Annotated in this window: 52 protein-coding genes (1 of these 52 cut by a window edge); 21 read left to right on the top strand and 31 right to left on the bottom strand. The window is 71.6% G+C overall.

Going from position 1 to position 56011, the window contains the following annotated elements:
• Positions 1-942 precede the first annotated feature (942 nt).
• Entirely contained in the window at positions 943-1791 is an 849-nt protein-coding gene (locus tag AC069X_RS34870) for a hypothetical protein (RefSeq protein ID WP_478735143.1), read from the top strand.
• A gap of 205 nt (positions 1792-1996) precedes the next feature.
• Positions 1997-2410 carry a hypothetical protein gene (locus AC069X_RS34875; RefSeq protein WP_478735145.1) on the top strand — a complete coding sequence of 138 codons (414 nt, stop codon included), beginning with the start codon at positions 1997-1999 and terminating at the stop codon, positions 2408-2410.
• A 271-nt stretch (positions 2411-2681) separates the two neighbouring features.
• Here AC069X_RS34875 and AC069X_RS34880 read toward each other — a convergent pair whose 3' ends face one another.
• Positions 2682-3212 carry a hypothetical protein gene (locus AC069X_RS34880; protein WP_478735147.1) on the bottom strand — a complete coding sequence of 177 codons (531 nt, stop codon included), beginning with the start codon at positions 3210-3212 and terminating at the stop codon, positions 2682-2684.
• Between the two features lie 125 nt (positions 3213-3337).
• Between AC069X_RS34880 and AC069X_RS34885 the strand changes: the two genes are divergently transcribed.
• Positions 3338-3676 carry a DUF6233 domain-containing protein gene (locus tag AC069X_RS34885; protein WP_478735149.1) on the top strand — a complete coding sequence of 113 codons (339 nt, stop codon included), beginning with the start codon at positions 3338-3340 and terminating at the stop codon, positions 3674-3676.
• 120 nt (positions 3677-3796) lie between these two features.
• Here AC069X_RS34885 and AC069X_RS34890 read toward each other — a convergent pair whose 3' ends face one another.
• A complete protein-coding gene (locus AC069X_RS34890) occupies positions 3797-5062 on the bottom strand; it encodes a hypothetical protein (RefSeq protein ID WP_478735151.1) in 1266 nt (421 codons plus the stop codon).
• 157 nt (positions 5063-5219) lie between these two features.
• Here AC069X_RS34890 and AC069X_RS34895 point away from each other — a divergent pair, with 157 nt between their 5' ends.
• Positions 5220-5402 (top strand): hypothetical protein, encoded by a 183-nt coding sequence (locus tag AC069X_RS34895; RefSeq protein ID WP_478735153.1) that lies wholly within the window; start codon positions 5220-5222, stop codon positions 5400-5402.
• A gap of 61 nt (positions 5403-5463) precedes the next feature.
• Here the strand turns inward: AC069X_RS34895 and AC069X_RS34900 are convergent, their stop codons facing one another.
• The 5 genes from AC069X_RS34900 to AC069X_RS34920 all read right to left on the bottom strand — a co-directional run bounded on the left by AC069X_RS34900 (position 5464) and on the right by AC069X_RS34920 (position 9362).
• Positions 5464-5823 (bottom strand): hypothetical protein, encoded by a 360-nt coding sequence (locus AC069X_RS34900; protein ID WP_478735155.1) that lies wholly within the window; start codon positions 5821-5823, stop codon positions 5464-5466.
• A complete protein-coding gene (locus AC069X_RS34905; protein ID WP_478735157.1) occupies positions 5820-6809 on the bottom strand; it encodes a ParA family protein in 990 nt (329 codons plus the stop codon). Before AC069X_RS34905 ends, AC069X_RS34900 begins: the two co-directional genes overlap by 4 nt.
• 243 nt (positions 6810-7052) lie before the next feature.
• The gene (locus tag AC069X_RS34910) at positions 7053-7694 is read right to left on the bottom strand and encodes a hypothetical protein (RefSeq protein WP_478735159.1); all 642 of its coding nucleotides are present in this window, start codon (positions 7692-7694) and stop codon (positions 7053-7055) included.
• A 556-nt stretch (positions 7695-8250) separates the two neighbouring features.
• Entirely contained in the window at positions 8251-8748 is a 498-nt protein-coding gene (locus AC069X_RS34915; protein ID WP_478735161.1) for a hypothetical protein, read from the bottom strand.
• A gap of 230 nt (positions 8749-8978) precedes the next feature.
• Complete coding sequence (locus tag AC069X_RS34920) at positions 8979-9362, bottom strand: hypothetical protein (protein WP_478735163.1); 384 nt, start codon at positions 9360-9362, stop codon at positions 8979-8981.
• Positions 9363-9516: 154 nt separating this feature from the next.
• Between AC069X_RS34920 and AC069X_RS34925 the strand changes: the two genes are divergently transcribed.
• The 7 genes from AC069X_RS34925 to AC069X_RS34955 all read left to right on the top strand — a co-directional run bounded on the left by AC069X_RS34925 (position 9517) and on the right by AC069X_RS34955 (position 14153).
• The gene (locus tag AC069X_RS34925; protein ID WP_478735165.1) at positions 9517-10080 is read left to right on the top strand and encodes a hypothetical protein; all 564 of its coding nucleotides are present in this window, start codon (positions 9517-9519) and stop codon (positions 10078-10080) included.
• Between the two features lie 198 nt (positions 10081-10278).
• Complete coding sequence (locus AC069X_RS34930; protein ID WP_478735167.1) at positions 10279-11010, top strand: AAA family ATPase; 732 nt, start codon at positions 10279-10281, stop codon at positions 11008-11010.
• Between the two features lie 81 nt (positions 11011-11091).
• Entirely contained in the window at positions 11092-11592 is a 501-nt protein-coding gene (locus AC069X_RS34935; protein ID WP_478735169.1) for a hypothetical protein, read from the top strand.
• Positions 11585-12514, top strand: coding sequence for a recombinase family protein (locus AC069X_RS34940; protein ID WP_478735171.1), 930 nt, complete (start codon positions 11585-11587; stop codon positions 12512-12514). Before AC069X_RS34935 ends, AC069X_RS34940 begins: the two co-directional genes overlap by 8 nt.
• Before the next feature lie 213 nt (positions 12515-12727).
• Positions 12728-13174, top strand: coding sequence for a hypothetical protein (locus tag AC069X_RS34945; RefSeq protein WP_478735173.1), 447 nt, complete (start codon positions 12728-12730; stop codon positions 13172-13174).
• On the top strand, positions 13171-13707 hold the full coding sequence (locus AC069X_RS34950; protein WP_478735175.1) for a bifunctional DNA primase/polymerase: 537 nt from the start codon (positions 13171-13173) through the stop codon (positions 13705-13707). Before AC069X_RS34945 ends, AC069X_RS34950 begins: the two co-directional genes overlap by 4 nt.
• Entirely contained in the window at positions 13704-14153 is a 450-nt protein-coding gene (locus AC069X_RS34955) for a hypothetical protein (RefSeq protein ID WP_478735177.1), read from the top strand. Before AC069X_RS34950 ends, AC069X_RS34955 begins: the two co-directional genes overlap by 4 nt.
• Before the next feature lie 178 nt (positions 14154-14331).
• Here the strand turns inward: AC069X_RS34955 and AC069X_RS34960 are convergent, their stop codons facing one another.
• Positions 14332-14643 (bottom strand): hypothetical protein, encoded by a 312-nt coding sequence (locus tag AC069X_RS34960; protein ID WP_478735179.1) that lies wholly within the window; start codon positions 14641-14643, stop codon positions 14332-14334.
• Between the two features lie 44 nt (positions 14644-14687).
• Between AC069X_RS34960 and AC069X_RS34965 the strand changes: the two genes are divergently transcribed.
• Positions 14688-15026, top strand: coding sequence for a hypothetical protein (locus AC069X_RS34965; RefSeq protein WP_478735181.1), 339 nt, complete (start codon positions 14688-14690; stop codon positions 15024-15026).
• Positions 15027-15092: 66 nt separating this feature from the next.
• Here the strand turns inward: AC069X_RS34965 and AC069X_RS34970 are convergent, their stop codons facing one another.
• Positions 15093-15908, bottom strand: a complete 816-nt coding sequence (locus tag AC069X_RS34970; protein ID WP_478735183.1) for a hypothetical protein — start codon at positions 15906-15908, stop codon at positions 15093-15095.
• A 67-nt stretch (positions 15909-15975) separates the two neighbouring features.
• Positions 15976-16143 carry a hypothetical protein gene (locus AC069X_RS34975; protein ID WP_478735185.1) on the bottom strand — a complete coding sequence of 56 codons (168 nt, stop codon included), beginning with the start codon at positions 16141-16143 and terminating at the stop codon, positions 15976-15978.
• A 112-nt stretch (positions 16144-16255) separates the two neighbouring features.
• Between AC069X_RS34975 and AC069X_RS34980 the strand changes: the two genes are divergently transcribed.
• The 3 genes from AC069X_RS34980 to AC069X_RS34990 are packed head-to-tail and all read left to right on the top strand — an operon-like array spanning position 16256 to position 18550.
• Positions 16256-16654 (top strand): hypothetical protein, encoded by a 399-nt coding sequence (locus AC069X_RS34980; protein WP_478735187.1) that lies wholly within the window; start codon positions 16256-16258, stop codon positions 16652-16654.
• 1 nt (position 16655) lies between these two features.
• Positions 16656-18263 carry a hypothetical protein gene (locus AC069X_RS34985; RefSeq protein ID WP_478735189.1) on the top strand — a complete coding sequence of 536 codons (1608 nt, stop codon included), beginning with the start codon at positions 16656-16658 and terminating at the stop codon, positions 18261-18263.
• A 50-nt stretch (positions 18264-18313) separates the two neighbouring features.
• A complete protein-coding gene (locus AC069X_RS34990) occupies positions 18314-18550 on the top strand; it encodes a hypothetical protein (protein WP_478735191.1) in 237 nt (78 codons plus the stop codon).
• Between the two features lie 64 nt (positions 18551-18614).
• Here AC069X_RS34990 and AC069X_RS34995 read toward each other — a convergent pair whose 3' ends face one another.
• The 8 genes from AC069X_RS34995 to AC069X_RS35030 all read right to left on the bottom strand — a co-directional run bounded on the left by AC069X_RS34995 (position 18615) and on the right by AC069X_RS35030 (position 37542).
• A complete protein-coding gene (locus AC069X_RS34995; RefSeq protein WP_478735193.1) occupies positions 18615-28361 on the bottom strand; it encodes a hypothetical protein in 9747 nt (3248 codons plus the stop codon).
• A gap of 10 nt (positions 28362-28371) precedes the next feature.
• Positions 28372-28887: a hypothetical protein gene (locus AC069X_RS35000; protein WP_478735195.1), complete on the bottom strand. Its 516-nt coding sequence runs from the start codon at positions 28885-28887 to the stop codon at positions 28372-28374.
• Positions 28888-28915: 28 nt separating this feature from the next.
• Positions 28916-30607 (bottom strand): type IV secretory system conjugative DNA transfer family protein, encoded by a 1692-nt coding sequence (locus tag AC069X_RS35005; RefSeq protein ID WP_478735197.1) that lies wholly within the window; start codon positions 30605-30607, stop codon positions 28916-28918.
• On the bottom strand, positions 30607-32166 hold the full coding sequence (locus tag AC069X_RS35010; protein ID WP_478735199.1) for a type VI secretion protein: 1560 nt from the start codon (positions 32164-32166) through the stop codon (positions 30607-30609). Before AC069X_RS35010 ends, AC069X_RS35005 begins: the two co-directional genes overlap by 1 nt.
• Positions 32166-33686 (bottom strand): SCO6880 family protein, encoded by a 1521-nt coding sequence (locus AC069X_RS35015; RefSeq protein ID WP_478735201.1) that lies wholly within the window; start codon positions 33684-33686, stop codon positions 32166-32168. Before AC069X_RS35015 ends, AC069X_RS35010 begins: the two co-directional genes overlap by 1 nt.
• Before the next feature lie 1838 nt (positions 33687-35524).
• Positions 35525-36319 carry a hypothetical protein gene (locus tag AC069X_RS35020; protein ID WP_478735203.1) on the bottom strand — a complete coding sequence of 265 codons (795 nt, stop codon included), beginning with the start codon at positions 36317-36319 and terminating at the stop codon, positions 35525-35527.
• Positions 36316-36654, bottom strand: coding sequence for a hypothetical protein (locus AC069X_RS35025; RefSeq protein WP_478735205.1), 339 nt, complete (start codon positions 36652-36654; stop codon positions 36316-36318). The genes AC069X_RS35020 and AC069X_RS35025 overlap by 4 nt, the downstream gene beginning before the upstream one ends.
• 15 nt (positions 36655-36669) lie before the next feature.
• Positions 36670-37542, bottom strand: coding sequence for a hypothetical protein (locus AC069X_RS35030; RefSeq protein WP_478735207.1), 873 nt, complete (start codon positions 37540-37542; stop codon positions 36670-36672).
• Positions 37543-37828: 286 nt separating this feature from the next.
• On the opposite strand from AC069X_RS35030, the gene AC069X_RS35035 reads away from it, so the two are divergent.
• Together AC069X_RS35035 and AC069X_RS35040 are read left to right on the top strand one after the other, a co-directional pair.
• Positions 37829-38959, top strand: coding sequence for a C40 family peptidase (locus AC069X_RS35035; protein ID WP_478735209.1), 1131 nt, complete (start codon positions 37829-37831; stop codon positions 38957-38959).
• Positions 38956-39606 carry a hypothetical protein gene (locus AC069X_RS35040; protein WP_478735211.1) on the top strand — a complete coding sequence of 217 codons (651 nt, stop codon included), beginning with the start codon at positions 38956-38958 and terminating at the stop codon, positions 39604-39606. The genes AC069X_RS35035 and AC069X_RS35040 overlap by 4 nt, the downstream gene beginning before the upstream one ends.
• Positions 39607-39679: 73 nt before the next feature.
• Here the strand turns inward: AC069X_RS35040 and mobF are convergent, their stop codons facing one another.
• From mobF to AC069X_RS35065, 5 genes are all read right to left on the bottom strand, one after another.
• Positions 39680-43591 carry a MobF family relaxase gene (gene mobF / locus AC069X_RS35045; protein WP_478735213.1) on the bottom strand — a complete coding sequence of 1304 codons (3912 nt, stop codon included), beginning with the start codon at positions 43589-43591 and terminating at the stop codon, positions 39680-39682.
• A gap of 283 nt (positions 43592-43874) precedes the next feature.
• Complete coding sequence (locus tag AC069X_RS35050) at positions 43875-44723, bottom strand: serine/threonine-protein kinase (protein ID WP_478735215.1); 849 nt, start codon at positions 44721-44723, stop codon at positions 43875-43877.
• On the bottom strand, positions 44648-45319 hold the full coding sequence (locus tag AC069X_RS35055) for a DUF6875 domain-containing protein (RefSeq protein ID WP_478735217.1): 672 nt from the start codon (positions 45317-45319) through the stop codon (positions 44648-44650). Before AC069X_RS35055 ends, AC069X_RS35050 begins: the two co-directional genes overlap by 76 nt.
• Positions 45316-45708 carry a hypothetical protein gene (locus tag AC069X_RS35060; protein ID WP_478735218.1) on the bottom strand — a complete coding sequence of 131 codons (393 nt, stop codon included), beginning with the start codon at positions 45706-45708 and terminating at the stop codon, positions 45316-45318. Before AC069X_RS35060 ends, AC069X_RS35055 begins: the two co-directional genes overlap by 4 nt.
• Positions 45709-45804: 96 nt before the next feature.
• Positions 45805-46203 carry a DUF6415 family natural product biosynthesis protein gene (locus AC069X_RS35065; protein ID WP_478735220.1) on the bottom strand — a complete coding sequence of 133 codons (399 nt, stop codon included), beginning with the start codon at positions 46201-46203 and terminating at the stop codon, positions 45805-45807.
• Positions 46204-46368: 165 nt separating this feature from the next.
• Here AC069X_RS35065 and AC069X_RS35070 point away from each other — a divergent pair, with 165 nt between their 5' ends.
• From AC069X_RS35070 to AC069X_RS35085, 4 genes are all read left to right on the top strand, one after another.
• A complete protein-coding gene (locus tag AC069X_RS35070; protein WP_478735222.1) occupies positions 46369-47634 on the top strand; it encodes an XRE family transcriptional regulator in 1266 nt (421 codons plus the stop codon).
• Positions 47631-48149, top strand: coding sequence for an N-acetyltransferase family protein (locus tag AC069X_RS35075; RefSeq protein WP_478735224.1), 519 nt, complete (start codon positions 47631-47633; stop codon positions 48147-48149). Before AC069X_RS35070 ends, AC069X_RS35075 begins: the two co-directional genes overlap by 4 nt.
• Positions 48150-48475: 326 nt before the next feature.
• Positions 48476-49267, top strand: a complete 792-nt coding sequence (locus tag AC069X_RS35080) for a ParA family protein (protein ID WP_478735226.1) — start codon at positions 48476-48478, stop codon at positions 49265-49267.
• Complete coding sequence (locus AC069X_RS35085; protein ID WP_478735236.1) at positions 49267-50124, top strand: hypothetical protein; 858 nt, start codon at positions 49267-49269, stop codon at positions 50122-50124. The genes AC069X_RS35080 and AC069X_RS35085 overlap by 1 nt, the downstream gene beginning before the upstream one ends.
• Positions 50125-50305: 181 nt before the next feature.
• Here the strand turns inward: AC069X_RS35085 and AC069X_RS35090 are convergent, their stop codons facing one another.
• The 8 genes from AC069X_RS35090 to AC069X_RS35125 form a co-directional block, all read right to left on the bottom strand.
• The gene (locus AC069X_RS35090) at positions 50306-50599 is read right to left on the bottom strand and encodes a Pycsar system effector family protein (RefSeq protein WP_478735269.1); all 294 of its coding nucleotides are present in this window, start codon (positions 50597-50599) and stop codon (positions 50306-50308) included.
• Positions 50600-50645: 46 nt separating this feature from the next.
• Positions 50646-51155 carry a hypothetical protein gene (locus AC069X_RS35095; protein ID WP_478735238.1) on the bottom strand — a complete coding sequence of 170 codons (510 nt, stop codon included), beginning with the start codon at positions 51153-51155 and terminating at the stop codon, positions 50646-50648.
• Positions 51156-51324: 169 nt separating this feature from the next.
• Complete coding sequence (locus AC069X_RS35100; protein WP_478735240.1) at positions 51325-51474, bottom strand: hypothetical protein; 150 nt, start codon at positions 51472-51474, stop codon at positions 51325-51327.
• Between the two features lie 43 nt (positions 51475-51517).
• Entirely contained in the window at positions 51518-52087 is a 570-nt protein-coding gene (locus AC069X_RS35105) for a hypothetical protein (RefSeq protein ID WP_478735242.1), read from the bottom strand.
• 14 nt (positions 52088-52101) lie between these two features.
• Positions 52102-52611 carry a hypothetical protein gene (locus tag AC069X_RS35110; RefSeq protein ID WP_478735244.1) on the bottom strand — a complete coding sequence of 170 codons (510 nt, stop codon included), beginning with the start codon at positions 52609-52611 and terminating at the stop codon, positions 52102-52104.
• A gap of 78 nt (positions 52612-52689) precedes the next feature.
• Positions 52690-54891 carry a hypothetical protein gene (locus AC069X_RS35115; RefSeq protein WP_478735245.1) on the bottom strand — a complete coding sequence of 734 codons (2202 nt, stop codon included), beginning with the start codon at positions 54889-54891 and terminating at the stop codon, positions 52690-52692.
• Positions 54892-54991: 100 nt separating this feature from the next.
• Positions 54992-55378 carry a conjugal transfer protein TraB gene (locus AC069X_RS35120; protein ID WP_478735247.1) on the bottom strand — a complete coding sequence of 129 codons (387 nt, stop codon included), beginning with the start codon at positions 55376-55378 and terminating at the stop codon, positions 54992-54994.
• Between the two features lie 2 nt (positions 55379-55380).
• On the bottom strand, positions 55381-56011 hold the final stretch of the coding sequence (locus tag AC069X_RS35125) for a hypothetical protein (RefSeq protein WP_478735249.1). Its footprint extends 1568 nt past the window's final position; the window shows 631 of its 2199 coding nt (coding positions 1569-2199); the start codon falls outside the window, past its right edge; the stop codon is at positions 55381-55383.

A 56011-nucleotide genomic window follows, 5' to 3' on the forward strand; every position in this document is an offset into this window, starting at 1 on the left:
GAAAAAGAGCAAGAGGAGATAATGAGCTACGAACACAAAGGTACCCCCCCCCCCCCCCCCCCCCCCCCCCCCCCCCCCCGGCCCCCGCGTGGGGCGTCCCTGGGGAAGTCCCTACGGCTCAGAACCGAAAGGAGCCCTACGGGCACGACCTTCAACACCCCATCGGCTTCGCCGATGAACAGCGGACGCGCTACGCGCGGCAGCAACAAGCGCAGGGCTGCGCGCCCCTGAGCGGCTCCGTGCGGCTCTCGGGTGGCGATCGACACTTCCTGACGCCTCGCCAAAGATCGGGGGTCCAGACCCCCTTCACGACCCGTCTCGGCCCTGCTGTGCGTGATCGTCCGACCTGCCGGGTACGGATGCCTACCCGGATTGGCGTGGATTCAGATAGATCATCCGCATATACAATGTTCTCTGAGGGGACCTGCGGCAAGGCCTGCCGTGCACGCGCCCTGTTTCCCGCTCGCCGGCCACGCCGGTCCTGTTGGACCTGACAGGACTAACTGGCGCTGAGCCCCTCACTCTTGGGCCGTCGCCAGGTTCGTCCACCTCGGCCGCCTCTCTGCTGCTCACCTCCGGCCGCGCCTCGACCGGGACCGGGCGCGGTGCGGCCGAGGGCGGCACCGCTTGCGGACCGCCCCCTGACGGCTCGCCGTTCTTCCCCCGCGAGGCGCCGGCACCCCCGTTTTGGTCGGTTTCCAAGGCGGGGGCGAGATGGTCGGTAGGACACGCCACCGTGCCGGAAGGCCTCCTGCAGCACGTACAGGTGGCCGGGCTGAGGCGTCCCCACGCGCATGTCAGTTAGTCATCCCAGGTTGAACTGTCACCTGGGACTGTCACGTTGAACTTTCACTTGGCACTCTCATGTACCCGCTCAGGCGTCCACCCACCAGGGGGCTGAATCGTTTGTTCCTGCCCAGTGGGATGGCTACCTTCAGAGCCATGAAGAAGACATCGCACACCGCGCAGGACATGCAGGAACTCAAGGCGACCGGCAGGGACACCCGCGCGAAGGTTCTCGAACGCTCGATCCGGTCCAACGTGCCCCTGCGCAAGACCTTCGTCCAGGCCCCCAAGGGCGCCGCAAGCCGCCACGGCCCCCTCAAGGACTTCGTCACCGGACGGGACCTCAGGGGTCTGAAGGCCTACCTGATGATCGTGGCCGCGTGCAGCAACGGTGACTCCGGCTGGACGACCAAGCACGACAGCGCCGTGTGGGCGCGGCTGATGGACATCCAGGAGACCGCAACGGATCAGTCCGCCCGGACCGGTGCCTGGCGGGCCCTGCGTCGGCTGGAGGGACGGAATCTGATCAAGTGCAGTCGCTCGGGAACCATGATCACCGTCACCCTGCTGCGGGAGGACGGCAGCGGCAAGACGTACGACCGTCCTGTCGGGAAGACCGAGGAGGACCGCTTCCTGCAGATCCCGACCACGTTCTGGGCGAAGGGGTACGACGAACTCCTGGACCTGCCGGCCCTCGCCCTGCTCCTGGTCGTCGCCCGGGAGAAGGCGTGGTCTGCCTTCCCGGCGGAGAAGGCTCCCGAGTGGTACGGCTGGTCCGCGGACACTCACGAACGCGGGCTGAAGAGGCTTTTGGACCTCGGGCTCGTGGAACGCATCAAGGTCTTCAAGAAGGCTCCGCTTGCCCCCTCCGGCGTCACCGAGGCGTACCTGTACCAGCGGACGGCGATCACCAGGCCCCGCAAGCCTCGGAACGTCGCGCCGACCACCACGAAGTCCACGACCGCGAAGAAGAGCGCCGCAAGCCCTTCCCGGAACAAGGGGTGACCTGATCAACCAGACCCAGGGGGGACCCCGCTCCGCAGTCGGACAGAAGCCGGCGTGGCTGGACGAGTCCTTCTACGAGAACAGCGAGCGCGGCTTCTACATCCTCGCCGCCACCATCATCGACCCGACCGCCACGGACGACGTCCGTGCAGAGATACGCGCGCTGAAAGGGCCGCGGGACACCAGCAAGTCCCACTGGAGCGAGATGGACCATCGCCAGCGGCGCGACGCCGCCCAGCTCGTGGCCGGCCAGAGGGGCCTCCACGTTGTGGCCGTCGGTACACCGGTACCCAAGCGGCGGCAGGAGCGGGCCCGGAGCAAGTCCTTGACTGCTCTCGTCGTCGAACTGCACGGGTTCGGGGTCGACCAGCTGTACATCGAGTCACGCGATGCCGCACTCAACAAAAGCGATATCAGTACAGTCGCCCGCGCTCGGCAGACGGTCCTGCCAAAGGGAACCGTGTTCCGTGCGGATCATGTGCACGGAACCGCCGAGCCGCTGCTCTGGATCTCCGACATAGTCGCCGGAGCCGTTCACGCCCATCGCAAGGGCGATCCGCGGTACACCGCACTGTTGGGAGAAACCTTGATCGACTTCGAGGTGTCCACCGACTGCTGAGACGCCCCCAGAAATGCGCCGAGCCAGGCTCCCGGTCTGCCCCAGGTCACCTGGCTCCACTTCCGGCAACCCGCGGTCACCGGCTCGTTCAACACACTACATGCCCCTCCACAAGGCGCCAACAGGCGCGCGCGGTTCCACGCGTCACGTGTGGAACCGCGCCTGCGGCGGCTGAGAGAGTCGCGGTCAGACCTGTTAGGTCTAACAGGTCTGACCGGATCTGAGCTGTGCCCCGCTCCGCCCAGTCCCGGCTCTGTGCTCTCCTCGCCGGTCAGGCGGCGTCGTCAGGCGGCCCTCCCGGGAGCCGCTCCGCGGCCGTGGCGAGGACGTCGACCAGGCGCCGGAGCGAGTGCAGCGCGGGGTCGTCCGCGGGAACATGGGTCAGCAGGATGTCAGCGCTCCCGCCCTCCAGGGCCTGGACCAGCCGCCCGCCGTACGCGACGTCGCCGGCCTCGCCCACGGCGGCCCGCACCGACTCCGCGGTCCAGTGCGTCCGGGCCAGGCCGGCGGCGAACTCCAGCTCTTCGGCACACGGGATCCAGCGGCGCTCCTCGTACGCGGCGAGCAGGGTCGTGGCGTACCGCTCCACGACCCGCCACGCGAGGTCGGCGGGCCCGAGGACATGCCGTCCCCGGCTGGGCCGGCCGGAGTGGCAGGGCTCGCACAGAGCCACCCGGCGGGGGACGCCGGAGGCCGGGCGAAGGACGACTTCGAGAGCCGGATCGGCGGGGACGGCGTCCGGGCACAGGTGGCACTCCGGGGCGGTGGTGGGCACGAGCCGGAGCACCCGGGCGCCGGTCATGCGGGAGAGAGGGGTCTTCACGGATGCCCAACGACGGCCGCGGCCTCCGGGCGCGCCTCGGCACCGGAGAGGGTGGGAATCCCGGCTCGGGCGCTGAGCTCGCAGACCCACCTAGAATCGAACGCGTGAACGAAAGTCTTGCGGAGAGAATCTCCCGGCACCGCGCGGTGGAGTCCTGGCTCCTGCACCAGCTCGGCCGGATCCGCGAGGACCTCGTCCGCCTGGAGGCCGAGGCGGCCGCGTTCGAGGCCCGCCGGCCTGCGCCGCCGCCCCCGGACTGGGTGATCGAGATGATCCGCACCGGACGCGGGCCCCAGCCGTTCCTGGTGCATCGCGGGGACTGCCCGCAGGCCAAGGGCAAACCCATCGGCCGAGACGAGGCCCGCCGCCTCCTAGCCGGCGGAACCGAACCCTGCCCGTTCTGCAGCCCGAACGCCGAGCTCCAGGTGGACGTCGGCGCCTGACGGCTCGAAGCGCCTCCGGGCCCGGGGCGCGGGACACCTCCCGCACCCCGCATCGGCTGCAGCTCCTACAGGCGTGCCCGCACACGGCGGCCTCCGTCGCCCCTGTTGGGCCCAACAGGTCTAAAGCGGGGTGAGGTGCAGGGACCGGTCCAGGGCCCGCAGGAGCTCCGGCTCCCATCCGGCGCGCGGGACGTCGACGGCGAGGAGGCCGCCGGCGCTGAGCGCGGCGAGCTGGACCTGGTGCTCGATGCCGAGGCGCCAGGCCTCGCGCAGGACGTGGCGGGCTTCGTCGCGGGCCTTGCGGCCGGTGGTCGCGGCGTCCTCGGCGTCGGGCAGGTCGGCGAGGGCGCGGGCCGCCTGGTGGAGCCGGTCCATCAGTGCGGCGGCACGCTCGGCGTCCGGGGCGGGCGGGACCAGGTGGAGGTCGGGGGCGGCGACGCCGCGGCGCAGCTGCTCCATCCGCACGGGCAGCGGCGCCCAGCCCGGCGTCCCGGCGAGGTCGATGTTCACGCGGGTCACCGTGGCGGTGTAGGCGCGGCCGGTGCCGCGGGCCTGCAGGGCGGTGCCGGCGGGCCGGTACTCGGGCTCGACGTCTTCCGCGACGGTGCCGCCGTGGTTGCCGCGCACCGACACCCACAGCCAGTCGGCGCCGCCGGTGATGTCGCCCATCAGGAGGCGGCGCACCAGGAGGTAGCGCTGGAGCGCGGCCCGGGTGGCCCGGCGCAGCGGGTAGGCCTCGACGGACACCGGGCTGTCGGGGCGGGCGTTTTGCGGGTGGCGCCGGATGCGGACCTCGCCCAGGGCGGGGGAGAGGTCCTCCAGGCGCAGCGCGCACAGCTCGCCGACCCGGGCGCCGGTGTCCAGGACGACGGAGGCCATGGCGAGCATTCGCACCCAGCGGGGGTAGCCGTGCTCCATCAGGCCGCCCTCGACGCTCCAGCCGGTGCGGCGGCCGATGTAGTCGGACAGGGTGATCAGGCTCTCGCGCAGCTGCTCGCGCCGGCGGACGTCGATCGGCAGCTTGCGGGGGAGCTCCTTGAGCTGGCGCAGGTGGTGGACCTCCAGCCCGAGCTCGCGCTGGAGCAGGGCCATCACCCCGGAGCGCACCATCGCCGTCGCCTCGGACGTCGGCCTCTTCTCGCCGCGGTCGCGGAGCTCACCATCGAGGGCCAGGCGCTCGTACTTCCTGAGCGACTCGGGGTCGAGGATGTCGGCGAGATCGTCACCGACGCCGAGCGGGTGGCCGGGGTGCTGGAGGGCACGGACCAGCTCGCGGGCGTGGGCCCGGATCTGCCGGCGCCGGGCGTCGGAGGGGGCCTCCTCACACACGGCGTCCACGGCCTCTCGCAGTTCGGGGAGGTCGTCGAGGACGTCGGCTTTCTTCATCACGCCCCGCACGGTAGCCACGCCCGGACAGCCGCACACACCGAACCCAGGATTAGACCCATTAGGACCAACAGCCCCAACCGTGTCTGACGTGGCCGGACAGGACCCTGCTGACGACCGCTCGTCGGGCCTCTCGCGCAGGGGTAGGGATGGCCGCATGAATCAGCTCACCCGCCGCCGCTGGATCTGGGCGCCCATCACCTCCTGGCAGGCCAGACGACTCGCCCGCCTGACCGGCATCGACCACAACGACGCCTGGGTCAAGCTCCGCACGACCACCCACCCCGACGAAGCGCCCTGGGCCCGCCGCTTACCACCCATCGACTCCAAGGCACCCTGACCTGAACGCGGACGAGGAGGGCCCCGCCGATCCGGCGGGGCCCTCCTCACGGCGCTGGGGTCTACCGGACGGGCGGCCCGGACTTCAGGTTGCGCTGGCGGCGCTGCCGGAACGGCAGCCCACCGTTGTGCTCGTGCTCGTCCCGGTCGAGCGCGGCGAGGATCGCGCTCTCCACGTAGGAGGAAAGCGACACGGGCACCTCGGCGTCGTCGTCATCGAGCTTCTGCAGGGCGACCACAGCGTTGCGCAGCCGGTTCAGCGTCTCAGCGCTGACGTAGGCGGGGACCTTCTCCTTCTTGCCCGCGATCTGCTGCCCGCCGATGAGCTTGCCGAGGATCGCGCTGCCGCCGGTAGTCGCGCCAGTGCCGGCGGCCGCGCCGGTGCCGGGCTCCGGGCTGGCGGTGGGGATCTTGGGCGTCATCGGGTGGCCCCCTTCACGGGCAGGAGCAGACGGGCGAGCTGGTCGTAGTCACTGGTGGTGGTGCCCTTCGGGTCGGTGACCCGGACGGGGAGGTGGTCCTCCGCCGCGGCGGCGACCCGCACGTTGCGGCGGGCCGCGGCGATGATCGCCTCGGGGAAGTCCCGGCGCAGGGTCGCGGCGACGAGCCCCGCGTAGTTGGAACGGTCGTAGCCGGTCATCACCCCGGCCGCCACGGTCAGGTGGGGGTTGGCGTCCTCCTGGACGGCGTGGATCGTCTCGGCGAGCTTGCGCAGTGCGGACTTGTCCAGGGCGCCGACCTTGAGGGGAACGATGACCTGGTCCGCGGCGATCAGGCCGTTGACGGACAGCTTCCCCAGAGCCGGCGGCGCATCGATGATGGTGATGTCGACCTCCGCCTTGGACTGGCGGATCGCCTTGCGCAGGCTGCCGTCGCGGGCGCCGGCCGGGTCGTACTCGACCGCTCCGAGGTGGGGGCCGCTGGGCACGATGTAGAGACCCTGGACGGCCGTCTCGTAGGTGGCCTCGTCCAGGGGCTGGCGGCCGAAGAGGACGTCGGTCAGCGAGTACCGCTCGTGCTCGGCGATGCCGTCGTAGTTGGGCAGGATCCACTCGGTGGACAGCGAGGCGTCCTGCGTGTCCGCGTCGATGATGCGAACGGTGTAGCCCATGGCGATCCAGGCGGCGGCCAGTTCGACGCTGGTGGTGGTCTTGCCCGCGCCGCCCTTCTGGTTGACGCAGACGTACGTTCGGTGGGGGCCGGTGAACGCGGGCGGGACATCGCCCAGGGAGGGCGGGACGAAGAGCTGGGGGCGCAGATCCCGGTTGTAGTCGAGGCGGGCGAGCGCGGCTTCGACGACTTCCTTCTCCTGGCCCAGCACCTCGATCAGGCTGTCGATGCGCCAGTCGCGGACCACGTCCAGGGCGTCGGGGCTCGCGGGCAGCGGGCCCAGGACGGTCATGGTCATGTGGTTCTCCTCATCGCCGGCGGTCCTCCCCGTGGACTTCACCACCCGACCGTATCGTCTTCGCCCCGCCGGACGGCCCATCCCGCACTGGCCCGACGAATCACGGAAAACCGCAGGCCAGCCCCCTGCTCCCATGAGGTTGACCCCATTGGGTCTAACAGGACTGACCTGCTGCGGTGTTGACCAGCCGGTCCAGTCGACCGATACGAGTACCGCCTCGCCGTCGACCAGGAGCACGTCGAGCTACGCCGGCTCAGGCGCGGCCGGGGCGCCGTCCTCGTACTGCGCCAACGCTTTCTGGAGCCGGGCCGCGAGGTCCTGGAGGTGGGGTGTGAGGGCCTGTTCCACCGCGTTCTCGCCTCGCTCCGCGCGGATGCGCGCCGCCTCTTCGTCGAGCAACTCGTCGAGCGACTTGGGGTTCGGGTCGAGGCGGACGAGGAGCCAGGCGGAGGCTCGCCAGTCGCCCGGCCGCCGGCGGATACGTCGCTCGCTACGGGTCTCGCCGGTGATGGGGTCGGTCCACGTGCGGTGCGTCTCGGAGACGACGGCCCCGCGAGCGGCCTCCTCGATGTGGCCGTGCGCGCGGAGAGAGCCGACAGCACGGGCACGGGTGACACGGGCGTACAGGGCTGCGTGCGGGTCGGTGGAGTCGACGTCGAGCTGCCCGCCCTGCTGCTCCTCGACGACGTCCTCGCCAAGCCGCATCCAGCGCAGGAAGGTGGAGCGTCCGACGCCGGCCGCGTCGGCGGCGAGCTTCATCGGCAGGCCTGCGGCGGTCGCTCGGGTGAGGAGGCTCATCGTCTGCGGGGTGAGCAAGGAAGGACGGCCCTTGCGGCGCGGCTTGCGGCGGGCGAGGGCGGGCTGAGTCGTGCTGGTGGTCGTCATGTCGGCGGACCGTACGGACCGCCGCGGCTACCGTCGCGGGCTTCACGAGACTTCCGGGACCGGCCCAACGCGCGCGAGATAGCAGGCTCATGGGCTTGCGTCTCGGGCTCACTGGCTTCCCGGGAAGTTCTGCACTAGGTCCAGCACGCGCTGCTCGACCAAACTCGGTCGGCCTTTCGGACACGGCGCAGGTCACGGCCCGGGAGGTCCAGCGTGGGGTGGCCTCTTCTTCTCCAACTCAAAGCAGAGGGAGGGGAAAGAAGCCACCCGGCGGGGGCACAGACGGAGCTGAAGCTGACCATCGGTTCGGTGTCTCCCTGGGGGACGCCTGTCCGCTCCGGTCGACGCAGACCGGAGCGAGGGTCTGGGGGCGGGCGAAAGCCCCCAGCACCCACCGGCCCGAGGACCCGCTCACCGCCGAGGAGATCGACCTCCGCGAACAACTCCAGGTCCGGGGCTTCGGCGCGTCCGGGTCAGCGGCCATGGCCGCACCGGTGCGGCCACCCCCTGGGCAAGCCTGCGGTGGGCAAGCCTCAACGAGGTGTGGGCAAGCCTCTCAGTCGCCGAGACCTCGGGCCACGAAGCGACTCGGCCCGTGGACGGCTGCACGGCTCAGACGGTCAACGAGGCGAGCCGTCTTGGTGTCGTCGCCGTCCGCGACGGTGTTCCACAGCTCGCCGAAATGAGGGCCCCCGCGGTAGAAGACCACGACGTCGGAGTCCGGGGCGATGTCCTCCTCGATGCGGGGGATCGTCGCCAGGCCGAGGCTCGCGAGGTAGGCCTCCGGCCGCATCGCCGGCCGCTCGGCAAGCGCCGTACGCACCCCACCGGCGGTGGAGACCACCGCGAAGTTGCCGACCGTGCGCATCAGGCTGATGGCGAGGCTCTTACTGCTGGCGGAGTCGTCCTGATCAATCTGGGGCGATCGGCTCGACTGCCGGTACAGGGCCTCCCCTAGCTCGATCAGGCGCTGGGCGTGCCCGAGCGCGCCGGCCGCGACCAGCCGGGCGACACGCTCGGTCTCCAGCACCAACTCCACTCCTCGCGGCGTCATGAGGGGCGTCCTCTCTGCAGGCTCATGGTCGTGGTGAACCAGGTGTACCGGTCGAAGCATCACGCTGCCTGGTGTCCGGGCAAGCCTCGCCGACACCGGGCAAGCCGGTGTGGGCAAGCCTCGTCCGCCGCTGACGGTTGAGTGATCCAATCGCGGCCAGGGGGCGGAAGCGGTCCACCGCGGGAGCCGTGCCGCCGCCGGAGTGGAGCTGAGTGCCGGCCCCGGTTGGTTCAGTCCTCGTCATTCCGGATGATGCCGCCTGGCACGTGCGGGTCGAATCGGCCGACGCGCATGGCCTCGATGCACTGCAGGACACGGGCGAAGGACGTCAGCCCGTACGTGATGTATCGCGTAGGCGAGTCCCCGGAGACGACGCTTTCACGCTCAATGGGAACGCCGCCCATGATTGCCCCGTACGTGTCACGCACCTTGTGCTCGGGGTGAGCCGCGATCCATGCCATCTCGACGTCCGCCGCGAACTCGTTGGCGGCCGTGCAGGTGTACTGCTCCCATCCCTCGACGGGCTTGGCCGGGTCAAGCGCGGCGATCACGCGTACCTGCTCGATGCAGCGCCCGTAGATGCGGGACAGCTCGGCGTTCAAATCTTGGCTCATCAGGTTTCTCCCTCCCTCGCGCCGGACCGTCCGGCGCCTGGTGAACCCTGCCCGAGGCCGCGGTGGAACAGTCTCGTCGCCTCATACGTAATCCAGTGGCCCGAGGGGGCGGAAGCGGTCCCCCCAGATGGTCCGACGCTTGCAAGATGCGGGCATGGCAGAGGAATGGAAGACGTTCATAACCAGCAGCATCGGATTGATTGGCGTGCTGGCCGGCATCTACGTGGGGCGGTGGCAGGTCACGCACCAAGCCCGCGTAGAGCACGGGCAGTGGCTGCGCGGGCAGCGTCAAGAGGCGTATGCCGCGCTCCTGGCCGCGTGGGACGCCTGCGTGGGGGAGTACCGGGAGATGGTCGGCGAAACCGAGGTTCAGGTCGCTCATCACCTGGCAGAGACGTATGCCGGCGATGGCTGGGAAGCACTCCACGACGAGATCTGGTCGCAAACCGAGACGGCCTGCGAACCGGTCCGCAGGGTACTGGAGCGAGTGGAACTGCTCGGCCCAGACGCTGTCGATGCGGTGTGCGGCGAGCTGTCTGACGCGCTCACCGCGTTGACCGCGGCCACGCGGCTGCGAGCCGGGAGCGACAGGTGGCCCGACCTGGACTCCTGCCAGGAAGCTTGGGCGCAGGCGGCGGCGGCCCGGACCGCGTTCCTGACAGCCTGCAGAGTTGCAACCCGGGCCGCCCCCGCTCCCCGTCGCCAGCGAGTCCGATGACGCAGGGGGGCGGAAATGGTCGTTTCTCCCCCCGTCGGCCGATCCGATCCGATGAGTCGCCCAAACTGGTGCAAAACAGATCTCGGCCGGCCGCGATCCAATGGAATCCGTTCCTTACTTGCGCCTCCCTATTTCGCCCCCCTAGGGTGTTCATCGGACGCCGCGGCATCCCCGCCCGGCCGAACCGAGGGAGCCCCCATGCGCTTACCGCGCTACGTCCTCGCCCCAACCCACCTCACCGACGGCATCTTCGGCTGGCAGCTCACCCGGGACGGGAAGTTCCTGGACTGCCATGAGGGTTTCGAGGAAGGCTTCGACCGCGACGTCGAGGCCGCAATGGACTGGGCCGAGCAGATCATCGGCACCCGGCAGGACTGGCGGCACACCCGCGTGGGCGGACCGGACCGATGGATCTCCGCCGACAACCGTGCGGCGGTCGGCACCGACGTGCTGCGCTCTGTGGAGCCCGGCACGCTCGTGGTCGCCGTCGGCCCCGGCGCCTCGGGCAAGAGCACGTTCGCGGCCGCGGCCGGGATCGTCACCGTGGTCAGTCTCGACTCCCTGCGCGAGTGGATCGGGGGGGACGCTGGCGACCAGTCCCTCACCCCGGCCGCCGTGATCGAGCAGAACATCCTGCTGGAGAAGCACCTGGCCGAGGGGACCATCGTCTACCTCGACTCCACGAACGTGGAGGCCCGCGTGCGCGCCGAGCTCATCGAGCGGGCCCGCCGCCACGGCCGCCCGATCGTCGCCCTGCGCTTCCTCCCTCCGCTCGACACCTGCCGCGCCCGGAACGCCACACGGCCGGCCAACCGCCGCGTGCCCGACGACGTCCTCGCCTGGCAGCACGCCCGCGCACGGGAGGCCATCCCGCAGGCCTTGCTCGCGGAGGGGTTCACCGCCGCGCACGACATCGTCACGCCCCTCTGACCAGCCCGCCCGCACGCCAGCGTGCTGACGCACCAGCAGGTCAGCACGTCAGCCTGCCCATTCGCACACCGAGGAGAGCCGATGAGCACGCCCAGCCCCGAGCCGACCCCCGCTGAGATCCGCGCCCTCATGGCCGACGCCTCCGCGCTCCAGGAGCGCATCCGAGACGTCCACACCCGGCTGCGCGCCAGCGAGGTGACCCGGCACACCGCCTTCCGCCTGGACGACGCCGCCGGACAGATCGCCCGCGTCCACGAGGACCTGGAGAAGACTGCCGGCGACCTCGCCCGCGTCCGCGCCGTGCGCGACGGCTCCGTGTGCGCGGTCCCGTGGGGGGTCTGCCCCGAGCACGGCAACACCCTGCGCTCCAGCGGCGGGAAGACCTGGTGCACCGCGCCCGCCTGCGGCCGCTCCTGGGGCTACGACCGGATGAACGCCCCCTGCGGCGAGCCGCTGACCCACCAGGTCACCGACGCGGCCGGGAACTCCTTCCTCGCCTGCCGGGCCCACGCCGCGGACGCCTCCGAGCGGCTCGTCGGCGCCACCGTCACCGCGCTCGACGAGGACAGCCCCCGTGACTGACCGGCTCTACCTGCGCCACAGCACGGACAAGCAGACCGGCGCCCGGCAGCGGCACGCCCTGGCCGCGCTGCTCGCCGCCGGCGCCCCGGCCTACGAGGACCCGGCGACCTCCAGCCGCGTCCTGTCCCTCAACCGGACGGGCTTCAAGCGGCTGCTCGACGAGGCCGCCGTCGGCGACACCATCCGCATCGCCGACGCGGCCCGCCTCTTCCGGTCGGTCGCGGACATCATCGCCCTGCGGCCGGTGCTCATCCGACGGGGCCTGCACCTGCGGGTGGAGTCGGGGCTGCTGTCCGGGATCGACCTCGCCTCGGACGACCCGGGCACCAAGATGATGGTGAGCGTCTTGGCGGCCGTGCTGGAGTTCCAGCGCGACATGATCTCGGAGAACACCCGCGAGGGCATCGCCGCGGCCGAGGCCGCCGGCAAGACCCTCGGGCGCCCGGCCGCCCTGGACGAGGGGGAGGTCGTCGAGCTCGTCGAGGCCTACCGGGAGGGCGCCGCCGTGAAGGCGCTCGCCCGCCAGTACGGCATCGCGCCCAAGACCGTACGCCGGGTCCTCGACGCCGCCGGGGCCCGCAAGGTGCCCGACGACCTGTCCGCGCTGCTCGGCGGCGACGACCAGGACGACGTCGCCGACGACGGCCAGGCGGTGGCCGCCGACCCGGTCGTGGTGGTCGACGTGCCCGGCCTGGTCGCCGAGACCCTGGTCGACGTCGCCGACGTCGCGGTCCGCCAGGCGCTCGCGGCCGGGCAGACGATCCGCCGTGGGCAGGGCTACTCGGTGCGGGTGACCGCCCCGTTCAACGTGCACGCGGCAATGATCGAGCACTCCGCGACCGCGCTGATGCAGTCGCCCGCCGGCCGCAAGGCCCGGCGCATCCACTCCAACCGCGTGACGTCCGCTCGGATCATCACGTGAGTGTCGGTGCCGTTCGCTACAGTCGGGCCTGCGGTCGCATGACCGTGGGCCCGGCTCGTGGCCCGGTTCGTCTGGCCCAGACCGGACGAGCACACCGAAGGTGCTCCGCGCCGAGCCGCTTCACCTCGCTTCACCTCGCATCACCTTGCTGGCCTCGCTCTTGGCGGCCGGTGAGTCTGGGATCACCGCGAGCCGCGGAAACGAGAGCTTGAGATGCCGAAGAACCACGCGCGCAAGAAGGCCCTGGCCGACCTCAAGGAGGAGCTGGGCATCAAGCACGCCTGCGCCATCGCGCTCCTGGACCACCCGGACCCCGACGAACGGGAGACCCTGGAGCGGTACCTGGCCGAGTACGTCGACATCAACACGTACCGGGAAGCGGTCGACTACTTGGAGCAGGAGCGCAACGACCCCCGCAACCAGGTCATGTGCCGGTACTGCGGGTGGACGTACGGGATGGTCTGCCCCGAGTGCGCCGAGGGCTGCGGCTGCGCGCACGACTGCACCGGCTGGCGCCACGGCGAGTACGAAGAGCCGGACTACGACGACCCGGACCGGAACGTGTACTGCTTCGACTGCGGGGCCGGATCGTCCAGCCCGTACGACGAGTGCACCTGCTACGAGGACGAGGACCAGGAGCACGAGGCGGTCCCGGCGTGACGGCCGCGGCTGCTGCCGACCTCGCCGCCCGAGGCCTGGCCGTGTTCCCGCTCCCACCCGGTGGCCGGCGGCCCGCCGGTCCCTGGCGCACGCTGTGCCTCACCGATCCGGAGCGCGTCCGGGAGCTGTGGCGCGACGGCGACAACATTGGCGTCGGCTGCCGGGCCTCCCGCGTCGTCGGCCTGGACCTCGATGTCGAGGACGACGGCCCGGCGGTTCTCGCCGACCTCGCCGCCCACCTCCGCCAACCGTGGCCGGACACCCTGACCGTGGCCACCCCGTCCGGGGGCCGGCACCTGTACTTCGCCGCCCCCGACGACTCCACCATCGGCAGCTTCTCCGGCGCCCGCAGCCCCCTCGGGCCCGGGATCGACGTGCGCGGCCCCGGCCTGCGCAGCGGCGGCTACCTCATCGGGCCCGGCTCCGTCGTTGGCGGCATCCCCTACGCCATCGTCCGCGACGAGCCCGTACGCCCGCTCCCCCGCTGGATCGCCGACCGGCTCCAGCACCACCCAGGAAGGAAGACCACGTGAACGCCTTCGACATGATGGCCGCCAACGGACAACTGCTCGGCATCGGGATGCAGATCCCCGACGTCCTCGCCGACCTCCAGGAGGTCCTGGAGCAGTACCGCGGGAACGTCGAGCGGGCCGCCGGCCACAAGGGCGCGCTGCGCAAGTGGAGCGACGCCGCCCCGGAGACCCGCTCCGCCCTCCTGCTGTCCTCCGCGTGGGCGGCCCGCGCGGGCCAGCTCGACGCGGGCGAGGACACCGCCGGCCTCTACGCGGCCGACCTCCACGAATACGCCCGGACCTTCGAGGGCGACGCCGAGGCGTTCCACGGCGTCCGGTTCCCCGCGATGCCGCTGCCCGCCCAGGCCGGGGCCCTCGCCTCCTCTCTCGGGTTCGACCGCGACGACGTCGAGATCTCCTTCAAGACCGTGCTCCTGCTGCTCGCCGTGGCCCGCACACAGTCCTGACCCCGCACGCACGAGAGCCCCGCACCGGTCCGGTGTGGGGCTCGGCGTGCGCAGACGGCCGAGCGTCCGCGCACGGCACGCTGCTCCTGGCTCTCGACGACGGGGACCGGTCCGTGCCCGAGCGGGCGGCGCATCGCACTCACCGCCCGGGCCTGCGCGGCGCGCAGCCCTTCGCTCTTCAGCCGCGCTTGTCGTCCCCCGGGGCCACACCGCCCGGGGGCACGACGACGAGCCGGCCGTCGATGACCTTCTTCACGACCGTCGGCTCCCCGCCAGGCAGGGCGACGGCCGCCCGGTGCAGAGCGGCCCGGGCCGCGGGGGTCGGCTGGTGCTCCCGCCAGTGCGGGTGGGCACGGATCCGGAAGGAGAGGTCGAGCAGCCGGCGGTCGAGGGCTGCGGGGTCGGGAGGCGGGATGGAGAGCCGGTTGTAGGTGCGGATCCACTCTGCTCTGAGCTGGATCAGGTCCTCCGGGAAGCAGGTTTCCGCCATGGCTTGATTAGACCACGGCGTTCGAACGCTAGTACGATTGACGTATGTCGTTTGACTTCCCGCCCCGCCTCAAGGCCCTCCAGGCCCAGCTCCACCGCGTACGCGCCGACTACGGCGCCTACTGCCGGGACCTGCCGTGGTCGGTGGAGCCACACCCGGGCTGGAAGGGCGTCGAGGGCGTGTACTCGCACCGCGGCGACGTCCCAGCCAGCCCCGGCTACACCGACGAGCAGCGCCTCCAGAAGACCGCCTTCGAGCGGCGGCTGCGCCGCCTCGCCGCCGTCGTCGGCGATCACCCGTTCTGGGAGTCGGTGGAGACCGGGCAGGTCGTGGCGGCACGGATGGCCCTCAAGCGGGTCCCCGCCAAGGTCGGGGAGGGATAGCTGTGGACCCCGGTGGCGAGCCGGTGTGGCTCCCGCCGGACCTGGACCGGCTGCGGACGTTCTCCGTCAGCCGCAGTGGCACCCCACGCACACCAGGCAGCCGCAGCACTCCGGGCACTGCTCCCGCCTCAGGTCACCGCACGGTTGGAACGCGTCGTCCGCTGGTCCAGGGCAGTAGCACTCGCAGCAGGACCCGCACACGTCATGGACCTGGTCGACGCGACGGCCGCCGATGACGGTGGTGCGCCGGTCCCCGCAGTCCCTGCACCGGCGGGGCGTCACCGGGGCCGGCTCGGGCAGGCGCTCCATCTGCTGCGCCCACTCCCGCAGCGCCGCAAGGTCGGCGGGAGTGATGCCGAGGGCGGGATCCACCCCGTAGGCGAGCACCGGCCCGACCGTGGAGAGGTAGGAGGTTGTCCGGCGGACCGCCTCCCGGTGCTCGTCTCCGGCCCGGACCCACGCCACCGGCCGGTCGTGGGTACGCGCCCAGGAGGCGACCTCCTCCGCGCGCCACGGCAGCCCGTCCTCCGCGTCGGGGGACCGGCCCGGATCGTCGACCCTCATGTAGTGCACGGAGCCGGTGCTCGGCAGTGGGATCATCGGCGGCACCGCCTCCCAGCCCAGCGCGGGCAGCAACGGCTCCACCTCCGCCGGGGAGTAGGAGGAGACCAGGGCCAGCTCCGCCGGGAGCTCAGCGAGGGCCCGGCCGACCGCCGGGTTCAGGGTGAGCCGCAGGCCGGCCGGGCGCGGGTAGACCATCACGGCCCAGTCCCGCCAGGCCGCCGACTCCACGTCGTGCATGGTGTACCCGGCGGGCACCGGCCCCGCGTAGGGGGACAGCGCGCCGTCGATCTCGACCGCGATGTAGGGACGCATACCCATGACGCTCACCAAACCTTTCGTACGGGGCGGAGCCTGTTGACCTCTGCCGACCCCTGACACCCTGGGGTCAGACCTTCTCCAGGAGGTCGGCGAGCTCGGCGGCCGTGGGCCGGTCCGCCTCCCCGGCCCGCAGCACCGGGGCTAGCACCTGGTTGAACTGCGGCCACGGCCCGCCCGGGTCGGCGAGCGGGACCGTGCCCAGGCCGATCGCCCCGCGCAGCTCGTCGGCGTTCATCTCCTCGGCCGCGCGGGTTTTCCACAGGCCTCCCCTTGTCCACAGGGTTCAGCACCGACCGGCGCCGGAGTGGGACGATCATCTCCATTCCAACCGAAGGAGGGGATTGTGGATGTCTGAGTCCGCACTGGTGGATCTTGATCGGCGACTTGACTGCACGGACACCGCTGTGGCCCTGGCGGCCGCTTGGGACACCTTCAGCGCAGCGGCCGAACTGTGCGACCGCATCGCCTTCGACAAGGGCAGCGACGAGCTGCAGGCGATGCTCGCCGCACAGAAGTGCACGGAGGGCCGGGACTTGCTCCCCCTGCCCACGGCCGGCGGCCTGGTCTCCGCTCCGTCACCGGGCCCCGGGGCCGCCGGCCTCGCGCCGTACGTCAAGCTTCTGAAGCATGTCAGCGATTCGCTGACACGACTGTCGGCCGACGAAGGACCAGCGGGGCCTCTGGGGCAGGCCGGGTCCTTGGCGGCCGAGGCGGCTGCGGCGCTGACCTCCGTCCGGGAGCTCTGAGTTGGCGACGCTGGGCGAGCTGTTCGACGTCGCGGTCGTGCGGTTGCAGGAGGTCGCGCAGGCTCCTTTCGGGTCCGTGGCGGCCGAGGAGCGGGCAGCGCTGGCTGGCGAGGTCGACCTCCTTCTCGCGCAGGTGCAAAAGGGGCTGGGCCCGCGGGCCTACACGCCGGTGCCGACGGCCGAGGAACGGGACCTGACCCGGGCGGAGCGGGACTTGGAGAAGCGCCTGGACCGCGCTCGGGAGGCGCTGGGCGCCGCGCGGCGCTACCTGGACCCCCAGGGCCTCGGCGGTGAAGGCGGGCCCGCAGCCGAGCGGATCACTGCGGCAACGCGGGCGGTGGGCGCCGTACGCGACACGATCAGCGGACACCTCGGCCCCGACCGTGCCCCGCTGACGCCGTACGCGTACCTCCTGCGGCACCAGAAGGCCTTCGACTACCTCACCCGCCGCTACTCCGACATCGCCTGGGCGGCCGGCCAGGCCGTGCACCGGCTCTCCGAGGGAGTTGAGCATCCCGGCGCGGTCGACGCCTTCGGGCAGGCTCGGGCCCTGTTGGACGAAGCCTCCGTGTACGCGCGCACCTCGACCCCCCGCGCCGATCCGGACCTGGCCAGCTTCCCTGCGGCCTTGCCGGTTGAGCCGGTGCAGGCCTCGCCCACAGACGCGACGAGCACCGTCCTCACCCGGCTTTCCGAGGATGCCGAGAGGCTGTCCCGGGCCGCGTACGCGGCCCTGCACGACCGGGGCGAACGGCGGATGAGCGGCTCGGATCTCCAGCAGATTTCCCGCTGGACGGCGATGGGCCGCCTCCTGGCGGGCCGGACGCTGCTGCACGCCGCAGAGGGGGCGGCGGACGCACTGGTTCGGGACAGCCTCAAGGGCGCTGCGGCCGCGCTGCGGGAATCCTCCAAGGCCTGGAAGGATGCCGCCGCGAGCTGGCAGCACGTCGTGGACATCGGCGATCCGCGCGAGCGTCCGCACTTGCCGCCGCCGGGCTACGCGCAGGTCCGGCAGGGGGCGGTTGTGCAGATGCCGTCCACTGATCCCCACCCCGCCGTGGTGATCGCGCGGACCAGCGTCGTGCGCCAGGGGCAGCTGCTGTTCGGCCCTCAGTGGACGCCCGAGCAGCCGCCGGGAGCCGCCCGGCCAGCCGGTGACATCGTCGCGGACGCCGGGGGAGAAGGGGGCCTGGCCGCCTCGGCATACCGCTTGTGCGCCAGCGGGTGGCAGATGGCCGCCGCCGCACCGTGGGCCGTGCGGCGGGCCGAGGTCGGACTGGTGACCGACTCTCCCCACTACCGGCCTGCCGGACTCGACAAGGACAGGCGCTTCTACCCGGTCCACCCCCGCCAGGTCGAGTCGCTGGCTGCGTCCTACTCGACGGTGATGGCCGCAGAGCAAAAGGGCGCAGCGGCACTCCTGGCCGCCGCGCAGAACGCGGGAACGCCGGTGCCCCGGGCCGCGCTGGACGCAGCCGCCCATCAGGCGATCGCCCAGGAGCAGAGATGGGTCAGCGCCAAGCCCGTGCAGGCTCCGCAGGCGGTCCTGCCCCGGGCGCAGGTCCCAACCGACCTGGTGGTTGGGCGCCGGCCCGGGCTTCGCCGGTAGGGCTGCCGGAGCGGGGCGAGTTCGCGGGCTCGACCGGCGAGAATCTTGGGATGAGCACACCTGCACCGTCCCAGCGGGCCATCGGCCGCGGCGTCAGCACCCTGATCCCGCAGAGCGCCACTGATCAGGCCATGGCCGCACTCACCGGGCTGGAGACCGTCCCTGTGCACGTCGGCCTCCTCCAGGCGGCGACCCTGTTGCTGGAAGAGGCTGCCCGGGCTGCCTCCGACGAGGCGACGAAGGCCGCCATGACCAAGACGGCGGGGATGCTGCGCTCCGCCATGTAGAGGCGGTGCCCGTCCCCTCGTACCTGGTGGTGCCGGGCAGTCTCCTGCCGGGCACCACCGGCGGTCAGGCCGAGGCCCGCGGGCCGGCGGCCGCCGGCTGGGCGGGGACGGCGACCCGCGGCGGCGGGGCCGCCACCGCTGCCGTCGGCGCCTTCGCGGCCGTGCCGGGCGGCAGGGTCATCGAGAGGCGGGCGGCATGGCGGTCTGCCGCCTGGGCAAGGCCCTGGAGGGCCTGGAGGTCACCGGGCGCGAAACGGGCGGCTCCGACGGCGGCGGCAACAAGGGCCTTGGCCCGCTCTGCCACCTCTGTGTACGGGCCGACGGCTGGTCCCGGCCCTGCGCCGTGCGCCGGCAGCTTCTGCCAGGCGTCGCGGAAATCGACGACCCGGCGGTGGCTGGAGGTGGCCAGCTCCTGACCCATGGGACTGCCGATCCACCTCTGGAAGTGGGACGTCACCTCTTGTTCTGCTCGTAGGGCGTCCTCGCGGGTGGCGTAGGCTGGCGGAGTACTCCGGTCGACGAGCCGCTGCATCTGCGGCTCCTCGATGGACGGCGCCTTCTCTGCCGATGCCTTCTCAGCCGACGGCGGCGTGGGTGCCGATGCGGGGTCGGCACCCACAGCTGTGCTGTAGGTGATGGTCGAGTCGGAGAGCTTCAGCAGGGCGTCGGCGGCGGGAAGGTCACCCCCTCGACTGAGGTGGTTCGCCAGGCGCGCCGCGTAGGTCGAGATCGCCTCGCAGGCACGGACGGAGACCGTCCTCCAGAATCCCTGGAAGCGAACGTCCGCCTGCAGGTTCTGCCAGTACGGGCCGGCCTTCTCCCTCATCACGTTCCAGACATTGCGGACTGCGCCGCGGATGGTCTGGATGTGTTGCCACTCCGGGTGGTCTTTGAGTGTGGCCGTGTGGGTGTCCGCGCCGGCCTCGGCGGCCTCGACAGCGGCGGCCGCCGCCGGAACTTCCGGTGCCGGGGGCTGGTCGGCGGCTGCGGGGGAGGGTGTCGGCGGTGCGATCGGCGCCCAGGGTGCCGGCTGCTCGGCGGCAGGGGCCGAGGCGCCTGCGGGGGTCGGCTGCCCGGCGAGGACGGCGATGTCGTCTGCCACGGCCTCGCGGACCTCGGACGACGGAGCGGGCAGGCCCAGTTCGTCCCACGCGACGAGGGCCTCTTCGAGTTCGGACCAGTAGATGTCCTCGGGCGTCGGCCCGCCGGGGGCAGCAGGACCGCGGGAGGGAGCAGGGGCGGCCTGGCCCACAGTCGGCTGATCACTCCCCGCCCACAGGGGCATTCCTGAGGAACCGGTACGCGGTGCGCCGGTGTCAGGGCCGGTGGCCTGGTCTGTGGGTGTGGCCACGGGTACCTCCATGGGTTCGGCGGTGCGGCTGTCAGGGCTGGGGGCAGTGTTGAGGGCGCGTCCGCGGGGCGGGCTCTCCTCGGGTGAGAAGGTCCGCTCGCCGTCGTCCGCCTGTGCACCGGGGGGAGCAGGGACGGGTTCCTCGGGAGCCCCGGGGGTCTCATCAGGACGGGACGGGGAGGCCTCCGCGGATCCCTCCGGTACGTCGGGGGAGGCAGCGGGCGGCTCTGCCTGCGGAGCTGGTGGTGCCGTCGGCGGGGCAGGGCGCTCAGGTTCATCCGGCTCACCGGCTCGGTCCGGGGCAACCGGCGTCTGCTGGGTGCCTGCGGTAGACGCCGGTTGCTCGTCGACCGGCGCATCGCGGTGGACGGGAGGCGCCTGTGATTCCACGGGCGCCGTGTCGGGAGGCCCTGCCTGCTCGGCCCGATCCTCTGTCGCGGCGTCGGGGGCAGCCGTCTGGGGCGCGGTGCCGGACGCTGCCTCGGTCTGAGGCGTCGGCTCAGGGCCGGCGCCGAAGAGGTCGAGCTGCTGTGGTTCCGCCGCAGAGTCCCCCGCTGGCTGCCCGCCCTGGGAATTGGCCGGGGTGTTCGCTGTTTCCGCTGGGGCTGGGGTGGCGGGTGGCGCTTCCTCCAGGGTCATCTGTCCCTCCGGGACGCCCTCGGGTTCCGGCTCGGGGGCGGGGTCGTCTGGTGTGGTTGGAGCCGGGACGCGTCCTGGCGGGGTCAACCCGAACTCCGTGAAGATGTCCCGCGTGCCGTGTCCGTCGCCCGGCTCCGCGGCCTTCGCCGTGGTTTGCGGGCTGCCGTCTTCTTCTGCTGTGGCACCGTCGCCGGCCTCGTCGGCGGGTCCGTTGACCGTGGCTTCGGCCATGGGCGCCACCAGGGGGATGGTCATGGCGGCGGGGGTCGACGGCAGTTCGGGGGCGGGCGTTGTCTGGTCGTACGCGGCGAGGGCGGCCGCGGCCTGGTCCACCCTGGCCTGGTGGGGTGCCCGCTGCTCGGCGCGCTCCCGTACGGCCTTCTTGCGGCCTTCGGGGGTGCGGTACGTCTCCGGGTCGAGCATGGACTCGGTCAGCTCTGGGTGCTTGTCCCGTTCGGTGATCGCGGCGATGACCGCGTCGAGGAGTTCGACGCGGCGTCGGGCGTGCTCGATGGCAGGGCCGTAGTCGACGGCGGCCTGCTGTGCGGCGAGCAGGGTGATCTCGGCTTCCAGGACCGGCATCCGCTCACGGTCCATGAGCTGGTGGTCTTCGGCCTTCTCCAGGGCGGTTGCCAGGCGGCCGATGAGGGTGGCGCCGAACTTGGGGTTGGAGAGGTCACCGATGGTGGAGCGGGATTCGCTGTGGCGCAGGTCGGGGAAGCCGACGTGTGCGCGGATCTCCCTACCGCCGTCCAGGATCTCTGCGCGGACCGCGAAGTCGAGCCCGCCGAAGGTCCCGAGCATCGCCCACGGCCCCAGTCCGAGTGCGGTGCGGCTGCGCAGGGTGTCGACGACGGCCTGGCGCAGGACGGGGCCGGCCTCGCTGCGTTGGTCGAAGTCGCGGCCGGCGAGCCGGATCCGGAAGGCGTCGCCGCGGATGGTGGCGGTGATCTTCGGCAGGGCGGTGTCGCGGGCGGCGACGGCGTTCTGGGTGGCGGCGAGTTCGGCTTCCTTGGTGAGAAGGAGTTCGGCGTGGCGGACGCGGTCGGCCGCGAGGTTGCGGCGGTCGGCCTCCAGGCCCTGGAGGTGGCCCTTGGCCTCTTCGAAGGCGCGCATGTAGGGGTTGCCGCCGATCTCGGCGGCCATCGTGGCGTAGTCCCAGTCGCTCGCGCCGATCTCTTCGACGGTGTCGTTGTCGTCGTCCCCGGCGCCGGGCGGGCGTTGGATGTCGCGCAGGCCTTCGGCCTTGGAGGTGAGCAGGCCTACCTGCCAGGCGTCCATGCTGCCCTTGGTGGCCAGGAAGTAGATGTTCACCTCCTCGTGCTGGTTGCCGGTGCGGACAACGCGGCCGTTGCGCTGGATCATGCTGGCCGGGGTCCAGTCCTGGTCCAGGTGCATGAGGGCGTAGGCCCGGTTTTGCCCGTTGAAGCCGGTGCCGAGGACTTCGGTGGAGCCCATGAGGACCGCGATGCCGCCGTGGTTGGCAGCTTGGGTCATCGCCGCCTTTTTCTCCGGGGTGGCGTTGTCCTGCGCGAACTGGACCAGGTCAGGGGGGACGCCGCGGGCGGCGAGGAGGTCGCGCAGCTCGGCGTAGGCGTTGAAGTTGCCCTTGTTCTGTCCGCCGGGGGTGCCGGAGTTGCAGAAGACGAAGAACAGGCCGCCGGGGACGGGGTGGGGGGTGTGGTCCCGGGTGGAGACGGTGTAGGTGTTGTTCTTGTGGGCGTGGTAGCCGGCCGCGATGATGTCGGCGGCCGTGACCAGCTTGTTCGCCGCGGGCGCGTTGCCGTCCACCAGGCGGGGGTCCAGGGCGACGGCGCGGCCTTCGTGGGTCACGGCAAGCATGTTGTCCTCTTGGCGGGTGACGTCTCCGGCGTGGATCGCCTGGCCGCGGGCCATCAAAGCCTGGAGCCGTGAGCGCTGGTCAGCGGTCGGCTCGACCAGGACGAGTTCGGGTGCGCCGCCGGCGAGACGAGGCCGTTCGATGCCGACTTCCTCGCCGGTCTTGGTGTCGGTGGCCAGCCCCCACATGGTCTTCATCGTGGTCTTCGACACGAACCGGGAGTAGCGCTCGACGACCACGAGACCGCTGCCATCCGGTGCCATCTCGATGCGCTGGACCTTCTGTCCGAAGGTCTCCGCCCACAGGTCCGGGCCATGGACGCCGAACTGGTCCAGGAGCCATGGCGTGGCGAGTTCGAGGACCGAGTACTGCTCGAAGATCGAGTTTTCCATCGGTGTGCCGGTGCCGATGGTGACGGTCGGGCGGCCTCCGGCGGCGTCGGCCATCTGGTGGTGCCAGGCGAGCTTCTGGTGCAGGTCCACCGCGCGGACGCTGGCGGTCTCGCCGCCGGCCTCCTTCGAGCGGAAGCCGATGGCGGTGAAGCGGTGCCCTTCGTCGATGAGCCCGTAGTCGAATCCGAGGTCGTCCCAGTAGACCTCGCCGGGGGTGCGCATCGGGGCGTCGTTGCGGCGGATGCGGGACTCGACGGTGGCCAGGCGCTGTTCGAGCTTCATCAGCGCGAACCCGTTGTGCGGTACGCCGCGCTCACGCTCCAGCTGTTCCTTGAGGGATTCGAGTTCGCGGAAGAGGTAGAGCTCCTGCTTCTCGGGGCTCATCCGGATCGACCGGAACGCGTCCTCGGTGAAGATCACCAGGTCGGGGGTGTTGGAGCGCAGCCACTCCAGCATCGGGCGCCGCTTGTCGCCTTCGAGGTCGGCGGAGGTGATCAGGCGGATGTCCGCGTTGCGGTAGAGGAGCGTGGCTTCGTCCAGCCATTGCCGGGCCAGGTGGGACTGGACGACCGCGTACGGCTTGGCGATCTGGCCCGAGGCCTTGAGGGCCTGGGATCCCATCACCATGGTGGTGGTCTTGCCGAGGCCGACCTCGTGCGCGAGGACCACACCGCGCTCGAACTGCATCCGCGCGGCGCCCGCCAGCTGCCACGGGTGCGGGGTGCGTTCGGTGGTGAACCCGGCCAGGGTCGGGGCGAGGCCGTCGTAGGAGCGGACGACGTGCCCGTTCATCTGCCGGTTGAAGGCGTCGGTGAGGATCGTGACGCGGCTGGTGCTGGCAGTGCAGTACTCCTCGAACGCCGAGCGCATCGCATCGGCCTTGTAGCGCATGGCGCGCGTGGCGTCCTCGTCGACGCCGCTGCCGTCGAGGGTGTTGACGACCATGGAGGCTCGTCCGAGGAGGGCCTTGGCGATGTGGATCGCCGTGCGTCGCTCGGTGCCCCTGAGCGCGTTGATTGCGTCGGGGATCTTCCCGGCCGCCAGGGACCAGCCGTAGCGCTCGTTGTGGCTGACCTGGAGGGTCGGATCGCCTAGGTACTCCCGCAGGAACCCCTGCACGAGAGGGGTTGGGATCCAGTGGGCGCCGAGCTGGGCGGTGAACTGCCCCAGCCGCTTGGCGGGCGGCTGGACCGCTTCCAGGGCGGCCACGTTGACTGCGTACGCCGGGTCGGCGGCCGCCGCCTCGCGGGCCTGGTCCAGCTTCTGGCGTACCGCTCCGGACAGGTAGGCGCCGGCGTGCTCCAGCTTCGCGGTGACCGGGTTGTCGAAGACCTCGGTGCCCAGAAGCAGCCGTGCGTCCTCGGGTGTGGTCTTCAGCAGGGAGGCGATCAGCGGCAGGTCGACGTGGCCGGTGGCGCCCATCACGGCCGTCAGCGCCGTCTTCGGGTCGTCGGTGGACTCCAGATCCCCGCGGCGGGCGCCCGGGCGCCGGGTGAGGACCTCGGAGTGCACTGCCCGGTCGTTGTTCCGGTCCCAGTGCTCCAGGCCCAGGACGGCGGCAGCGTGCGGGTCCTTGCGGAACCAGCCCCACCCGGTGGGGAGCCTGCCCTCGGCGTCCAGGTCGAGGCCGGCGTCGCGGGCGGCGGCCCGGGCTTCGTCCGTGGGCTGTGCCCTGCGGGTCTGCCCGGGTTTCGACAGCGGCCCGTACGCCGTGGTGTAGGCGGTGTGCAGGCGAGCAAGCCGGCTGCGGGCCTCGGTCGCGGCATCCGGGTCGTCGCCGGTGCGGTCCAGTTCCCGGACCTCGCCGGCGACGTCGCGCAGCGACATCAGCATCCGCAGCTGCTCGGTGCCGGTGACGCCGTCGGCGGTGACGACCCGTACGGGGTCCTGGCCGTTGGCGTGCTGCCAGATCCGGGCCTGGTCGTCGACGTAGAGGCGGCCGGTGAAGTCGGTGGCGTGCTTGTCGCGGGCGGTCTGCAGCAGCAGCGGCTCGCGGTCGGGACCGTCCTCGTGGGGGGTGTAGCCGCTGCCGGCGGCGATTGCCTCGGCGGCGGCAGCCTCCATGCGCTCGCGCAGCAGCCGCGCGGCCGTTCCTGGGTCGCCCAGTACCGTCACGCGCGGCCCGAACGGGCCCATCTCCGACGTCAGCTGCCCGAGCACATGGTCGGGGTGATCAGCAAAGTAGGCGTTGACGTGCAGGGTGTGGGCGCCGAGCTCCCTCTCCGGCGCCTGGATCCAGCCCAGGTCACCGGGCCCCTCGCCCTCGGCGCGGCGGCGGAAGACCAGTACGTCGGCGACGACATCGGTGTCGGCGGTCTGTGCGAAGGTGCCCTTCGGCAGCCGGTAGGCGGCTGCCAGGTCGCCCCAGCGGGCCATGGCCCGGCGGGCAGCGGTGTCCTCGCCGTCCAGCGTCCACCGTGAGGTGATCACTGCCATGTAGGCACCCGGCCGCAGCAGCGCGAGCTGCTTGATGATGAACCCGTTGTGCAGGGTCTGCCCGTCCGCGCCGTAGCGTCGCTCCCCGAACGGGGTGTGGTGGGAGAACGGAACGTTGCCGATCGCCGCGTCAAAGCGCCCGGTCGGGGCATCGGTGACGGCGAAGGACTCGGACAGCACGTTGGCGTGCGGGTGGATCCGGGCGGCGATCGCCGCCGTGGTGGGGTCCAGCTCGACGCCGGTCAGCCGGGCGGTCTCGGGGGCCACCCCGAAGAACGTGCCGGACCCGCAGCCGGCTTCCAGGGCCTCCCCGCCGTCGAAGCCGTACGCGGCCAGGCCTTGCCACATAGCCTCGGCAATGGGCTGGGGGGTGTAGTGGGCCGACAGTACGGCCCGGGAGGCCGCTCGCCACTCGAAGGGGTTCAGCAGCTCCCGCAGCTCGCCACGCACCGGAGAGTAGGACTCCCACTCGGCGTGGTCCTTCTCGAAGCGGCCCTCCCGCTCCCCGCCGAGCTGGTAGAGCGGCTCGGCGGGGTCGGGCTCCTCCGTGAACAGGATCGGGACCGACCCCCAGCCCGACCAGCGGGCCAGAACACGCTTCTCCTCATCGCTCGCCCCCCGCCGATCGCGCTCCAGGGCGCGCAGTACCTTGATCGCGTCGAGGTTCGCCGCGGCTCGGCCCAGGAGGCTGCGCGGCAGGTCGGCCGGGTCGGGGCGAAACCGGCCCTGGGTTACAGGTTCTCCAGCTCCCTGCGGATCGCGGCCAGCTCCGCCGCCTCCGGGCTCACCGGTGCCGGCGCCGCGCCCTCGTCTTCCTCCGCCGGCGGCAGCATCTCGCGCAGCACCTGCTCCCTCGCCGTCGCCGCGATCTGCCGCAGCTGCCCCACCCGCGCCTCGTACTCCGTCTCCGGGTCCAGGGCCTCCTCCAGCGTCTCCTCGGCCGTCTCGATCGCCTCCTCCATCTGCGTTCCCAGGCGGCGGAAGAACGCGTCCGGATCCTGCATCGCCGCCAGCTCCCGGGGCCGGAACTCCTCCCAGTGCCCCCGCAGCAGCGCCTCGTACGGGTTGATCGTCACCATCGTCCTCGCCTTCCTCGTGGCCGTCGACGCTACCGGTCAGCGCCGCCATCTGGGCCGCCAGGCGGCCTTGGTCCACTCCCCGCCGGTCGACGTCGCCGCCGACGGCCCGCACCTGCTCGATCACCGTGTTGATGCCGATGAGGGCGGCGCCCATCCAGGGGATCCGCCGCTTGGCTGCCTCTCGGTCCCGCTTGGGCAGGGCATCGTCGAGGGACTGCTCGCGTAGGTCCTCCGTGGTCCGCTCGGCGATCCGTGCCAGCTCCCCGAGGAGCCCCTCCTCGAAACTGAACGGGTAGGCGCGCATGACCTGGTTGTTGAGCGGGTTGTTCACCTTCGTCTGCGTCGGAAGGCTGTAGTCGGTGAGCAGGTCCAACACCCGGTCCAGCTCCGGGGACCGTTCCGGCCTGCGTCGCAGCCAGGACACCAGCGGGTCGTGGGAGCCGACCGGCAGCGATACCTGCCGCCTGAGGCCCCAGGTGCGCTGCGGGAGCGTCTGCGGGTCCTGGTCGTAGCGCTGCACCAGGGCGGCCATCGCCGCCGGCCGCGATTCGAAGTCACCGATACTGCTGCGCCCGTCCCACCCGGTCAGGGACCGGAACTTGCCGCCCTGGCGTTCGACGTAGCCGTATCCGAGCTCGGCTCCGTCGATCAGCACCGGGCGCCGGCCGCTGATGTCCCTGCCCAAGGTCGCGCGGGCGGCATCAGGGTGCTGCTCCAGCCCCCGCCGGTCCCACTCGGCGTTCACCTGCTCCAGCCGCGCGGCCCGGGCTTCCTTGACCGCGGCGCTGTGCGAGTAGGCGGACTGCTCGGTGTGGGCGTTGACGAGCGACGCGAGTTCGGCGGCCTCGGCGATCAGGTTGTCGAACTCCACCTCGCCCACCGGCACCCGCTCGCCGTAGGAGCGGGCCCGCCGGATCACCCGCTCCTCCTGAAGACCACGGCGGAGGGTGGCCACCTGATCGTGGAGCTCGTGGACCGTAGGCAGGCCCGCCCATGCAGCATTGATCAGCGTGCGGGCGCTCTCCAGACCCGCGTCGTCCAGACCCGCCGGTGCCGGACCTTCCAAGACGGTCCGTGCGCTGCGCGCGTGCCCTTCGGCGATCACCTCCTTGCGGCGGCGATCGAGCGTCTTCCAGTCGGCGTCGGAGGAGTGGAACGGCCAGGTGGTGATCGTCGAGTCCCACCACTGCTGCTCGGCGGCCAGCGCCTCCGCCGTCAGCTCGTTGACCGCCGGTGCTGTCGCGACCTGGTCCAGCAGTCGGCTGCCCCGCTCCTCGCGCACCTCCCGGTGGCGCTGCTCCGCCTCGGCCGTGTACTCGCGTGCCCGCTCAGCCCTGGCGGCGCCCTCTGCCTCGACGAGTTCCTCGTACGTGAAGGCGGTGAGGTCCTGCGGTTCCCGAGGGGCCGGCACGACGGCCGGAACCACAGCCTGCGCCGGCTCCTGCGGCGCTTCCACAGCCGCTGCCGAAGTGGCGGCGGGGACGAGGGCGGCGTCAAGGGCCTCGGGGGTCTGCCCCGTCCCCAGCACCACGACGTTGCGGTCCTGCCGCGAGAACGCCATCAGCACGGCGGCCAGGTTGCGGTCCCGGGTTGCCGGGTTCCATTTCCGGCCGGTCGCCCACCCCTGCCGCTGTCCCGACCAGTACAGGTTCCCGGCCTTCACCGCCCGCCGGTCGGCATCGTCGTGCATGTCGGTGCCGTACACCGCGGCGACGCCGTCCGCTTCCCATCGCACCCACACGCGGTCGCGGGATGCCGGGTCGGCCGCAGCCCGGTGGTGACGGGCCGCCAGCACCGCGAACGACCTCAGCCGCCCGTCGCCGATACCGTCGCTGACAAGCCGCGTGTCCCCGACCCGGCCCGCCAGGGCATCGCTGTAGCCCCGGCGGGCAGCAGAGGCGATCTCCGCGCCGTCCGGGCCGAACACGGTGACCGCGCTGCCCTTGACGAGGGCGTGGTAACCCGTCACGCCCTCGACCGGCTGAGCCCCCTCGGGAACCGGCAGCGGCCCGGAGGCGGCCGGGTCGGCGGCGGGCTCGCTTGCCGAGGCGGGGTTGTCGGTGGGGGTGGGCACAGGGCCTCCTCTACAACGGGGTGTTCTGTTCTGCTTCTCTGCGGGCCAGCTCCCCGGCCGCGGGGTGGACGGCTGCTGCGGCTGCCGTGTCGGAGAGGGTCAGCCACGTCTCGAAGTCCCGCTCGCTGCCTGCCGGCGGGGGCACAATCAGCGGCGGTTCCTGGTGGATGCCGGTCGCGCAGGCGGCGAGCTGGATGCGCGGGAGGAAGGCGTGGAGGGTGTTGATCCAGTCCGCCTCGGCGAGCTCGCGGCCGGGGGCCTCGTCTCCGGCGTAGATGCGGATCCAGCCCGTGTAGAGGGCTGTGAGGTGTTCGACGACTGCCGAGTGCCGGTACCAGCAGTACGTGATCTTGTTGTGGAGTTCGAAGGTGGTCCGCATCCAGTCGACCCATACGGCGAGCTCGCGCATGCGCAGCCGGCGTTCCGGGAGGTCCATGGCCGCCCAGACCCAGCGTTGCGGCTCGGGCTTGGGGTGGCCTCCGGGCGGGGCTGGCCACAGGTCGGCGGGGTTGAGCATGTCCGTCATGTGCGCCTCCGGGCAGGTGGTCGGGGGGCTACTTCTTGGCGAGGTCGACTGCGGGATCCGCCGCCTGGGCGAGGAGCTTCTTGAGGTCCTTGTCGCGGAAGGTGAGGCGCATCTTCACCTTGATCGGCGGCAGGTTGGTGTACTGCGCGATCGCTGTGAAGTCGGGGAGCTGCTGGAGGGAGTGGACCGGGGCGAGGTCGGTCTCGGTGGCGGAGGTGTTGGTGGAGTGCTCGCCGCGGGAGCGGCCGTGGGAGGTCTTCATGACCTCGGTGCGGCCGTAGAGGCCGGAGAAGTAGCGCAGGGTCTCCAGGTCGCCGCAGCCGGGCAGGAGCATGCGCAGGCCGCTGGCGGACAGGACGGTGTTGGCCTTCTGCGTTCCGAGGGATTCGCGGAGCTGGGACAGGTCGTGCCAGACGGTGAGCATGGTGATGCCCATGCCGCGGCCGGTGGTGAGGATGTTGGGCAGGCGGGGGTAGCGGAGCATGTTGCCGGCCTCGTCGACGAGGACGCCGACGCTGGGGCTGATGGGCTTGCCGGTCGCGTTGTAGCGGGACTCGGCGGCGTGGATGGCGCCGGCGATCAGGGAGCTGATGAGCGGGGCGAAGCGGTCGGCGTCGGCTTCGGAGGCGATGATGCAGATGGTGCCCCGTTGGTCGAGCCATTCCTCGAAGGTGAAGTCGGAGCGGGAGCAGGTCTCTCGGACCTCTTCGTCGGCGAAGACGCGGGCCAGGACGTTGAGGCTGAACTGGATGGATCCGATGCCGTCCTCGTGCAGGCGCAGCCACGGGGAGGCGTAGTCGTCGGCGACGTCGGTGTAGCCGTGGGCGAGGAGGACGGCGCGGACGTGATCGACGGCATCCTTGCCGAGGCCGATCCAGCGGCGCATGTCGCTGATGCCGCCGCCGGAGAGCTGGGCGGCGAGCATGATGCCCTTGAGGACGCTTTTCGCCTGGTCGATCCAGGGGGCCGCGCGCTTGTCGTCGCCGGAGGAGGAGCCTTCGGCGGACCAGGCGGCCATCCGGTCGGCGGCCTTGGCGTCGGTGCAGTAGGCGACCGGGGACCAGTGGTCGGTGGTGCGGCCGGGGATGCCGGCCGGGGCGATGACCCAGACGGGTCCGATGGCGCGGCGGCGGGCGTAGATGACGTCCAGGTCGGCGGCCTTGGTGGTGGTCACCACAAGCGGGCCGGCCCACTCGGCGGCGTTGGGCAGGACCAGGCCGGTCGTTTTCGACGAGCCGGGTACGCCGAACACGGTGGCGCTGATGTTGGGCTGGGCCGCCACGATGTTCTTGGTCCGCAGGCCCCGTCCGGCCGTGATGCGGTTGGCCCGGCGGCTGTGGTCGTTGTGGGCGGACATCTTCCGCTCGGTCTTGGCCCCACCCCACTGGGCTCCCCCGCCGCGGCCGCCGAAGGACATCGCGCTGGCGGCCTTGACGATCACCGTGCCGACGGCGAGGACGAAGAACACGGTGAGCGCGTAGAACAGCCAGGTGGGCGGGGCCGGCTGGTAGACGGATGCGGGCCCCTTCACGAGGGCCGAGATGACCGTGACGGGAACGCTGCCTGTGCTGGTGACCCAGCCGTTGCCGGAGAGCCAACCGGCGAGCGGGCCGGCGAGCAGGACGGAGCCGCCGACCGTGACGACCAGGCCCGCGCCGTACGCGGCGAGCAGGGTGTTGTCGTCGAGGCCTGCCGCGGAGGGGCCGGTGCGGTCGGCCATCAGATCACCATCTTCTCGTCGGTCTCGAACAGCCTTTCCTCTGTGCGGGAGAGCACGAGTTGGACCGCGTGCGAGCCGCCGCCCCGGCCGACCTTCCACAGGGCGCGGCCGCGTTGTCCGGCGCCCCAGGAGCCGATGAGCGCGCACTCGGAGTCGGTCAGGCCGATGGCCTCGCGGGTGATCTGCAGGGGCCGGGTGTCCTGGGCGAGCTGGATGCGGGTCTCGCAGGAGGCGATGAGGTCGCGGGCGATGGCGACGGCCTCCGAGCCGGCCGCGCCGACGGACTCGAAGTCGGAAAGGCGGTGGGTGGCCAGGACCTGGATCGTGCCGGTCGCGCGTGACAGGCGCAGGTCGGCGTCGATCTTCTTGACCATGGTGGCGCCGCCGGAGCGCATCTGCCGCCACAGCTCGTCCCGCACTACGATCCAGGGGCGCTGTCCGGGCTGGTCGATGGCGGACTGCGCCCAGCTGGAGACGCAGGACAGCACCATGGCCACCGTCTCGTCGCCGTACTCCTGCAGGGCGGAGATGTCGACGGACTGGATGGGGGCCTCCCAGTCCAGGTCGATGCTGGTCGCCTCGTCGAAGAGGCCGCCGAGGTGGCCGGTGACCATCCCGCCGAGGGCGGAGCGGATGGAGGCCATCTGCTCGCGGGCCCGCTGGATGTCGCCGTCGCGGATGCGCAGTTCGCGGGCCATGGCTTCGGTGGGGTCGCGCAGGCGGTCGTAGACGAGCGGGAGGGTGGGCACGGCGAAGCGGGTGGCGCCCGTGTTGTGGAGCTCGCCGGTGACCTCGCGGACGGCGACGTCGAGGGCTTCTTCCTCCTGGGGCTGGAGGGTGCGGCGCAGCTGGAGCTCCAGCAGGGCCTTGAGGAGGGTGAGGCGGCGGCGGTGGATCTCGGTGAGGCGCGACTTGAGTTCGGCCGGGTCCTTGATGAGGTCCAGGCCGGTGCCGAGCGGGCCCGCGTCCAGGGGGTTCAGGCGCCCGGGCAGGCCGGGGCCCAGGCGTACGGGCTCGACGCCGAGGTGGCGGCACAGTGCCTGGTACTCGCCCTTGACGTCACCGGCGATCAGCGTGCGGTGGCCGAAGGCCATCAGCCTCAGGGACAGCGCCTTGACGTGCGCGGACTTCCCGGAGCCCGGGATGCCGGTCACCATCACGTTCGGGTTGGTGCACAGGCCCTCCTTCACCCACACGGCGGGGTGGGCGCTGAAGGCTTCCGTGGTCAGTACGTTGCGGCCGATGTAGGCGCCGATGGGCGGCAGGCTCGCGGCGTGGAGGTAGGGGTAGAGACCTGCGGCGTTCGCGGTGTCCGCGCGGACGACCTCGGTGCGGGGCACGGCGGCGGCCCGCCCCGCGAAGGGCTGGGCCCACCCCTTCTTGGGGGCGATCCGCATCGCGGTCTCGTGCTCCTCAAGGCGGCGGGCGCGGCGCAGTTCGCGGGCGCTCTTCTGAGGAGGGAGGGGTTCGGGCTCGCGGTCGGCGATGCCGGCTGCCTCGTCGAGGCTGATGGCCTCCAGCAGGGTGTTGCCGGCCTGGCGGCGGGAGAAGAGGCCCATCAGAATCCCATCCGACGGTCGGGCAGGCCCTGGCCCAGCGGCAGGGCGCCGGTGGCGAAGCCGGTGTCCTGGGCGCCCCACATCCGGCGGACTTCCAGTCCGGAGGCGGCGGCGTCGGCCTGCAGTTCGGCGCACGCGGTCTCCAGCTCGCCGAGGTCGGTGACGGTCACGGTCAGCACGGCCGTGATCCGCATGACGCCTTGGCCGGAGGCACGGGCCACGTCCTGGGCGCGGGCGATCGCCTCTTCGCGGCGCTCGTCCTCGCTCTCGTCCCGTCCCGACTTCGCGCGCAGGTGGCGGGCGGAGCTCCTCTTCGCCTTGTCGCGGGCGAGCTCCTGGCGGGCACGGCGCGGGCCGATCGGCTCGTAGAGCAGGGTCATCGCCCGGCGGGCGTTCTGCCGCGGCCGCAGCAGCGGCTGAAGGATCGTCGCGTACACCTCGGACTGCGGCCAGGTGCGGACCTGGTAGGACACCGACCAGGCGCCGTCGTGCCGGTAGACGCCCCAAGCCGTTTCGGCGGCGGCGGGGCCGGCGAGGTCCACGTCGACACCGGGCGCGGTTCCCCTCCAGTCAGGGGCGTGGGCGGCGGCAGCCCGGGTGGCGAGCATCTGCTGGGCTTCGGGGTCGTAGGCGGTGCGGACCGTCGCGGCGACCTTGCGGGGCGGGAGCCATTCGACGACCTGCAGGCTCGCGGTGGACAGCGCCTGGCCCATGGCGTGGAGTTCGCGTACGAGGACGGCGGCGGCGCCCACCTGGCCGCCGCCGGCACCCTTGATCGCCAGGCGTGCCCGGGAGCTGGAGAGGGTCACCGTCAGGTACGTCTCCCGGGACGCTGCGGCCGGGCCCGCGCCGTCCATCAGCTCGGCGAGTGCGGTCACCGCGGCCGCCGGCGCGTCGGCGGTGACGTGGCGGGCAGTCCAGGAGGCGAGAGCTGCGCCGTCGTCGGGCAGGCACCGCTGGTGCACGGCGATCCGGGTGACCGGGGAGTCCTCGGTGCAGTAGGAGCGCAGGAACTGCGCCCAGGCCGCCACGCGGCTGGCCTGCTTGTCGGTGTCGACCAAGGCGAGGCCGGGGAAGGTGATGCGGGCGATCGCGCTGTAGGTGCCGGCCACGGGGTCGTGGACGACGCCGAGCTGGCCGCCGAGCCCGTCGGGCGCCTCAAGGATCCGCAGGCGGGACAGGACGCCGGGCAGGTCCATGGGCTGGCGGCCGGTCTTGGCGGAGCGCGGCGCGAAGGCGCCGGAGAAGAACAGGTTGCGTCGGGTAGCCACGGAGATCTGGTGCCTTACTGCGAGAGAGATCCATTCGTCTGCGCTGAGTCCTGAGACTCGCCCGAAGGCGAGGCCGAGCAGGATCAGGGCGATCGGCAGGCATACGAACGCGGCCTGCCAGCCGACGTTGAACGGCATGAGCGCAAGCAGGGAGGCGACGGCGACCATCGCGAAGCCGGGGCCGGACAGGCGGCCCATGAAGCCGGTCGTCTCGGACTGCCAGCCGCCGTAGGAAACGGGTTGTGACATGTCATCCCTCGCTCGGGGAGGCGGGCTCGGACTTCGCGGGGGGCGGTGGTACCTCGGTCGGCGCACCGATGGGAGTGGGGGCGGGGCCCGGAGCGCGGCGCGGCGCGATCACGACGTGCCGTCCGCCACCGCCGCCTTGGTCGAGGCCTGCGTGGGCGGCCGTGCTGGACAGGCCGGACTCCAAGGTGTCCTTGCCGACGGCAGCGACCTGCAGGCCGAAGGCGGCCATGCCCATCGCCCGCCCGCCGAAGCGGGCCGCGGTCTTGGCGGGTCCGCCTGCGGCCGCGCCGGCTGAGGGGGCGGCGGCGGGCGCGGAGTTCTCCGACTCCAAGGCTTTGGTGTAGCCGGGGCCGCCGCCGACTGCTCCGGCGCCGCTGGGGTCGGGGCGGTATCCGCCGGTCGAGGATGAGGCAGAGGAGCCGATCGAGCTGATCCAGCCCGAGGCAACGGAGCTGCCTGCACCGTTCGTGGTGAAGACCATGAACTTCGCCAGGACCGGCCAGCAGAAGCACGCCCCGACGAAGATGACGAACCCGACGATCATGTTCTGCACGCCCTTGCCCTCGGACATGGCGAAGAAGCCGATGGAGAAGGCTCCGACGATCGCGGGCTTCATGAGGACCAGGCTGGCGAACGCGTTACGGGCCTTGGGCCACCACTCGGAGGTGGAGTCGGAGAGCTGCCCGGCCAGGGTGATGGGCATCGTCGCGATGATGATCATGATGCCGACCTGGCGCAGGAGCATCTCCACCCATAGGGCGGCGATCGCGAGGATGCAGAGGATGCCCAGGACGATGATGACGCCGACGGCAGCTACGGCCATGCTCTCGCCGGCGATGAGCGCACCGCCCACGGTGGCGGCACCGCCGCCGCCGGCGATCAGGCCTCCGAAGAGCGTGCCGAGCTGCTGCTCCATCGCCTTCGTCGCGGCTTCCTGGCCGCTGCCGCCGCCGTCGAAGGTGGTGTTGATGATCCAGGTGGAGATGGCGTCGGACCAGTCCAGGGCGGCCTGGGCGACGACCAGGTAGACGGAGGAGATCACGGCCCACTTGGCCAGACCGATCAGCGCGGTGGCGGCGGGACCGCCGTCATGGCTGATCGAGACCTTCCCGAACTGGATCAGCATGAGGAAGACGGCCAGGACCGCGGACAGCGCGGTCATCATGGCGGTGAACTTCCCGATGCCGGTCTCGCTCAGCTTGATGGAGGAGTTCTCGTTGAAGAGCTTCGCGAACTCGCTCAGCAGCCAGACGACCGACTTCCCGATGTAGGAGGCAGCCTCCTTGAGCGCGTTGGAGGCGAACTCTGAGAACTTGCCCGCCACCCAGTCCAGCGGCCCCTTGGCCGGCGGCGGGTACTTCGCCTCGCCCGCCTTCTGGCACTCGGTGAACGGCTTCTTCTCCTTCACCACGCAGTCGGTGAGGAACTGGTTGAGCGCCTCGTAGTCCTTCCACTCCTTGTCGGGGAAGTCCTTGCGCCACCGCTCCAGGCGGCGGAGCTCGGCTTCCGTCTGCTGCTCGGGCGTGCACTCCCTGGCGCCGTTGCCGTCCGCGCCCTCGCACGGGATCGTCCTGCCGGGGAAGGGCGGGTCGTCTGGTCCGGGCAGGTGGCACTTTGTGATGTCGCCGATCTGGTCGACCAGGCAGTATTTGCCGTCAGGGTCGAGGCCGATACTCCAGTCCTGCTCCCATTCCTTCGGAATCGGGTTGGGTGGGCCCACAGCGGCGTGGTGTTTGGGGTCGTCCGCGGCAACGGCGACGGACAAGGTGGCGCCCGCACTCAGGTAGGACAGCAGGGCGCACAGCACAACGGCGGCTCGCAGTGCGCGCTGGAAGAGGTCAGCCCGCATGGAGCACCTGGGCCCATCCGTCGTTCCAGGCGAAGCGGCTGGTCGGCTCGTAGGCGACGGGGAAGTCGCCCAGGGCCTCGAACTCGTCGGTGAACTTCCAGGCTCCGTCCTGCCACTTCACCATGAAGTCGACGGTGTCTCCCCGCAGGGGGTTCTCGTCGCGGCCGCCCTTGGGCCCGGTGGCGAAGCGGTCGTAGGAGAGCCAGACCTGCATGACGGTCCCGACCTGCACACCGGGGGCCTTGATGGTCTTGGCCCGGGCCGCGGTGACGGCGGTGGTGAAGTTGGTGTCGGCCGGAATGCCGCCTGAGGGGGGAAGGCCGAGAGCCTCGCGCATCTTGCGGATCTCGGAGACGCGCTTGTCGACGAAGCCGGGCGCGTCCTTGGAGGCCACTGCGGTCAGCTGCTGGCGGGCCTTCTCGTCGTCGAGCCAGGCGAACTCCTCCCAGAAGTAGACGGCGGCGGAGATCCCGCCGACGGGGGAAGCCGGGAAGCCGGTGGAGACGCCGTCCTTCTGCCCGGTACGCGGTGACAGCATGATCTTCTTCCCCTTCTCCGGGGTCATCGGACCGCCGGAGGAGGACCCGGTGCTCGCCGGCGGGGACGTGGTGGCTGCCGGCGCCGAGGGGCTGGCGTCCGCGTGCAGCTGCCCCTTGTCGTCCCGCATCAGGGTGGCTGCCGCCAGCCCTCCGCCGACCAGGAGCGCGGCCACCGCCACCACGATGACGGCGAGGACGAGTCGCGCCCTTCGGGCCTTGAGCCCGCTCGACGATTCCACGCTCACTTGCCGTTGGTCATCGTGAAGACGGCCAGGACCAGCGAGGACGTCAGGCCGATGCCGCCCGCGCCAATCAGGCTCCACAGCACGCCCTGCTTGCCCCTGGCCGCCAGGGCGGCCCGCTCGGTGTTGTGGCCGATCGCGGTCAGGGCCCAGCCGCAGAGCCCGCCGAGCACGGCGAGCGCGAGGCCGCCGCCGGCCGTCCAGGCCAGGATGTTCTTGGTCGGCTCGTTGACCTCTTTGGGGAGTGTCGGGTCGAAGTCAGGCACGGGCCCGTCGGCGAGAACGGCCACGCCGGGGTCGGCGGCAAGGGTGTGCAGGCTCGTCAGGAGCTGGCTCATGTGCGGGATTCCTCGTCAGACAGCAGGGACTTCAACGGTGGTGGAGAGCGGGGCGGGCTGCGGGGCGTCGGGCAGCGGGGCGCCGAAGGTTGCGCACGCGGCGGAGAGCACGGCGGTGGCCAGCTCTCTAGCCGCCTGTCGGGTACGCGTACGGATCCGGGCCGGCTGGGCCTGGAGTCCGTTGGCGCGGATGTCCGGGTCGTGGGGGAGGTGGACCACGGCTGCCGTGCGCGCGGAGAGCATCGTGGCGGCGGCCCTGACCACGGCGGGCAGACGCCCGTCGGCGGTGCCGGCCAGGACGACCACCATGCGCTGCAACGGCAGCCCTTCGGCATGCAGCACCATCAGGGCCTGCTGAAAGGCCTGTATGCCGTCGGCGGTGGCCTGGGCGCACAGGATCGGAACGGCGAAGGGGAGGTCGCACCAGGCGCGGGTCAAGCTGAGAGACCTGGAGCACCGGGCGGCCAGGAGGTCGTGCGCTACGGCATGGGCGGTGTCGGCGACGACAGCCTGCCAGCCGCCGGCGGCAGCGAGCTGGTACCAGGCGGCAGGGTGGAAGGGCAGCGCCAGCGGAGCGGCGTGCCACTCGCGCCGGTCGGTGAGGATGTCCCAGTCCCCTGCGGGTGCCTGCCGCACCGCTGCCGCGTCACGGATCTGAACTCGCGTCACGGGCTGGTCCGGCGGCAGCGCGGCCAGACCGCCGGCCTGTGTCTCCCCGCCCCACGCCGGCCAGGGGGAGCCGAGGCGGGGGGCCAGGTCCAGCACGACGGTGTCGGCCACCGCGCCCAGTTCGTCGGCGAGCAGGTGCACGACAGTCGAGCGCGCGCTGCCCCCGGCTGCGGCCATCACCGGCACGACGAGGCGCGCGGTCTCGGGCAGCCCGGACACCAGAATGCCCCTTTTACCCATAAATCCCCCAGAACGCGCCAAACATAGTCGTCGCAAATGTGAACACCACATGGCCGCCGACTCAAAGCGAAACGCATCGGCACCCTACACCGGTCATTCCGAACTGACCGAGGGATATCCACCAACCTTCCCGGCGAGCGGAAATGGCATAGTGTCACGACCTGCCGCACAGTCCTGCGCAGATCAAAAACCGGCCAGGATGGCTGGGTTGAATCTTCTTGGGCGCAAATCGGTTGGGCGCCGAGGGGGACCGGAAGGAGAACGGGTGGGGGCGAAGCGATGGCTGGGGCTGGCTGGTGCAGGTGTGGTCGCCACCCCTCTCGCTCTGGGGATCGGCATCGTGATGCTCGTCGCCGCGGTCGCCGAGGACGACAGCAAGGGTGGCGGCTTCGGCACCTGGCCCACGGCGGGCTCATTGAAGATCGGGGGGCCTGACGGCGTTCCGGCCGAATACGCCCAGCTGATCCTCTCCGCTGCCGCCACCTGCAACGAAGGGCTGCCGCCGGCCATCCTGGCCGCGCAGATCTGGGCAGAGTCGACCTTCGACCCCACAGCAATCTCCTACGAGGACCCGAAGACGAAGACCAGGCCAATCGCGTACGGCATCTCCCAGTTCATTCCCAGCACGTGGGCGACTGAGGGACTCGACGGCGACGGCGACGGCGACCGCGATGTCATGGACCCGAAGGACGCAATCCCGAGCCAGGCCTCCATGATGTGCAAGCTGCTTGTGGACGCGAAAAAGCATCCCGAGTATTCCGGCAGTCCGATCGAACTGGCCCTCGCCGGGTACAACGCGGGATTCGGCGCCGTGATCGAGTACCGCGGCGTTCCCCCGAAATCGTTCGCGGGCGGACAGACTTACGACTACGTGAAAGCGATCCTCGCACAGTCGGTGAAGTACACCGCGGCCGTCGGGGGCGGCGGGGGGCCGGTCAACCTTCCGGCCGGCTTCACGCTGCCGCCCGACACCCCGCCCCAGGTCCGCACCGCGGTCGCCTGGGCCCTGCAGCAGAAGGACAGCTGGTACCAGCTGGGCGGTGACTGCACCAACTCCCACGGGTCGAACCCCGCGCACTGGTGCGACTGCTCTTCGCTCATGCAGCAGGCGTACAAGGCGGCCGGAATCGACATCCCTCGCGTCACCTTCGACCAGATCAACCTGCCCATCCAGGTCGGTCTGGACAGCCCGAAGCCAGGCGACTTGGTCTTCAACGCGGGCCTCGACGGATCCGCCGCCAGCCCCGGCCACGTCGCTATGTACATCGGGTCCGGCCTGCTCATCGAGGCCCCCCGGACAAACGTGCAGACGCGCATCGTGCCCTACAGCAGCTGGCGCAACTCCACGAGCTACATGACGCGGGTCACCGGCATCCGCCGGGTGGTGCGCTGGTGACCGACACGAACACGGGGACTCCCATGCACGATCAGGCCTTCTTCCGCCCCTGGGGCGTCGTCACCCCGGACTTCTGGGCCGGTGCCGAAGACCCGGGCGAGCCGGAACCCCAGCCCGCCGCCGAGCCGGATCCGGAGGTGACAGAGAAGGAGCCGGAGCAGCCCAGCGCCCTCGACGTCTCCGAAGTGCCCCAGGCGATGCCCGACGTGCGCGGGGGCCTCGCGGCGATCCAGGAAGCCGTCGCCGACGGCCAGCACGACAAGGCACAGGTACTCGCCGAGGAACTCGACGACGCCGTCACCGCCGCGCACGGGGAAGTGGACCTGGACACCATCCAGGTCCGCGAGGTCCGGGGCTACCTCGCCGGCCTCACCGGGGACCAGGAATCCGGCCTCAACTGGTACCTCCACACCCTCCGTCTCCGCTCCCAGCTCCACGGGCCGGACTCCCCGGACACCGATGCGGCCGCCCGCCGCGCGTACAGCCTGTGGCGCACCCTCCCCGCCCGGAAGGCTCAGGACGCCGCCGGGAGCCTGCTCACAGCCATCAGCCAAGCCCAGGGCCCTGATGCCCTGGCCGCCCAATGGACGCGGCGCCGCAGTGCCGAGCTCGCCGCAAACCCCGATGAGCTGCAACCTCAGGACTGATGTGCGGATCGCTGAGCACCCGGGTCGACGGCTGTGACCCGTCCCAGCAGCGGCCGCCCGGTCTTCAGCTGCCTTACGCTCGCGGCGGCTGACCGCCGAGATCCGCCCCGCCTCCAGGCCTGACCGGCCCTGGGTACTGCGGAGCAGGGGACGGAACCCGCGTCGTCGGCACAGGGGGCGCCTGGCTCGGCACTCCCCGCCGGGCCGTGGCGCGTTCGTCGGCCTCGCGGGCGTGCCTGATGGGTGCCGTGGCGCGCATCTCCTCGCGAAGTGCGCTCTCCCGCCGCATCTCGACCGCACTCGCGCGGTGCCGCATCGCCGCTGCTCGCTGGGCTGCCGCACTGCCCTGCAGCTGATGGACGTCCTCGGCGACGCGGGCGTCGAGGCGTGCGGCCAGTACGGGTACGCGCTGCTGCATCGCTTCCAGCACCGCGTCCATCGCCTGCACGTCCCTGGGCGCAACCGTGGTGCCGCCGGGCGCGAGCAGGGAGATGTGCTGGTATGCGGTGAGGGCCTGCCAGCCCTCGCGCAGCGCCTGGGCGGACGCTCGCGATGCCCTCTGCGCCTCGGCGACCGCGGCCGCGTGCTGCTGCTGGTACTGGGTGGTGAGCGCGAGCGTCTCCTTCCGGCTGGTGCCGGCCAGCCGGAGGGCCAGGCGGCTCTTCTGCGCAGACTGCTCGATCTGGTCCAGGATCTGACGCATTGACGCGATGTGCCGCTCCGCCGCCGAGTGGCGCGCTGCTTCCTCCCGTGCCCGCTGCGTCCATCCGCCGGCCCGGAAAAGAACTTCGTACGCCTCGGCGGCCAGTGCCCCTCCTGGGGTGACGGGGGCGTCCAGCCGGTGCTGCTGTTCGACGGCCTGCCGCTCGTACTCGGCCGCCAGGTGCTCGGCGCGCTCGGCGGCTGAGGCCTGCTCGGCTGCCTGGGCAGTCAGGTGCTGCGCGGGCAGGTGGCCATAGGGGCGCTGCTGCCACGGGGTGTACGCGGGCTCTTCCCTGACCAGTGCCTGGGCGGCCGGGATTCGGGTGAGCTCGTCGGTGACCATCGTGTCTTCGGCGTCTGCCTGCAGGATGCGGCCGTAAGCCGCGACCGCGCGGTCCAGGCGGTCGGCGTCGGTGCGGACCGGCCCGAGGGCGGCCCGGGTGGGGTGGTCTTCCAGCTCGTCGAGCGGCAGGTAGAGGTGGCTCTCCTGCCGGGCCCGCGACATGGCCGGGTAGAGGCTGTAGGAGTCGGCGTGCAGGCCGTAGGCGATGGCGATGTCGGCGGTCAGGCCTTGCGCGGAGCCGATCGTCATGGCGTAGGCGTGGGTGAGGCGTCCTTCGGAGATGTCGCGGGCGGACATCCAGGCCTCGTGCATGACGACCCCGCCGCCCGGCTGGGGGCGGCGCCACTGGACGAGGACGCCCTGCTTCGCGTTCACCTCCACCACGACGCCGCGGAACCCGTTGAGGACGTCGACCGCGGACTCGTCCCGGCGGCTGCGGTAGTCGTTGCGGCGGATGTGGACGAGGTCACCGGCGGCGAACTGGATCCGCTCTCCGCCCGCGACCGCGTAGGTGCGGCCGGCCTCCAGCTCGCCTGAGGCGACGCGCGCGGCCCGCGCGCCGGCGTTGAGGGCGGCGACGTCCGCGCGGCGGGCGGCGAGCAGCAGCAGGTCGGATACCTGCCCGTGGGGGTCGCCTGCCCAGCGGGTCCGGGCCTCGTTCCAGGCGGCGAGCATGGAGGTCAGGGTCTCGGTGGCGGTGTCCTCGGCGTGCACGCGGCCGTGGGCGGCGAAAGCGGCGAGCGCGCTCGTGCGGGCGCCGCTGCGCCAGTCCTGCAGGGCGGCCCGCTCGACGATGTCGCGCTGGCGGCGGTTCTCGGTGAGTTCCAGGCCGTCGACGATGCGGTGGATGCGGGCGAAGCCGCCGCCGATGCCGACGGCGCGCAGCTGGAGCGGGTCGCCGACGGCGACGATCTTGGTGCCGGTGTCGGCCGCGTGCCGCAGGAGGGTGGCGAGCGCACGGTCGTCGACCATCGCGGCCTCGTCGATGACCAGGACACCGACGCCGTGCAGGCCGCGGCCGCCGCTGACCTCACGGGTCCAGGCGGCGATGGTCCGGGACTCGATGCCCGCCTCTGCGGCGAGGTTCGCGGCGGCGACGGCCGCGGTGGAGGCGCCCGTGACACTCAGGCCGGCGGCCTCCCAGCCGGTCCGGGCGGCCTCCATGAGCGTGGTCTTGCCCGCGCCCGCGACACCGATGACGGCGTCGACGGCGTGGCCGGCGGTCAGCAGCCGCGTCACCACGGCGCGCTGCTCGGCGCTGAAGGCGAAGGGGCGATCGTCGGTGGAGTTGGCGACCTCGACGGAGGTGAGCGTCATCTCGGCGGCCTCGGCGGTCAGCTGGGCCAGGTGCCGGTCCAGGCCTCCCGTGGCGGCCTCGATGACGGTCTGCTCGGCGGCCACGACCGTGGTGTGGGTGTAGCGCTGCCGGTGGGCGTGGTGGCCGCGGTTGGAGTCGGCCAGGCGGACCGCGTGGCCGCCCACCGCGAGGACTTCGTCGGTCAGCGCGGTCAGCTGCTGCGTCGACAGCAGGTAGGGCAGCGTCTTGGCGACGGCGGCCATTACGTGGGTGTGGGAGACGGTCTTGCGTGATGCGGTCAGCCCGTGCTCGGCGTCCCAGATCTGGGCGGCGATCTCAGCGGGGCTGGGCATACGCGGCCCGCCTCCGGCGGACAGCGGGGGCGCCGTCCCGTCGTGACCGGGGAGCGCGGCCGCGATCATCGCGTCGACCGCCGCCTCGCCGCCGAGTTCGGCGGCCGCCCGGGTCCGCCACGCCTGCCTCGGCGCGTCCGGGCTGGCGTCCTCCTTGGCCTCCGCGCTCTTGCGGGCGGCCGTCTTCTGCTGCTCGCGTGAGGCGCCCTCGCCCGCGAGGTCGAGGACCTGCTGGTGGCGCCGGGAGAACGCGTCGCGCAGGCCTTCGTCGACTCCGGCGAGCTCCCACGCCCCGGTGGTGGCGGAGCGCTCGAAGCGGGCCCCGTACGTTTCGGTGAGGCGGGCCCTCAGGCGGCCTTCGGCGATCTCGTTGATGAGGTGGGCGTAGCGGTGGAGGTCCTCGCCGCCGCCGGCGATCGTGCGCCACTTGCCGTCCGCGCACTTGGCCATGTGCGCGATGTTCACGTGGACGTGCAGGTGCGGGTCGCCCGGCGAGCCGTCGACCGGGCGGGCGGAGCGGTGCAGGGTCGTCCAGCCGATGAGGCCGGAGGTCTCCACCCGTTCGGCCTGCTGGCCGTCGCCGTGGTGGCCGGCCATCCCGTATGTCGCCCACTTCTCCAGGGCGTGGACGGCGTCGGTGACGGATGCGAGCCAGTCCTCCTCGATCCGCGCGGCGAGCTCGGCGCCGGCCAGACCGTAGGCGGTGGAGATGCTCTTGGGGAGGTCGAGGGTGATGTCCACGCCGCGCAGCCCGACGTCGACGCGGTGCCGCATCCACTTCCGGGCCTCGGCCACCGTGTCCGCGCCGTACAGCTCGTCGAGATCGAGCCCGGCGGCCGCGGCCAGCCGCTCGGCGTCGGCCAGCGGCAGGAGGTGGCTCTCGCCGTCGCGCAGGATGCCGCGCTTGGCCCGGTCGACCCTCTTCGCCAGCGCGGGCTGGCCCAGGTACTCCGAGACCGACTTTCCGGCCTCGGCCGCGGCCGTGGCGACGGCGTCGACGAGGGCGCGGGCGGCGACCTTCCCCCGGGGGTCGAGGGCCTTCTTGCGAGCGACGAGTTGCTCGCCGGTGCGCCAGTCGCGGCCGTCCATCAGCGCGTGGGCGGCCTCCGGATCGACGCGTTCGTCGGCCACCAGGCCCAGCTCGACCAGGCCTCCGCCGATCCAGCGGAGCGTGCTCTCTCCGGCCAGCCGGTACTCGATCTGGGCGTCCTCGGCCTGGTCGCATCCGCAGTCCGCGGACAGCCGGTAGTCGACCTGCTCGGGGGCGTAGATGGGTGTCGCGTACCCCACCTGCCCACCCCCTCATCCGGCGCCTGCCGCTACGCGATCCATGATCGCGTATCGAAGATACCTGGAGTGCTAACGGGATTGAAAGAACCAAGGTGATGAACTACGAGCTAACCTGGCTTTGGCGTGGCCATGACATTAGTCGCTCGCTTGGTCGCCTTGAATCTGATGCCGTTACCCCCGTCGAAAGCTCACCAATGTCGACGATTGAGGGAGGCCGGTACGACGACGGCGCCCACCTCTGAGCGTGAGGTGGGCGCCGTCGTCGTACCGGAGATGCCTTGGGCTAGAGCGCGGCCAGGGCGTCCGCGAGCTCGTCGGCGGTAGGCCGTTCATGGCGGGAGGAGGCGAGGAGCACGGGCCGGAGGACGGCCTGGATCTCGGGCCAGACCTGCGTCTCGTCCAGGGGGACTTTGCGGCCGGCGATGCGGGCCCGGAGCCGGGTGGGGCTGACGTCGGCGACGTCGACTCCGGCGGCCTGATAGTCCAGCGGCCACCGTCCAGTGACGCAGGTCCACAGAGAGCCCGCAAGCGCGTACACCTCGGCGGAGGGGTTCGGCGCGACGGGCTCGATGCCGACACTGATGGATGCGGCGAGTTCGGGGGCGAGCAGGTGGGCGATCCCGCCGCGGAAGGAATCGGGGGGCTCGAACCCTTCCCTCCACGCCCAGGACATATCCAGGAGCCGGACACCGTGCTCGGTGTGGATGGCGTGGGCCGGCTGGAGGTCGGAGTGGACCCAACCGGAGCGATGGAGCCGCGCGACCGCCCGGCACAGGTCGACGGCGGCGTCGAGGGCCTCGGCCCGGCAGCCGTCGCCTTCGCGTACCGGTTTGAACACCTGCCAGGTCGACGGGGCGTCGAGCCAGCGGGTGGTGAGCCACGCGCCGCCGTCGTACTGTCCGGCGCCAACGAAGTAGTCGGCGCGGAGTGCTTTCAGGACGGCGGCTTCGCGGCTGGTGGTCTGCGTTCCGTCGCCGTAGCCGACTTTTACGGCGGCCGAGCCGGACGGACCGGTGGCCTTCCATACGGCGGATCCGCGGCGGTTGGTGACCTCGGTCAGCTCAACGGGTCGGCCGCAAACTTCTTCGGCTGCGGCGCGGGCTTCGCGGGGGCAGTCAGGGAACTCGCCCATGTGCGGATGTCCTTCCAGTCGCGGGGCAGGCCCGCGGACACGTCGCGGCCGTCGTCGTCAGATTCGCGGATCACATCGGCCAGGTCGGGGGTGTTGGCGAGGAAGCGGGGGTCTCTCGGCCGGACCGCCGGTCGCACCGACAGGAAGGTGATGGGCGGAACGGGCAGTTCGGCTCCGTACACGCTGGTGTCGGTCTCCCCCTCCCAGAACTTCCCGATCATCAGTCCGGCGGGTGCGTAGAGGTGTTTGAGGGCCCAGTGCGGCCAGTCGAGGTGGGCCCGCGTTCCGCCGGCGATGACGACGTTCTCGCACACCAGGTGCCCGCGCGGTCCGGCGGCCAGGAGGCGGGCTTGTTCGGCGGCGGTGACGGCGGCGGCGAAGACGTCGGCTTCGATCGCGGCCTGCTCGCTGCCCGGAAGGATCTCGTACGTCGTCCAGTGAGTGAGGCCGTGCTGGAGGGAGGGGGTCAGGTACGGGCAGTGGGCGGTGGTCGCCTCGACGTAGGCCTGGTCGGGGGCGGTGGTGGTGCGCGGCCGGTGAATGCGCAGAGCCCCCGCCGGAAGGGGCGAGGGCTCCATGGGCGCGGTGCTGGTCACTCGGTGTTCTCCGAGTGGGTGTCGCCGTTGCTGGTGAACTCGGGGCCGCAGTTCCAGGAGGTCCAGACCGTGCCGGTCTCCCGGTAGAGGGCGGCGGCGGCGGCGTCGACCGCGCCGTCCTCGCCGGTGAACCAGAGCTCGGGCAGGGGCCCGTACGCCTTCTCGTAGTCGGGCACCCAGGTGACGAAGCCCTCGCCCGCGCCTTCGAGGTGGAAGGCGACGGCGCCGGCGTGCTCGGTGCTGAAGGCGGCGTACTCGGGGCGTTCGACGATGCGGTGCCATTCGGCGTCGATCGCGCCGGAGAACATCTCGGGGGCGCTCTCGCCCGCCGCGCGGCGCTGGCCGGCGATGGCCAGGAACCGGCCCAGTTCGACGGTGGGGGTGCTCATGGGTTTCTTCCTCTCGTTGGTCATGCGGTGCCGTGGTGCCCGGTGGGCAGCTCGGTGGTGCGCCCGCGTCCGGCGGGGCCGGGGCGGGGGTCTGCGTCAGTGGTCGTCGCCCGGGCGGTCGAGGGCGAGGCCCAGTACGGCGCGGCATTCGCGCGCCAGTTCCTGGACCTGGACGTAGGCGGCCGCTGCGTCGTCCGGAAGGCCGGCGGCGAGGGTGCGGGTGATGTAGGCGGCGGTGTTCTCCACCAGGGCGGTTCTGTCGGTGTCCTCCCACTGCGGGGCCCGTTCCAGGGCGATGGGGACCAGGAGGTCCAGGTGCCCGCGCAGCCAGGTGTGCCAGCGGGCGCAGGCGGCGTGGCTCGGTGCTCCGTCGCGGGGTGCGAGCACGATGGAGACGATCTCGCTGATGAAGGCGATGTCTACGGCCAGCGCCTCGTCCGCGTCGGTCTCCTGCTGCACGAGGAACGTCGCCGTGGTGTTGGTCGTGGAGGTCATCTCCGGGTGTCCTTCCGCGGGGTGTCGCTCTGCCGTATGGACAGGGAACCGGCGATCTACTGATCACGGCCATGCCGAACTACGGACCGTCTGCTCGCGGCCGCCCTGTCCAATTGGCTCGCCCTTTACCCACGGTGGACGGGTGCCCGGGCCTACCGTGGAGGCATGGGGAATGAGCGCAACGCGGCGCTGGTCGGGTGGATGGACAAGCACGCCATGAGCTGCGGCGAACTCGCCGATCTCGTCAGCGCCGCGATCGGCCGGCTGCGTGGGCGTCCTGGGCTGGTCACCGAGCGCACGGTGATGAAGTGGCGCTCCGGCGAGACTTCCTGGCCTCAGGCCCTGCACCGCACCGCGCTGGAATCGGTTACTGGCCAGACGGCGGCGGGCTTAGGCTTCGCGCCCCGCCGCAGACCCGCCGCCGCCGAAGAGAGCGAGGATCCCGTGCTCCGCCGCCAGTTCAGCACCGCAGCGACCGGGGCCGCCCTGGCCGTCGCCACCGGGATGACGCGCTACGCCGTGGGCTCCACCGACGTGCGGCGGCTGCGCGACGGCCTCGACACCCTCATGGGCCTGGACGACCAGCGCGGAGGGCACGCCGCCCTCGAACGCGCCGCGCTCGCCGGAGCACAGCACGCTCTGGCCCTGCAAAGACAGCCGGCCAGTCAGCGGACCCGCCAGCACCTGTACGCCGTCGCGGCCGACTACACGGCCACCGCCGCCTGGTCCTGCATCGATGCCCGGCAGCAAGACCACGCGCAGGCACACCTCGACCGCGCGCTGCAGCTCGCGGGCCTGGCCCAGGACACCGAGATCCAGCTACGCGTCTGGAACTCCGTCGCGATGCTCGCCCACCAGCGCGGAGAACACACGGAAGCGGTCACGGCCGGTCAGGCCGCCCAGAGGATGTCCATCACCCGCCGGGACCCGCTGTACGCATCCCTCGCCCACGCCCGCACCGCCATCGGACATGCCAGCCGCGGCGAGCTACAACCGGCGCGGCGCTGCCTCGGGCACGCCGAGGAGGCGCTCGCCAAAGCCGGACCGGCCCCGCGCCCAAGCTGGATCGCCTTCTACAGGCCGGCGGAACTGGCTGCCATCACCGCGATCGTCCGCGACCGGCTCGGGGACCACCAGAACGCCGAGGCCGCATCTCACCGCGCCCTGGCCGCCCTGCCACACGAATTCCGGCGCAACCGGGCTCTGGCCACCGTCCGCCTGGCCCTCGCCCAGCTCCACCAGGGCGACACCGACGAGGCCTGCGCCACCACACACGGCGTCTTCGACCTGATGCGCGGCACTCCGCTCCCGGGCAGGATGCGGTCCCTCCTCGGAGACTTCTACCGCGACTTGATCACCCGTGCCCCGTCCGCCCTCGTCGCACGCGAGTGGGCCGACCAATACCGAAGCGAATGGAGCCGCCCCGCATGACCCGCCCGCTCGACCTGCGCCACTACACCCACGCTGACCTGCCGGACATACGGCAGACCCTCCTCGACGTCCACGCCGACGCCTACGCCGACCAGATGGACGACCCCTTCACACAGCGCTTCCCCTGGTTCGTCGACCACTGGGGCGACCACCCCGTGTTCGCATGCGTCATCGCCTACGACCAGGACGAACCCGTCGGCTTCGCCTACGGCGCCCCCTCCAACCCCGGACGCGAATGGTGGCGCGAGCACCTCGACCCCGCCCCCGACAAGAGCATCACCTTCGCCGTGTCGGAACTGATGGTCCGTCCCGCCTGGCGCAAGACCGGCACCGCCCACGCCCTGCACGAGGCACTCCTCGCCGGGCGCACCGAGGACCTCGCCGTACTCCTGGTCGACACCACCCACCCCCGGGTCCAGGCCCTCTACGAAAGCTGGCAGTACCACAAAGTCGGCCAGCGCCAGCCCTTCCCCGACTCCCCCGTGTACGCGGTCATGCTCCGCGAGCTCCGCTAAATCCAGGAAGAGTTCCCAGCCGGCCGCCTCCGGCGCGCGAAGGCGCACGCCTTCGTTCGACCTTGATTCGCACGCAAACGCCGAGGACACGCCCGAAGGACCGCAGCCAGCCTGTTCCAACACCAAGATGAATAGGAACCCCCGTAGCTGACATGACACTCAACTTCAGGCGTGCGTGGGCCAAGTGAAAAACACCATCACTGGCCTCGGTGCCGCCGCTCGCGTCTGAGCGGAGTGGGGTACTCCGTGGGCTCCTTCCGATCTGACAAGCTGTGCGGCGTCCGAGTAGCCGCTCCCCTTGCGGTGAAACCACGGAAGGGCACCAGATGAGCACTATCACCAGACCTGTCGAAGCAGCCGAGGACGACACCGACACCGGCCGGCCGAAGGTCATCATCGTCATCCAGCAGAAGGGCGGGACGGGCAAGACCACCATCGCCATCAACGTGGCGGCCTGCGCCGGCCGGTCGGCGGTCCTGCCCTTGCAGAAAGCCGACGAGGAGCAAGCACCCTCACCGGTCGTCGCCACCGGCATCGATGTCCAGGGCAGCATCGAGAAGTGGTGCGCCCGGGTCCGCGAATCGAAGCTCCCCTTCGACTACCTCGTTACCAACGGCAGGACCGGCATCCTGCCGCTGATAGTGCAGGACCCGACCCGCCGCCGGATCATCGTCGACACCCCGGGCTTCATGGACGTCGATCCCGACGCCGAGTGGGACGCCGACCCGCTCGGCGACAGCCGGACGTCCGATGCCCTGCGCGAGCTCCTGGACATCACCGACCTCGCCGTCGTCCCGATCACTCCGTCCGACATCACGTGGGATGAGGCGGAGTTCACGATCGAACGGATCCTCAAGCCGAGGGGCATCAAGTTCCTCGTCGTGATCAACATGCACGACCCGGCGAAGGACAAGAGCAAAAAGCAGCTCGACAAGGTCAAGGCGTGGATCGACGAGCGCCAGTACCCGCGCGTCTCCGACCCGATCCGCCGGTACACCATCCACGAGCACGCCCACGAGAACGGGACTGTGGTCACCGAGTACAAGATGTCCGGCACCGCGCTCAACGCCCGCGAGGACTTCATGAAGGTGGCCCTGACAATGGAGCAGATGCTCTGATGGGACAGCAGATCACCCTGCCCGGCGGCCCCCAGGGGCCGGGCAAGCCGCAGACGGCGCTCCAGCTCGCCCGCACCATCGGAAAGGTCCCGAACGGCCAGTTCGGCGACAACGAGAAGGTGCTGATCTACCAGGAGCAGCAGAAGCTAACCGCCTGCGAAGCGGCCCTGGAGAATCTGCGGATCGCGTTCTTCGCGGCGGGCAAGGCGCTGGAGGTCATCCGGGAAGCCCGCCTCTACCGGGCCGTGTCCGGGACGTTCGAGGACTACACCCTGGAGCGGTGGGACATCACCCCGCAGTACGCGGGAAAGCTGATCCGCTGCTGGCGCGTCGCCGAGAGCGCCTTCGAGCGAGCGTCGACCACCGGACTAGAAACAATTGTTTCCAAAAAGCTGGGCTTCGGTCACGCCTGGGAGCTCGTCCCGCTGGTCGAGAAGCACGACGTCGAGACGGCGGCGGCCCTGTATCTGGCGCTTCTCAAGAAGGCACCGAAGATGACGGCGGCCCTCGTGGCGGACGCGGTCGCGGCGTTCCCCGACGAGCTGGTGGGGCACCCCCGCAAGCTGGAGGCGTTCGCCGAGTCGTTCGCGGCGGCCTGGAAGCCGAAGGCGAAGGAGGTGGCGGCCCTCGACCCCGTCAAGGCCGTCCGCGCCCTCCGCAAGGCCGCCACCGGGTTCGACCTCGACATGGTGCGGGCCGCGCTGGAACACGACCCCCAGGCAACCCGTCAGGCGGCCCGGGACCTGATCCTGTCTCTGTCGGAGTCGGCCGGTCTGACCGTGATGGTCGAGGACCTGGACGAGGCCCCCGAGGCGGTGCCCGCCCCGCGCACCGAGTCGGAGACCACCGCCGCATAGCGCGGCCGGAACGCAGAACAGCGCCCCCTTCACCGAATCCCGGTGAAGGGGGCGCTGTCGTATCGCAGGAAGTGGAACACGGTGGCTGGCGCAGGTCCCCAGGACCGGCCCGGCCAAGTGGTCAGGGTGAGGCCGCTCTACTCGGCGCCGGCGATCGCGCCGAGGGCCGGGTTGGGGGTGTTCACAGGAGGGCGTCGCCGAGGAGGGTGAGCGCGGCCGCGGTGATGCCGCCAGCACGTTGGAGGGCCCGGTACTTGCTGACGACGATCTTGGAGAGGTCGCCGAGGTGGGCGGCGGCGTCGTGGCGGCCGACGAGGTCGGCGGTGATCTCGTCAGGGGTGTGGGTGGCCCAGTGGAGGAAGGTCTGGCGGGTGCCGCTGGTGAGGCGGGGGTGGACGGCGGCCAGAACGGTGAGCATCGCGGCGATCAGGCCGGTGGCGCCGAGTGCGACGAGGACGGCGACCAGCGGGGGCAGGTCCCGGAGGTGGGTGAGGCGGCGGCCGGTCGCGTCGGGGTCGTGGTCATCGCTCGTCCGCCCCGATGGTGGCGACGAGCGCGGCGACCGTCTCGCACGCGTGGTGGTAGCTGGCGTCGAGGAGGTAGGCGCCGTTCAGGCCGTGGGCGGCAAGGGAGTAGAACCGGCCCTTGCCGGTGCGTTCGGCGATGGTCTGCAGGAGTCCGTCGGGCACGCGCCGGTCGGCGGCGTAGTGGGTCAGGCCGCTGATCGCGAGGCCCGCGAGGGCGGCGGCTGGGTGGAGCCGGATCCCGAGGGCGCGGGCGCCGGCGGTGACGGCCAGGACCTGGGTCGCCGAGTAGGTGATGCAGTGCCAGGCGCAGGCCCGGCGGCCATGGGCGGTGCCGTGCTCCGCCGTCGCCTTGGTCTTCTCGTCCTCGTACCGGACCGGGGCGGCGTCCGTCGCCCGCTTGACCTGGGCGCAGTAGTCGTCCTGGATCCAGTGGTCGCCGACGGCGGCCGCGGCTCGGGTGAGGCCTAAGACGGCGGCGAAGGCGGCGGCTCGGGTGTACGTCATGCTGTGTCTCTCCTCGGTTCTACTCTGGACGGGGAGCCCCGGGCGGCCGTGCCTCTGGCCGATGCTGCGGCCGCCCGGGATCTGCGCCGGCCTACTGGTCGGCGGTGTAGCGCTTGAGCTGCTTGCGGACGCGCTCGCGGGAGAAGTCGAGGTGCGCGGCGACGGCGGCCTAGGTGAAGTTCCGGGCCTCCATCTCGTCCTTGACCGCCTGCCAGTAGGTGCGCTGGGCGTTCTCGATGGCCTGGTCCCGGACGGTGGCGGCCGCGTCCAGGCGCCTCCTGATGGCATCCGGGACGCCCGTTGGATCTGTTGGGTCCAACGGACCTGATGGGCGATGGGCTGGGGTTCGTGCGGGGGCGGCACTACGGCTGGGGCTGGGTGATCTCGGCGATCGCGGCGGCCTGGGCACCGGTGAGGGTGAGGTCGGGGGCCGTGAGGATGGCGTGGGCGACGGCGGTAATGCGGTCCCATTCGCGGCCGACGGCCTGGTGAGCCTGGTCCATCACGTGGTCCCATGCCAGGCCGCCTTCGGGGGCTGGGCCGGTCTCGGTGATGGGGCAGCCTGCGGCGGTCAGGAGACGGATGGCCATCTCCTTGTCGTGGTCGGCGCAGGCAAGGTTGGCGGTCTCGGTGGTGAGGCGGCCAGAGGCGGTGAGCTGGTGGAGATCTGCGGCCTGTCCGGCGGCTCCGCAGGCAACGGCAATGTCGAGGTAGCTGCCGAAAGAGCGGGCCCAGCGGGTGGCGCCGGTCCAGCCGGTGACCCCGTTCAGGGTGACGGTGTGGATCCTGGTGTGCTCGCAGGTGAAACCGGCGAGGAGGCCGAGGACGGTGTGTCCGGCCTCGTGGTAGGCCAGGCCCTGCTGGATCAGCGGGATCGGGGTGGTCTGCCAGCGGGTACGCCGCTCGGGCGTGTACTCGTTCAAGACGTACATCGGGCTCCCCTTGGTCAGTTGCGGGTGTCGTTGGTGGTGCGGGCGACCAGGCCGCGGGTGGTGCTGTTCGCGGTGATGGTCCGGTGGTCCTGGATGACGGGGCCGGCGTAGTGGTGGTGCTGCTCGGCAGGGGCGGCCGCGATGGCGGTCTTGGCGCTCTTGAACACCCGGGAAAGCGCGCCGAGGACGGCGACCGGGGCGCCGACGATCAGGGCGACGGTCAGCGGGTCGAGGTGGCCGGCGGTCCACAGCACCGCCGAGATGGAACCGCCGATGGGCAGGGAGGCGATGCCGGCGGCGAGCATCACGCCGCTCGCGTCCGTGGCCTTCTGGCTCATCGGGGGCCGGCCGGGCTGGGCCACGGGCGGGGTGGGGCCGATCGCGGGGATTGGGCTGGTGTCGCGGTAGGCGGTGGGCACGGGGAGGGCGGGGCGGTAGGCGTCCTGGATGAGGCGGTAGGCCTCGGCGGCGGCCTGTTCGTCGCCGAGCGGCGTGCGGGCGTCGGGCTGCTGGTCGTTGTGCACGGCTGGTCTCCTGGGTCGTTACAAGGCGTGCAGGGGCCCCGGAGGGTTTCCGGGGCCCCGTGGGGGTGGCGGGGGTATTCAGGTGCCGGGGTGGGTGTCGTAGGCGGCGGCCGCGGCGTCGGTGGTGATGCCGTCGCCGGTGACGGCGTCGATGACCATCTGCCGGTCGGCGCCGGGAAGCATGTCGAGGAAGCGTGCGACCCGGTCGGCGGCCGTCGGGGTCCCGGTGCCGGTCTTGGCGGCCGTCTCGGGCCTGGACTTCCTGCGGCGGTGGGCGGCGCCGTCCCAGTCCTCGTCGTCGCCCTGGCCCTCGCCCTCGTCTTCGGGGTCGGGGGCGTTCCAGTCGCCGAGGAGGCCGAGCTCGTCCAGCTTCTGGATCTCGTACGGGGTCAGGTGCTGGACGGTGCGGGGGAGGAGGGCCGCGAGGTTCTGCTCGGCGTCGGGGCCGGAGAGGTCGACGTAGAGGGTGCGCATCAGGACCGGGCGGCCCTTGATGACGATCCAGCCGACGCCGCCGATGCCGGTGGCGTCCTCGGGGGACTCCTCGCCGGCGATGCGCTGCTCGATGGTGAGCCGGGTGCCGCCGTACTCGCCGGGCAGCGGGTCGGGGATCCACTCCGAGGCGACCAGGCCGTCGAAGGCGCGGCGGGTGGCGGCGGCGTCGCCCATGTTGAGGATGACCGGGCGGGAGTTGGCCTTGAGCTGGTTGCGCATGGTCGTGGTGAAGCCGTCCTCGACCTTCATGTCCTGGCCGGCGGGCTTGAAGGCGATCCCGTACTTGCGGCCCTTCACGCCCAGCAGCTCGCCGAGGAGGGTGATGCGCTCGCCGTACTTCTCGTCCTTGGTCGCGGCGAGGTACTCGTCGGCGTCGACGGTCAGGCCCCGGTAGGGGCAGCCGGCGTCGTTCGGCTTCCAGTCGCGGACGGTGCCGTCGGCGCGGGGCATGGCGCCGCGGATGTCCATCAGGGCGACGGCCGCGCGGAGCATCCGCCACATGAACAGGGGGCCGACGCCGTGGCGGTCGACGTGCGGGGCGAGCAGGGAGATCTTGCCGTCGGGGGCCTCGGTGGCGACCCAGTTCACCATGCCCGTGTTGGCGGCGGCGGCAATGCCCAGGACGATGAGCTGGGACTTGCCGGAGCCGGAGGCGCCGGCGGTCAGGCCGAGGGCGATGCCTTCGGGGCGGTGGACGCGGCCGCGGACGTAGGAGCCGTCGTAGGCGACGCCGAGCCGCCAGAACCCGGCCTCGTCGGGGGTGACGTCGGCGCGGGTGGCGTGGCGGACCCGGACCAGCGGGGGCTCGTCACACACCATCACGTGAACGCGGTGGCCGTCGACGTGCGCGAAGACGCGCAGCTCGTCCTTGTCGGCTCCGAGGGCGGTGCACAGCTTGGCGAGGTCGGGGCGGGGGGCCTCGGTCTCGTCCTCCATCCGAGCCACCCAGTGGGTGACTCCGTGCTCGGTGTCGCGGGTCTTGTAGTCGAAGACCGCGCCGGGGATGGCCTTGCCCTGGCGGGCGATGTTCTTCGCCCACCAGTCGGCGTCGCTGGGGCCGGCCGTGGCCGCCCGCCGGTGGGCGTCGGGGGTGACGGCAATCTCCGCCCAGCTGGGGCCGTAGAGGGTGCCGTCGGCGCCGTGGACGGCGTCGAGGACCTTGACCGCCTCGGGCGGGACGCCGAAGGCGGCGCCGACGGTCCGCACGTCCAGCCTGGGAACCGCCTTCCCGTCCGGGGCCTTCAGGAGCGCGGAGAAGTCGATTCTCGTGCCGGGGTGGCGCTCGATACGGCGCAGCTCGGTGTCGCCCGGTCGTCCGGCCCGTTCCCACATGGCGGTGATCTGCCGGGTGAACTCGTCCACGGCCTGGTGCTCGGAGTTGGGGGCTTCGAGCTGCCGGAGGGATTCCTGGGCGAGGCGGAGATTTCCGGTGCGGGAGAGCGGGGCGAGCGCGGCCATCACGGCCGCCCATCCCGCCGCGACGGCGGCATCGATTCCCCAGCCGGTGGTGCAGAGGGCGGTGATGTCGACCGCGACGGCGGAGACGCAGGGAATGGCCCGTGTGACCGTGGTCAGCAGAGTCATGTCCGGGGCCTCGGCCTTCTTCCAGGCGCGGACCCCGGCAATTGTGGCCGGAATGGCGGCGGTAGCGAGCAGGGCGAGGTTGGCCGGACCCCAGGGAGCCGTGTTGGGGACGACGGTCAGGCCGAGCGCGGCCGCCCCGTAAACGGCGCGCTCCAGGTGGACACGGCGGGCGATGGCGTGCCCGAGGGCCGCGGTCGACATGAGGAGGAACCTCCGTACTTCGGTTCGGGAATGGGCGGGGAGGGCCACCGCGATTTCGGCGACCCTCCCTTTTCTCGCGGGTGGTGAGGGAATTTGCGGGCTACTCCCAGAAGCCCGGCTTGGGGGTGCTTGTCGTGCGGCTGGTGCGGAGATCGTCCAGGGCGGCGTACTTGGTGCGGTGGGAGTCCCGGGCGGCCTTGGACGCCTCGGCGGCCTCCATGGCCGCGTTCCGGGTCCGGGCGGTGGCCACGGCCGCCTCCGTGAGCGCCTGGGCGACGAGGTTGGTGAGGTCGACGTACTTCTCGTCACCGTCGGCGTCACTGAGCTGGTCGGCGGTGGCCGAGACGGTCTTGGAGTGCTGGTACATCCGGCGCACCACGAGGGTCAGCTCGCTGCTGGCGGCGTCCATGGCCTGGGTGAAGATGTGCAGCTTGCGCTGCACGGCCCGGTAGTTGTTGTGGTCGGAGCTCAGGGCGATCTCGGTCACGGTCATCCCTCGTGGTGGGTGGCGGCGGAGACGTGGCGCAGACCGGCGTCGTCGCGGGCCTCCTGGTCGCGACGGTAGTCGGCGTAGACGATCCGGGCGGTGAAGACGGAGCCGCCAGCGGCGCGCTCGCACTGCTCGGCCATCCGCTCGGCCCGCGCCGCCATCCGCTCGGCGGCCGCGACCAGCTTGTCCAGGCGGTCCAGGACGGTCGGATCGGTGATGTTGTGGCCGTCCTGGAGGTCGTCGTGGAACTCCTTGAGCGCCGCGGCGGCCTTGCGCATCACGCGGGAGATCCGCACAGCCTCCTCGGCCGTCTCGCCGACCCCGACCGCGATACCGGACAGGGTCCCGACGTAGGTGGCGAGGGTGAGGTCGGTGCGGTGTTCTTTCCTCAGACTCACCGGGGCGGCGGTCTGTCGGGTCGCGGGAGTACTCACGGTCTCCGTCCTGGGGCTGGTGGCGGTCCTCGCGGGACGCGAGGTGCCGGGCCGTTTGGTGTGGGGTGCCGGCGCGCGGGGCAGGCCCCGCTGGCCTGTGGTGACGGCCGCCGGGGCCGTCGGCTTCGGGCGCGTCGCCTCGTCACGCATCCACAGCCACGGGTCCCGGATCGGGCCCGTGGCGCTCTGCGCGGAG

This window comes from Streptomyces sp. NPDC043896, from assembly GCF_056435605.1.

What these genes read in the sequence shown, in the direction of transcription:
- AC069X_RS34965 (WP_478735181.1), top strand. Translation starts at nt 14,688, where the DNA reads ATGTCGTTTGACTTCCCGCCCCGCCTCAAGGCCCTCCAGGCCCAGCTC.
- AC069X_RS34925 (WP_478735165.1), top strand. Translation starts at nt 9,517, where the DNA reads ATGGCAGAGGAATGGAAGACGTTCATAACCAGCAGCATCGGATTGATT.
- AC069X_RS35080 (WP_478735226.1), top strand. Translation starts at nt 48,476, where the DNA reads ATGAGCACTATCACCAGACCTGTCGAAGCAGCCGAGGACGACACCGAC.
- AC069X_RS35075 (WP_478735224.1), top strand. Translation starts at nt 47,631, where the DNA reads ATGACCCGCCCGCTCGACCTGCGCCACTACACCCACGCTGACCTGCCG.
- AC069X_RS35065 (WP_478735220.1), bottom strand. Translation starts at nt 46,203, where the DNA reads ATGACCTCCACGACCAACACCACGGCGACGTTCCTCGTGCAGCAGGAG.
- AC069X_RS35050 (WP_478735215.1), bottom strand. Translation starts at nt 44,723, where the DNA reads ATGGGCGAGTTCCCTGACTGCCCCCGCGAAGCCCGCGCCGCAGCCGAA.
- AC069X_RS34960 (WP_478735179.1), bottom strand. Translation starts at nt 14,643, where the DNA reads ATGGCGGAAACCTGCTTCCCGGAGGACCTGATCCAGCTCAGAGCAGAG.
- AC069X_RS35015 (WP_478735201.1), bottom strand. Translation starts at nt 33,686, where the DNA reads ATGTCACAACCCGTTTCCTACGGCGGCTGGCAGTCCGAGACGACCGGC.
- AC069X_RS34970 (WP_478735183.1), bottom strand. Translation starts at nt 15,908, where the DNA reads ATGGGTATGCGTCCCTACATCGCGGTCGAGATCGACGGCGCGCTGTCC.
- AC069X_RS35060 (WP_478735218.1), bottom strand. Translation starts at nt 45,708, where the DNA reads ATGAGCACCCCCACCGTCGAACTGGGCCGGTTCCTGGCCATCGCCGGC.
- AC069X_RS35000 (WP_478735195.1), bottom strand. Translation starts at nt 28,887, where the DNA reads ATGACGGACATGCTCAACCCCGCCGACCTGTGGCCAGCCCCGCCCGGA.
- AC069X_RS35085 (WP_478735236.1), top strand. Translation starts at nt 49,267, where the DNA reads ATGGGACAGCAGATCACCCTGCCCGGCGGCCCCCAGGGGCCGGGCAAG.
- AC069X_RS34880 (WP_478735147.1), bottom strand. Translation starts at nt 3,212, where the DNA reads ATGACCGGCGCCCGGGTGCTCCGGCTCGTGCCCACCACCGCCCCGGAG.
- AC069X_RS35005 (WP_478735197.1), bottom strand. Translation starts at nt 30,607, where the DNA reads ATGGCCGACCGCACCGGCCCCTCCGCGGCAGGCCTCGACGACAACACC.
- AC069X_RS34975 (WP_478735185.1), bottom strand. Translation starts at nt 16,143, where the DNA reads ATGAACGCCGACGAGCTGCGCGGGGCGATCGGCCTGGGCACGGTCCCG.
- AC069X_RS34870 (WP_478735143.1), top strand. Translation starts at nt 943, where the DNA reads ATGAAGAAGACATCGCACACCGCGCAGGACATGCAGGAACTCAAGGCG.
- AC069X_RS34930 (WP_478735167.1), top strand. Translation starts at nt 10,279, where the DNA reads ATGCGCTTACCGCGCTACGTCCTCGCCCCAACCCACCTCACCGACGGC.
- AC069X_RS34915 (WP_478735161.1), bottom strand. Translation starts at nt 8,748, where the DNA reads ATGACGCCGCGAGGAGTGGAGTTGGTGCTGGAGACCGAGCGTGTCGCC.
- AC069X_RS34920 (WP_478735163.1), bottom strand. Translation starts at nt 9,362, where the DNA reads ATGAGCCAAGATTTGAACGCCGAGCTGTCCCGCATCTACGGGCGCTGC.
- AC069X_RS35095 (WP_478735238.1), bottom strand. Translation starts at nt 51,155, where the DNA reads ATGACGTACACCCGAGCCGCCGCCTTCGCCGCCGTCTTAGGCCTCACC.
- AC069X_RS34910 (WP_478735159.1), bottom strand. Translation starts at nt 7,694, where the DNA reads ATGACGACCACCAGCACGACTCAGCCCGCCCTCGCCCGCCGCAAGCCG.
- AC069X_RS34875 (WP_478735145.1), top strand. Translation starts at nt 1,997, where the DNA reads ATGGACCATCGCCAGCGGCGCGACGCCGCCCAGCTCGTGGCCGGCCAG.
- AC069X_RS35010 (WP_478735199.1), bottom strand. Translation starts at nt 32,166, where the DNA reads ATGGGCCTCTTCTCCCGCCGCCAGGCCGGCAACACCCTGCTGGAGGCC.
- AC069X_RS35025 (WP_478735205.1), bottom strand. Translation starts at nt 36,654, where the DNA reads ATGAGCCAGCTCCTGACGAGCCTGCACACCCTTGCCGCCGACCCCGGC.
- AC069X_RS35105 (WP_478735242.1), bottom strand. Translation starts at nt 52,087, where the DNA reads ATGTACGTCTTGAACGAGTACACGCCCGAGCGGCGTACCCGCTGGCAG.
- AC069X_RS34900 (WP_478735155.1), bottom strand. Translation starts at nt 5,823, where the DNA reads ATGACGCCCAAGATCCCCACCGCCAGCCCGGAGCCCGGCACCGGCGCG.
- AC069X_RS34905 (WP_478735157.1), bottom strand. Translation starts at nt 6,809, where the DNA reads ATGACCATGACCGTCCTGGGCCCGCTGCCCGCGAGCCCCGACGCCCTG.
- AC069X_RS35115 (WP_478735245.1), bottom strand. Translation starts at nt 54,891, where the DNA reads ATGTCGACCGCGGCCCTCGGGCACGCCATCGCCCGCCGTGTCCACCTG.
- AC069X_RS34895 (WP_478735153.1), top strand. Translation starts at nt 5,220, where the DNA reads ATGAATCAGCTCACCCGCCGCCGCTGGATCTGGGCGCCCATCACCTCC.
- AC069X_RS34990 (WP_478735191.1), top strand. Translation starts at nt 18,314, where the DNA reads ATGAGCACACCTGCACCGTCCCAGCGGGCCATCGGCCGCGGCGTCAGC.
- AC069X_RS34935 (WP_478735169.1), top strand. Translation starts at nt 11,092, where the DNA reads ATGAGCACGCCCAGCCCCGAGCCGACCCCCGCTGAGATCCGCGCCCTC.
- AC069X_RS35070 (WP_478735222.1), top strand. Translation starts at nt 46,369, where the DNA reads ATGGGGAATGAGCGCAACGCGGCGCTGGTCGGGTGGATGGACAAGCAC.
- AC069X_RS34945 (WP_478735173.1), top strand. Translation starts at nt 12,728, where the DNA reads ATGCCGAAGAACCACGCGCGCAAGAAGGCCCTGGCCGACCTCAAGGAG.
- AC069X_RS34890 (WP_478735151.1), bottom strand. Translation starts at nt 5,062, where the DNA reads ATGAAGAAAGCCGACGTCCTCGACGACCTCCCCGAACTGCGAGAGGCC.
- AC069X_RS34980 (WP_478735187.1), top strand. Translation starts at nt 16,256, where the DNA reads ATGTCTGAGTCCGCACTGGTGGATCTTGATCGGCGACTTGACTGCACG.